The sequence below is a fragment of the Mycoplana sp. 10N416 genome (genome assembly GCF_056394765.1).
On record NZ_JBFTIM010000019.1, the window covers coordinates 1 to 43,690 of the forward strand.

Consider the following 43,690-nt stretch of genomic DNA (forward strand, 5'->3'; position numbering starts at 1 on the left):
ATATTGGAATTGCATTTCGACAGTTCAAGTTCCTAGGCATAGACTCAGCGGGAGTCGCGATTCAGCGCGGTCCCACCACCAGCGACCAATTGGCCGGTCGAGCGGCCATGCCGGCGACCGTCGCGACACCTGGCGGCATGCCGAACGGCCTCCCAGCCAGGATGAACGTTTGCCGATATCGTCTTCAATTCCAAGGAGGAAGATCGAGTTCGACTCTCGTCCGAAATGCTGGAACACCCCTTGCTGTACCTCTTGAGGGGACGCCTTTGGACATCTCATCCGTGCCGACGCCCGATTGGGGTCGGCTTAGTCAGGGAGCGCCGGGCGCGCGCCCAGTCGCCTCGATCCCACCGCTGTCTATGAAGTAGTGCTGGCCGAAGTGACCGCAGAAACCCTTGTCGCCGTGCTTAATGCACGGGAGTGTATGGCGCCCGCGCTGCGACGCTGCTTTATTAAGATCGCGTCGGTCGGATAAGGGCGGCTGGCCGACGGAGCAGTCTGCCTTCGGCCAGCCGATTGACGAAATGTCGAATGCTTACGGGATGGCGATAACCGCTTCGATCTCTACCTTGGCACCCTTGGGCAAGGCGGCGACCTGGTAGCACGCACGCGCCGGGTAGGGTTTTCCGAAGAACGTGGCATAGGCCTTGTTGATCTCGACGAAGCAGCCAAGATCGGTCAGAAGGACGGTGGTCTTTACGGTGTTGGCGAGATCGGTTTTGCCAGCCTTGGCAATTGCCGCGATGTTTCGAAGGCACTGCTCGGCCTGGGCAACAGGGTCGTCGCTGTTGAACTCCCCCGTCGCCGGATCGATCGGGAGCGCACCCGATACGAACAACAGGTTCCCCACGCGGATGGCCTGGGAGAACGGGCCAACGGCCCCGGGAGCTTCATCGGTCTGGATTTCGGTCAACATGCAATTTTCTCCTACTACTGAGTTCGTGTGTGGTTTCAGGAGTAACGGGCGACCGCCAGGTCGGTCGCGTCGATGTCGGGCGTGCGGCCGCTGACCAGGTCTGCGATCACGCGCGCCGACCCGGAACTCATCGTCCAGCCGAGCGTGCCGTGGCCAGTGTTGAGATAGAGGCCGCCGATCTTCGTCGCACCTATCACCGGCGTGCCGTCCGGGGTCATGGGTCTGAGGCCCGACCAGAAAGTGGAGCGAGAGACGTCGCCACCGGGGAACAGATCGGTGACGGAGTGCTCGAGCGTGTCCCGCCGCGCCGGATGCAGATCGTTGGTGTATCCCGAGATTTCGGCCATGCCGCCGACCCGGATCCGGCTGCCAAGCCGCGTGATTGCGATCTTGTAGGTTTCGTCCATCACGGTCGACTCGGGGGCGCGGGCTGCATCCGTGATCGGGATCGTCAGAGAGTATCCTTTCACCGGGTACACCGGGAGGCGAACCCCAAGCGGCTTCATCAGAAGCGGGGAATAACTACCCAGTGCCACGACGACCACATCGGCGGGGACGCGACCCTTGTCGGTGATGACGGCGCGAACCCGCCCGCCCTCGACGTCGAGACCATTGATTCCCGTCAAATAGGAAAAATATACTCCCAGGTCGGTTGCCTTCCGGGCGAGCGCGTCGGCGAATTTGAAGCAGTCCCCGGTTTCGTCCTTGGGAGTTAGCAGGCCCCCAACGATCTTTTCCCTGACGTGCGCCAAGGCGGGTTCAGCGCGTATGCAGCCATCCCTGTCCAGGACCTCGTAGGGAATGCCGTCGGCTGCGAGCGCCGCAACATCCTTCCCGGACGCATCCAGCTGCTGCTGTGTCCGAAAAAGCTGTAGTGTTCCCTGCATGCGCTCGTCATAGGCAATGCCGGTCTCTTCGCGAAGAGCGGCGATCGAGGCACGGCTATAGTCGGCAAGCCTTAGCATGCGGCTCTTGTTGATGGCGTAGTGCTTGGCGTTGCAGTTGGCCAGCATCTTGACGAGCCAGGAGAGCATCGCCCGATCCAGCTTCGGTCGCAGGATCAGCGGAGCGTGCTTCATGAACAGCCACTTCATCGCCTTCAGGGGAATGCCGGGCGCGGCCCAGGGCGAGCAGTAACCGAACGACACCTCCCCTGCGTTGGCAAAGCTGGTTTCAAGGGCAGGGGCCTGCTGCCTGTCGATGACGATTACCTCGTGACCCGCTTTGGCAAGCTGGTAGGCCGACGTCACGCCGATTATTCCGGCACCGAGAACTACGACTTTCATGTACGCCCCTGTTTCTACCGGAAGCCCGGACCAGACTTCCTGACGCTTTAAGTTCCTGTGGTTGAGTTTAGGTCAGCCCATGCGTTCCGAGGCATACGAGCCCGGAGAAGGCGGGAAGACCACGGTCTTATTTCCGTTGATGAAGACACGGCCATGGATGTGAGCGTGGATGGCGCGCGCGAGGACCTGGCTTTCCACGTCGCGACCCAGACTGACATAATCCTCGGCGCTCTGAGCATGGGTCACGCGCACGATGTCCTGCTCGATGATCGGACCTTCGTCGAGATCCGCGGTCACATAGTGTGACGTGGCACCGATGAGCTTCACGCCGCGTTCGAACGCCTGCTTGTAGGGATTTGCGCCTTTAAAGCTGGGGAGGAACGAGTGGTGGATGTTGATGATCCTACCGGACATCTTCCGGCAGATGTCGTCTGAGAGAACCTGCATGTAGCGCGCCAGAACGATGAGTTCGGCACCACTGTCCTCGACGATCTGCATCTGCTCCGCCTCAGCAGCCGGTTTGTTCTCCTTGGTCACCTTAATGCAATGGAACGGGATGTCGTGGTTCACGACCACGCGCTGGTAATCCATGTGGTTGGAGACGACGCCGACGATATCGATCGGCAGCGCGCCGATTCGCCAGCGATAGAGAAGGTCATTCAGGCAATGGCCGAACCGCGAAACCATCAGGATCACCTTCTTCTTCACGGTCTCGTCGAAGAATTCGGCGTTCGCCTCGTACTTGGCCGCGATTGCCGCGAAGCCGCCACGAAGGTCGTCAAGCGAGCGGCCTTCCTCGGATTGGAAGCTGACACGCATGAAATAGCGGCTAGTATCCCCGTCGTCGAACTGGGCGCTATCGGAAATGTTGCACCCATTTTCCGAGAGGTAGGACGCAATGGCGGCGGTCACGCCGCGGATGGATGGGCAGGCGACGCGCAGTGCGTAGCGAGGCTTGTTGGTCATAGCTTGAATTCCTGTTCTATTTGATCAAGCGGGAAGGGCCTGCTGACGGCGGAAGGCCGTGAGTGTGTTGGACAGGAGGCAAGCGATCGTCATGGGGCCGACCCCTCCCGGAACGGGAGTGATGGCAGCGGCATGACCCGCTTCGGCGTACGCGACGTCGCCGACAATGCGCGGCTTGCCTTCTTCGACGATGCGATTGATTCCTACGTCGATGACCACCGCTCCTGGCTTAATCCAGTCTCCGCGGACCAGCCCCGGCCTGCCGACGGCGACAACGAGGATATCGGCTGCCCGGCACAGGTCCGCGGTGTTTCGCGTCTTGGAATGAGCGACCGTTACGGTGCAGTTGGCGTTCATGAGGAGCTGCGCCATCGGCTTTCCGACGATGTTGGACTTGCCGACCACCACGGCGTTCAAGCCGGCGAGGTCTTCGCCCAGACGATCTTTGAGCAGCATCATGCAGCCAAGTGGTGTGCAAGGAACCAACGCGGACTGGCCCGTGGCGAGCCGTCCGGCGTTCGAAATGTGGAAGCCGTCGACGTCCTTGTCCGGATTGATCGCCTGGATGACCGCATTGGGGTCGAGGTGACGCGGCAATGGCAGTTGGACCAGGATGCCGTGGACTTCCGGGTCGTGGTTGAGGCGGTCGATCAGGGCCATCAGATGGTCCTGAGCGGTCTCGGCAGGAAGTCTGTGTTCGAACGACTTCATACCCGCAGCGATGGTCTGGCGGTGCTTGGACGCAACGTACACCGTGCTTGCCGGGTCGTCTCCCACGAGTACGACGGCGAGGCCGGGGACAGCACCGGTCTGGGCAAGCGATCCGACGTCAGCCCTGATCTTTTCCAGCAGGCCGTTGGCGAAAGCTTTTCCGTCAATCACGTCGGCTCGTTGCAGTCTATCCATTCCCATCTTGTTGGCTCTCCTATGGATCGGAATTGGCCTCTCGCCCTACAGGTATGAAAATGCCGCGCGTAGGTTGGTCCGCGCGGCATCTTCAAGCGTCCGGGCAATGGAGGTTCAGCTCAGTGCCCGTAGACCGGGAACCGACCGGTGAGGCCGGCGACTACAGCCTTGGCACCTTCCACGACGTCGTCAGCCGTTCCGGCGGCCTCCGCCTCGATGAGGTCGGCAATGACCTCGCCCAGCGCCCTGAAGTCTTCTTCCTTCAGACCGCGGGTCGTGGCCGCGGAGGTACCGAGACGCATGCCGACCCACTCGGCCGGGCGCGGGCTGTCACCCGGGATCGGGTTCTTGTTCGAGGTGATGTTGGCGCGGGCCAGCACATCTTCGACCTGCTTCCCATTGAGGCCCTTGCTCGAGAGGTCGAGCAGCACGATGTGCGTATCGGTGCCGCCGGATACGATACGGATACCGCGGTTTGCGAGGGTCTCGGCGAGGGCCTTCGCGTTGGCCTTGACCTGGTGGGCATAGACCTTGAAGTCGTCGCGAAGTGCTTCACCAAGGCAGATCGCCTTGGCAGCGAGAACGTTGCTGTGAAGCGAGCCCTGAACACCGGGGAACACCGCAGCCTGCAGCTTCTTGAACCACTCCTCGTTGTTCGTGAGGATAAGGCCGCCACGCGGACCGCGAAGGGTCTTGGTGGTGGTGCAAGTGACGATGTCGGCATGGGGGAACGGCGAGGGGTGAGCGCCGCCGGCCACCAAGCCCGCGATATGCGCCATGTCCACCATGAAGTACGCGCCGACTTTCTTGGCGATCTTCGACATACGTTCGAAGTCGAGTTCGCGCGGATAAGCCGAGCCGCCCGTGATCAGGAGCTTGGGACGGACTTCTTCTGCGATGCGCTCCATGTCGTCGTAATCGATGACTTCATTCTGCGCGTTCACATTGTAGTTGTGCGCTTTGAACCAGCGGCCTGACAGGTTGCCCTTCATGCCGTGCGAGAGGTGTCCGCCGGCAGCAAGGTCGAGCGAAAGGACCTTTTCGCCAGGCTTCAACAGCAGGAAGAAGACTGCCAGGTTTGCCTGGGTACCGGAGTGCGGCTGAACGTTGGCGTAGCCACAGCCGAAGAGTTCCTTGGCGCGGTCGATCGCGGCCTGTTCGACGATGTCGACGAACGCGCCGCCGCCATGGAAACGGTTCCCCGGATAGCCTTCCAGAGTCTTGTTCGTCATCTCGTGTCCGAGCGCGTCCAGAACTGCGCGGCTGACGATGTTTTCCGACGCAATCAGCTCGATCTGGTTCTGCTGGCGGGCGCGCTCACTTGCGAGTGCATTTGCGACGAGCGGATCGCGCTCTTCGACGTGAGTTTCGAAAAAGGCCTTCGCCACGTTTTCCATTTTCCTCTCCGATATCGGTATTGATTTCGTCGGAGGGGAAGGTAGTTGCCGTCACGATCCAGAAAAAGTTAATAATATTTGCTTATATCATAAGACGTGCTAATCAATCGCCGGCTGATGCGGAGGATGATATGGACATCGGACGTTTGCGCGCGCTCAGGGAGCTCTCGATTAGAAAGACGATGGTGGCCGTTGCTGAAGCTCTCTATGTCTCGCCGTCCGCTGTATCGCAACAGATAGCGCTTCTGGAGGAGGAGGTCGGCATTAAGCTGATCGAACGTCGGGGGCGGGGGGTCGTCATGACTTTGGCGGGCCAAAAGCTCGTGGAGCGAACCGAGAGCATTCTGTCGGAGATCGAGTCCGCGCGAGCAGATATCTCGGAACTGAAGAGCGTGATTTCGGGGGAGCTGAGGGTCGCCGCCTTCCCATCCGTGGCGGCGGCGTTGATTCCGAACGTGGTGCACCAGCTAGCCGAGTTGCATCCGCATCTGACCATCCAGTTCGACGAAATGGAGCCTGCGGAGAGCGTGGCGGCCTTGCGAAGCTGGCAGACCGACGTTGCCATCATCGACGACCTGAATATGCCAACAGGAGCCCTGGACCCCAACATCGAAGCCATCTTTCTGATGGAAGACGTGTTCAACGTCATGGTCTCCCAGGACCATAGGCTGGCTGAAAGACCGACAGTCAAACTCAAGGAATTACGCGACGAGCGCTGGGCTATCGACACCGCGTCCGAGACGTACAACACCATGCTTGCAGACGCGTGTCAGGCGGTTGGTTTCAAACCTAATATCGTCGCGCGCTGTAAGGGGTTCGAGGTGACGATCGCTCTTATCAGGCAAAACTGCGGCATCTCGATGCTGCCGGGGCTACGAGCCAGTCATGACCTCGAGGACGTCTGGGTGTGCAAGGTCGTCCCAGAAATTCGTCGTAAAATCTTCCTGGCATTTCGCAAATCCGAAAAGCGGAGCCCAGCGATGCAGGTGTTTATCGATCAGATCACTCACAAGCAGGGTGCGGGTTAGCTGATCTGCAGCCGAATGGCCATGCCGGTTCGCCGTTCTGGGGCCCGGCTTCTTCTATGCCAAGCGACCGCGCGGGCGGAGCCGCTGCGGGCGCGGAACTTGCGCTGTCTTGACCCCTCCGTACCGGAGCTCAGACTGTCGAACCAACATCTTTGCTAATGTATCAATCAAGGAGAATTAAGTAGATTTGAATGAATGGCATCCCTATCGTCCTGCTGCCGATCGACGGGCGCGACTTTTGGCGACATCCGCCAGCGGCGGGAAAATGCTTCAGAACGGCAAGAGCCGCTGTTGACAGCACCGATGTCAAGTTTTTACCAGTGCCCCCGTCGGTAGGCGTGCAACTCGCGAGAGCGATCCGAAAGGGGAACTGAAATGAAATTGATGAAAGCACTGACGGCAGGGGTTTTCGCCGGACTGGCCTTCGCAGCTACCAATGCGTCCGCATCCGTGCTGGATACGGTAAAGGAACGGGACGTTCTGAACTGCGGTACCGACAACACCGCGCCGGGCTTTGGCTATCTAAACACCACCACGGGTGAGATGGAAGGACTCGACGTCGATTTCTGCAAGGCCGTTGCAGCCGCCGTTCTCGGCGACGCGTCGAAGGTCAAGTTCATCACCGTAACCGACAAGAGCCGCTTCGATGCCGTCCTCACGAACCAGGTGGACGTGGTCTTTGCCCATACGACCATCAAGCCGGCCCGCGAATCCGCCATCTCCATCGACTTTCTGCCGATCAATTTCTATGACGGCAATGGCGTCATGGTGAAGGTCGAGTCGGGCGTACAGCAGTTCAGCGACCTTGAGGGCGCTACCATCTGCACTACGCAGGGTTCCTCCACCGAAATGGTTCTTACGAACGCCTTCAAGGCTCGCGGCTGGACCACGTCCAAGGTGCTGACCTACGAGAACCTCGAGAAGCTGTTCGCCGCACTGAACTCCGGCCGTTGCAACGCCATGAGCACCGACAAGTCCGCGCTCGCCGCCTGGGCTGGCAACTCCCCGAAGCCCGCCGACTATCTGATCCTTCCCGACACTCTCGACAAGTCTCCGTTCGGCGGCTTCGTTGTTGCCAACGACTCCAAGTGGCGGAACGCGCTGCGCTGGGTGCACTACGGTCTCTTCCAGGCTGAAGAATCCGAAATCACCCAGGCGAACCTCGACGAAAAAATGAAGAGCGAAGATCCCTTCGTTCAAAAGTTCCTCGGCGTGGGAGGCGGCTACGGTAAGGATTTCGGCCTCTCTGACGACTTCGTAGCGCAGGCGGTCAAGGCCGTCGGAAACTTCGGTGAGATCTACGACCGGAACCTCGGCCCCAACACCAAGATGTACCTGGAGCGCAAGGGCACCTCGAACGCCCTTTGGACCCAGGGTGGCGCGATCTACTCCCCGCTCTGGAATTGATCCTGAGAATGGGCTGGAGCGACGGTGGTCGCTCTAGCCCGCAACGGCGCTTGGAGTCCGGATATGACCATCAGTGAAACGAACCGGGCACCGCGTGCCGTCGGTCGCGACCAACAGCAGGCGAGGCGGTTCCGTAACCGGTTGCGCCACGACTCCGCACAAGTGGCAATAGTGGCGGTGGCGTTGGCGCTTGTCGCCTTGCTCGCATATGCGGTGAAGGAAGGGCTTGCCCAGAAAGGGATCAAGTTCAGTTTCGCCTTTCTCGCAAATGCGGCCGGCTTCGAAATCAGCGAAGGGAAGACCCTTTCGTTCATCGACGGGTTCCTGCCCTCATTCGAGACTTTCACTTCGGACAGATCGAACGGAGCAGCCTTTATCACGGGCATGTTGAACACCGTGAAGGTCGCGGTCCTCGCCATCATCTTCAGCACGATACTCGGCACGCTGCTCGGGGTCGGCCGTCTTTCGACGAACTGGGTTGTCCGAACCCTATCGTTCTGGATCGTGGAGTTCGTGCGGAACACGCCGCTGCTGATCCAACTCGTGTTCTGGTACTTCGCAGTCGTACTGCAGTTCCCGCCTCTGGCATCTGCCGCTAAGCTTTATGGTGGTCTCATAGTGAGCCAGCAGGGCCTATACCTCCCAGCCCTCTCTTGGGAGGGCGACGGCTCCGCTGTCTCGATCGGTCTTGCTACCGCCACATGGGTTGCGGTTGTCGGAGCGATCCTGGACCCGGTTAAGGGAATGCGTCGCGCCTGTACGGTCGCGATCGTGGCCCTCATCGGCCTATTCTTCGCGACAGGAAGGATCTCGATCGATTACCCGGTCGCAACTAGGTTCCAGGCGAGCGGCGGGACAGGCCTCAGCCCCGAGATGGCCGCGCTTTTGTTGGCCATCGTCGTGAACAGCGCTTCCTACATCGCCGAAATCGTCCGTGGCGCGATCGACGCACTGCCCAAAGGGCAATGGGAGGCCGCCGGTTCGCTCGGTCTCAGCCGCCGCAACACGGTCAATGACATCATCCTTCCGCAGGTGTTCCGCGTCGTCCTTCCGTCGTTCGGAAATCAGTACATCAGCCTCGCAAAGAACACCGCTCTCGGTATCGCGATCGGGTACCCGGACCTCTTCAACGTCTATGGCACCGTAGCCAATCAGACGGGTCACAGCCTCGAGGGCATCGTCATCGTCATGATTTCTTACCTGATGCTGAGCTGGATCATCAGCGCAATCGTCTCGTGGGCCGATAGACGCCTGAATCAAAAGGGAGCGTCCCGATGATTGCTTACGCATTCAAGTGGTCCCGTCACAACCTGTTCGCCAAGCCCTTCGACGCGGTCCTTTCGATCGTAGTGATCCCGGGAACGCTCTGGCTGGTATACTCCGCACTCCATTGGGCGTTCACAGCTGCGCAATGGGATGTCATTCCGCAGAGCATGCGCGTTCTGATGATCGGCATCTTTCCTGCGGACCAGGCTTGGCGGGCCTGGACGGCCGTCGGCATTATCGGCGGCCTCCTCGGCGCGGGTCTGGGATGCGTTTTCGGTTTCCGCAAACACCATGCGCTTTTCCTTGCCTTGGTTCCCGTGGTCCTGTTGATCGTCGGCGGAGGGTGGCAAGTCTCTGCCTTGACCACCCTGGTCATGGCAATCCTCGCGTGCGGTTGGGTGTTGACTTCCTATCTGCCGCTCGCCAGGCATGTCCTCTTGCCAGCCGCGGTCACGGGGTTCATCGCGGTCTTCGCCGTGATGGCACCTCCCGGGGTGGGGCTTTGGGGTGGATTGCTCCTAAGCGTCCTGCTAACGCTGGTGACGGCTGTTCTGTCCCTTCCGATCGGTATTCTCCTCGCATTCGGTCGCCGCAGTCGGTTTTCCAGTGTCCGCCTCATCTGCACGGGCTATATCGAGACCATGCGGTCGCTTCCGCTGATCCTGGTCGTCTACTGGATTTGGATTCTCATGCCCGTGCTGGCCACAGGATGGGGCCTCGCCGATGTCGCCCGCGGCATGATCGGTTTCACCATCTTCTATTCGGCCTATGTGGCTGAATACGTCAGGAGCGGACTTCAGGCGGTACCCAAGGGTCAGACAGAGGCGGCCCGGTCCCTTGGCATGAGCGAGTTCGACATCAACCGCTCGATCGTGCTTCCGCAGGCGCTGCGGGTTGTCGTGCCGCCGCTCGTCGGGAACGTGCTCGACATCTTCAACGCTGCGCCGCTCGTGTTCATTATTGGCCTGACCGATTTTCTCCGGGCTGGCCAGATGATACTCGCGAACCCGCAAAATGGGGACCGCACCTACGAAGTCTATTCATTTCTGCTGCTGAGCTATTTCCTCGTCGGATCGATGATTACGTACGCCGCGCGGAAGCTCGAAGCGCATATGGCCGCTGGCAGTCGCTAAGCAGGTAAACATGGAGTCAGAGCGATGAACACCATCGTTGAAATGAAAAGCATAAACAAATTCTACGGCTCACATCACGTGCTGAAGGATATCGACCTAACGGTGACGCGCGGCGAGGTCATGGTCGTCCTTGGGGCCAGCGGTTCCGGGAAGTCCACGTTGATCCGGTGCGTGAACGGTCTGGAGATGTACCAGAACGGAAGTCTAGTCGTGGATGGTTACCAGATGCCTGTCGAAGAAGATCGTCGGCTCGGCGGTGAAAGCGAGCTGGCGGAGATTAGGAAGGGCGTGGGCATGGTGTTTCAGCAGTTCAACCTGTTCCCCCACAAGACCGTCATCGAGAACATCACGATCGCGCCGATCCGCGTTCGGAAGAAATCCACGGCGGAGGCAGAAGCCGCAGCGATCAAGCTCCTGGAGCGCGTGGGCTTGAAGGATCATGCCCACAAGTACCCCGGACAGCTGTCCGGTGGCCAGCAGCAGCGCGTTGCTATCGCGCGGTCCTTGGCGATGGAGCCTCACCTGATGCTCTTTGACGAGCCGACCAGCGCACTCGACCCGGAAATGGTGGGCGAGGTTCTGGACGTCATGCGCGAACTTGCCGCCGAGGGCATGACGATGATGATTGTTACCCACGAGATGGGTTTCGCTCGCGAAGTCGCAGATCGCGTCGTCTACATCGACCAGGGCTCGATTCTCGAAATCGCCAAGCCGGAAGCGTTCTTCGATAAACCTCAGAACGAGCGTGCTCGCTCGTTCCTGGCTCGCGTGCTGAAACACTGATCCAGGATTTGGGAAATCGACTTCACAGTTCCCGCATGCTGGGATCTCCGTCCAGCGTGCCGGACTAGGTCACAGCGATCGCTTTGCGAGTTGCATGACGTGATGAAATTTAGGAGTTCGCAATGACCTACAAACTTCCGGATACCACTCTCGGCCAGGAGGTCGCCGCCGGGCAGCCCACGCTGTGGGTAAATCCGTCATATCGATTGGGAGCCATCGACAGTTCTGACCTGCCGGTGAGCCCGGCGGACGTTGTCGAAGCCAAACAGAACTGGGAAAGGCTCGCGCCACTCCTGCAGGCATGCTTCGAAGAACTGCGCGAGACAGGAGGCGCGATCCGTTCGAACCTCGTCGAACTCCAAGGTCTCAGAGATGCCATCGGATACGATTCGCTCGACTATGGTCGTCTGTTCATCAAGGCGGATAGCGACCTGCCCGTTGCCGGTTCGATCAAGGCGAGGGGAGGCGTATATGAGGTCTTCCTTTTCGCAGAGAACCTGGCTCGTGAGAACGGGCTGCTCGGAGAGGACGACGATGTCCAAAAGCTCGCCGGCGACGAAGCACGAGCGTTCTTTTCGAAATACACGGTCGCTGTCGGCAGCACGGGTAATCTCGGCTTGAGTGTCGGCATCGCGGCACGGGCCCTTGGCTTCAAGGCAACCGTCCATATGTCGTCCGACGCGAAGCAGTGGAAGGTGGACCGCCTCGTCCGCATGGGTGTCGAGGTCGTCAAGCATGAAGCGGACTACACCACTGCCGTCGAGAACGCCCGCGTCGTGGCCGAGGGTGACCCGACCATTTACTTTGTCGACGACGAGAAGTCCCGCCACTTGTTCCTTGGGTACAGCGTCGCCGCATTCGAGCTGGCCGAGCAGCTGAAGGCGGCGGGCGTTACCGTTGACGAGCAGAACCCGCTGTTTCTTTACCTTCCTTGTGGCATCGGCGGTGCTCCGGGCGGCGTAACCTTTGGCGCGAAGGCCGTATTCGGTGACAACGTGCACCCTTTCTTCGTGGAGCCCGCACAATCGCCATGCGCGCTCGTGCACATGATGTCGGGTTCGGAAGAACTGGTGTCCGTCTATGACGTCGGTCTGACGAACAAGACCGAGGCCGATGGAATGGCAGTCGCGAGGATGTCCGCCTTCGTCGCCACGGTCATGCGGGAGATGTTGGCAGGGGTCTACACTGTCGCCGACGACGATTTGCTTAGAATGCTGCTGGCAGCCCACGAAACCGAGGGATGGCGTTTCGAGCCCTCCGCCACAGCGGCGCTCCTCGGGCCCAAGTTCATCGTACGCCACCCGCACGGGGAGGAATTCACCGCGCAGCACGGCATTCAGGACAAATTGGGTGAAGCTACACATATACTTTGGGCGACGGGTGGCTCTTTCGTGCCCGACGAGCAGTTCCAGAATTTCCTGACCGAGGCCAAGAGTACATGAACCGGTTGCCCACGGAACTTTCCGGTGGCAGAAGCAGCGCATAGGAATCGCGCGCGCTCGCTGCGGAACCCAAGCTGATCATTTGCGACGAAGTGACATCCGCACTCGATCAGCTTGTGGCTGCCGGCATACTGAAACTGCTGGCGAAGATCCCAAAGGAGCGGAAACTAAACCTGCCATCTGATAAAGTAGTTGACGCGAACTGGGTAGATAATGGTCCCGGATGGATGGCGTTGCTCCTTCGGAGCAGAGATGATCTTCTGAACGTTCGTCCAAACTATCAGGCGATTTCCGGCCTAAGAGTTGGTCTAGTCGCACCCTGTTCAGGAGAGGCTGGTGATGTAGACTTTGAGGTCCGAGCCTTTACTGCTGGTGGTTATGAGGATCCAGTCACAGGGAGCGTGAATGCAGGTTTGGCCAAATGGCTCGTATCTGCGAATATCGCCCCGTCTTCATATGTCGCTGCTCAAGGAACAGTCTTGGGTAGGTCGGGGAGCGTACATGTCCAACTCGAGTCCGAAAACATCTGGATCGGTGGCAAAGTCGTTACCTGCATTGACGGGCCGCTGCCGTTGCTCGACACTCACGCGAAACGAGGCTGAAACCGCTTCAACTGTGTACGACCAGAATACCGGCCACGCTGGCATAAGAACCGCCGTCCGGCAAATCTAAGGGCTTACGTCGCCTGCAAGTCAGCAAACGACTTGCAAGTGCGTTCCAGAAGGTGACTGTCGATATGTAGCCAATCTTTGACAGTACCTTGACCGCTTCCATTGCGCTGGTGAACGCGATAGTAGCCCGTCACCCCGTATGTCTATGGTGACGGGCGTCTTTCCTCCACCGGCCATGAAACGGCGCTAACTTTTTTAGACTTTCTGAGGGGCCACCAGGCCCCCAAAGATTTCGATGATGAGACGGACTGGCGCTTTATGATTGTCCGCCTTTTTTTCCAGCCTCAGCAGCGCGCTTCGGGTCGTTCTTGAAGTTGCCGCCCGATTCCTTGCCGCCTTTCGAAGCAATTTCACGCTGCTTGTCGTCGTCCATTGAAGCGAAGCCGCGCTTTGAGGTGCCATCGCTGCCCTTGTTGCTTTGGCGGTCGTCGTCCTGTTTTCTGTCTGGCATTTTCTTTCTCCAAGTTGGTTGAAAAGCGCCCGCGCAGGCGAGTGATAACCAGCCGGAAGCCGTCTGGTTCCCCTCAGTACGCAAAAGATTCCCGCGAATTGTGGAAAATAGTGGGGCCGTCCGCTGAACCCCGTACCCAGGTCTGCGCCGCGTCCCAGACGAGGGAAGGCAAAAGGTAGACCTGAACCTGCATGCAGCGTGGCGCGTGACGCTCGCTCGGAGCCGGGGCGCGCCGGAAGGAAACGGGAACCGAGGTGTCAGCAGCGAGTTCTAATCTTAGTTTGCATCGGTAGTTCTGCAAGTTCACCATCGGCTTTTGCACTGCCCGCCGCGTCGATGTTCCGCTTCTCCTTTTGCTTTCTCGCGGTCCGCAGATACGGCGGATTGTCCGTGCTGTGGCCTCCTACCCTGGCGTAAATCCGCATCAACATCTTGGTTTTCATGATGGTCGCGCTCCTTTGTGCGCGATGAAACCGGAACGGCGAGACGTCAGCAAAGTTCCACAGTGGTGAAGCTGGACATTAACGGCTGGGCGGTCGGACTTAACGCGACCGATCTGCATAGGTCAGTCGTCCCAGAAGTTCTGTTTCAGAAGCGGGTCGCCCTTGGGGTCGAAAAGCTCGTCTGGATCGGGATACAAGTTCTGTTCGACGAGATGGGGATCGCGCTCACGCTGGTCTTGGCTTCCAACAGATAGACGATGTTCAGCTCATTCGAGCATTCGGCGACGGTCGCCCGGCAATTTCACTTGGTCGGCCTAACGAGTGTAATGACCCTCGGCTTGGATGGCGCATCCAGCCATTCGATCCACTTATCTCGGTCTTCGATCGTGTCGAAGAACCGCCAGAGCCGGTACTCCTCTTCGGTGGTCTCCAGCATCTCTCCGATGGATACGAGCTCCAAGGGTAGCGTCACCTCGTTACCGTCGAAGCGAACGAGATACACTCCCTCGGTGGCTGCCATAGGTGCCGTCCGGGTCGTCGAGCGTGAAATATATGCCAGTCAGAGTGTCAAAGATCTTGTCGTTCATAGGATTTGATTGCCGGTCCGAGATGCGAGACCTGAGAACGTGGCGTAAGCGCGCCGGAGGTTGGCAGGCAAGTACAACCCGTCGCCTCACCGCGGCGAGTTTCCCGTGTCTGTATCAGCATTGTTTTCGTTTTTCAAACCAGCCGCGTCCGCCGCATGCCAGACACACCGTGGAACCATCGCGCCCGGTTGCATAGCAGGTGGGACATTCCAGCCAGTCGTCATTGCTCGTTCGCCGCATATAACTACCGTTGCAGCGCATCAATCCATCTTTGCGGCGGCAGGGCTTATCGATCGCGTCCGCATCATACTGGATGTGGCCGCACGTTGCACAAACAGCCACCGGTAGCGGCCTCTTGTTCATTGCCGGCATCTCCGAAGGTGGCTCGCTAACAGCCTCCTCCATCTCTCTTCCAAACGCAAATGCCTCTACGTCCGAGAGCCTGGCGAGGCTATTGCAGATCGGCCGTCGTAAGTGTCGGCATACTCCCGTCTCGCGCTGCTCTGTCAGTCGCTCTACTGAGGGCGCGTTGTCGGGCGCTAACGGGAAAATGGCGCATGGTCTTCAGCGCGGATCCCGTCACTCGAAAGTGACCGCAGGTACGGCAGACAAACTCAACATTGTCGCCGATCCGCGGGTCCATCTCCCGAGCCGGCTCATCGGTGACAGGGCATGTTGCATTGCTCCAGATCATTTGCGTCTCCGAAAAGCTTGACCATGCCAGTCCTGAAGAACGCACGACATGAGAGTAGAACAGCAGAAGCAGCGGGATGGCGCAAGCTGTATCAGGACGCGTCCGAATTGCGCAAAGATCAAAATCCTGCGAGACCTGCCACTGGAGGAACTTTCGATCTCCAGCTGGATTGATCCCTGTGGAAGGAGATCAATCATGGGCATGAACAATCCAAAAGACGGTGCGCCAGGCACTACCGATCAGTCGCCGCGCTGGGAAGGTCCGAAGGAGAACCGCCCCCGCGGTTATCTTCCTGCCAAGGATAATCCCGACGTAGACCGAGACGCTGTGGGAGAAAACAACAGAGATCCCGAGCGCAATCGACCTTCGGACGCTCTAAAAACAAGGGTCACGGCAAATCCCGAAAAGGATGCCGAGGGCCAATTCGCAAAGTCACGCGCTGATCGAAAAAGCGATGGCGTAGCCAGCGCCAAACCTACCGTCGTAACGGGCTCTGAAGATGCCACGGTTCATCGGAACCCACCGGGGTCTACGGAACCGGACGATTGGGACATCAATTTTGACGAAACCGACCTGGATCGTTCGCGTTGAACTGAGCGCTGTCAGCCGCTTTTCCCGGCCCACTTGGGGCTAACCCTGGCAAGTGGTACCTGAACGGTGCGGATATGTTCAGAGAGATCTGCCGAAGTGAAATCCTCACGGTGGGAATGCACGGATTGCTGTGGAACGGCGATGACCAAGAGCAATGGCCCATGCGCATACATCCCCAGTGGTTGCCTTTCCAAGCGAAACAATGACAACAAAAAAGGCCGGGGTCACCCGACCTTCCGTATCACCCGCTGCCAGTACATCCGTGGTCAACGTGTGAAGATAAATCAGCGGATGGTGTTCAGTCCATCCGCTTGGCCGGCGGAATCACCCAGGAACCGCTGAGGATCGACGGATCGCTCTCGTCAGGCCAATAGAGCCGCATCATCAGGTAGAACTTGCCCTTGGGCGCAGGGAGCCAGTTCGACTCCTTGTTCGCGCCGGGCGACTTGTTCTGGATGAGGATGTCGACGGAGCCGTCAGGATTAACTTTAAGGTCCTGGCGCGCACTGATCGAGTAACGGTTGATGGGATTGCAGACGCACAGAAGGCGTCCGTCCAGCTGCAACAACAGCGGAACAGCCCACTCGCGCTCGTCTTCACGACGATCCGTTTTGCTGCCCGCCCATGTTATTTTATCTCCAAGAAGCTGGCGTTCTCCCGCAGGTGGATGACCGTCGGACCGTCCGCGGCGAAGGCAGCCTTCACCCCAGCCTCAAGCTCCTCGAAGCTGTTCGGCTCGGCGGTTCGGCAGCCATAGGCTTCGGCGAGCTTGACGAAATCCGGGTTGTGCTGGTTGACGCCGATGGTCGGGATGTCGCGGACAATCATGCCGTCGCGGATCTGGGCGAGGCTGTCATTGTTCCAGAGGATGATGGCGAGCGGCAGCTTGTTTTCCACCGCGGTGCCGAGTTCTTGGAGGGTGAACTGGAAGCCGCCGTCGCCGACGATGACGGCGACCGGCGTCTCGGGGCTGGCGATCTTGCCGCCGATCGCTGCCGGCAGAGCATAGCCGAGCGTGCCGAAGCCGGCCGGGAAATGCCAGGTGCGGGGCAGGGCGCTGCGATAGAAGGCGTAACCAGAATAGGCGAGCTGCGTCATGTCGGTATAGACGACACCGTCGTCGGGGATAGCGTTGCGAAGGCTATCGAGCACGCGGACATGCTTCTTCTCGAGCGGCGTCAGCGCCTCGCGCTCGGCGGCGCGCAGTGCGGCAATGGCATTGGACTCCTTGAAGCCTGTGGCCCGGGAGACCGTGTCCGTGATCGCCGCCACCGCCAATTTCGCATCGGCTTCCATGGCGACGTCGACATCGTAGTCGCGCACCAACGTCGCCGGATCGATGTCGATGCGGATGAGCTTGCCATTCATCGGCAGCGGGCCATCCAGCCAGATGTCCGGTTCGGCAAGCTCGGTGCCGACGAGCAGTACCGCATCGGCATCGCGAACAAAGGCCTGGGTGGCGCCGCGGTCGATCGTCACCTCCAGCGCCAGCGGATGGTCGTCAGCCAGGATGCCCTTGGCTGCGATGGTCGGCACGACGGCCGCGCCGATCTTCTCCGCCAGCGCCCGGACCTCGCCTGCGGCGGAGACCGCGCCGCCACCGGCGAGGATCATCGGCCGCTTTGCCGCGTTGAGGATGGCAGCTGCCGCCTCGACCTGCGCCGCATCGGGCTCGCGGCGTCGGGCGGTGCTGCGCCGGTTTGCCGGCTTGTCGTCGGGCTCCTTGAAGACGTCGAGCGGGATGGAGAGATGCACCGGCCGCGGCCGGCCGCTTTCGAAGAGCGCGAAGGCGCGGGCGATGTATTCGCGCACCTGATCAGGGTTGGCCGCGGTCTCGGAAAAGGCGGTGAGCGGCCGCGTCACGGCCGACTGGTCGGTGATCTCGTGCAGCGTGCCGCGGCCCATGCCGAGATCCTTGTTGGCGGCGACGGAGGTGATCACCAGCATCGGCACGCTGTCGGAATAGGCCTGGCCGATCGGCGTCGCGGCGTTGGTGACGCCGGGTCCGGATATCAGGACGCAGACGCCCGGCTTGCCCGACATGCGGGCATAACCGTCGGCCATGAAGCCGGCGCCCTGTTCATGGCGCACGCCGATATGGCGGATGCCGGCGGCGTCCATGCCGCGATAGGCTTCGAGCGTGTGCACGCCCGGCATGCCGAAGACAGTGTCGACCCCATAGGCCTTCAGGATTTGCATCAGGCGGCTGCCGCAGGAAATTGTCTCGTTCATGATGAGTGATCCGTTCGGATAATCTTTGTTTCAGGGTTTGGCTGCGTCTTCGAGGCCCATCCAGATCGAGCCGTATTCATCGGCCACCACCATCAGGCTGGCGCCGAGTTCCTGGGCGGCGGCGCGCTCGGTGCGCGACCAGGCGGGCATGATCCAGGGTTTTCCGGCTTTGCGGGCGGCCGCCGCGATCGTCTTCAGATCAGCCTTGTCCGCATCGGTGTTGCGATACGCACCGCGGCCGGAATCGAGCGACAGGTCGCTCGGGCCGATAAACAGCCCGTCGACGGTCGGAAGCGCGAGGATGGCCTCGACATCCTTTAGGGCCGCTGCCGACTCGATCATCGGATAGCAGCGCGTCTTGGCGTTCTCGTTTTCGTAGTAGTCCGGTTTAACGCCGCCGTAGCGGGCAGGGCGGGTGCCGGAGAAGCTGCGCGTGCCGAGCGTCGGATACTTGGCGGAGGCGGTCACGCGGCGCGCATGCTCGACATCGCCGATATGGGGGATGATGACGCTGTCGGCGCCCATGTCGAGCGCCTGCTGGATCGGGATCGCCTTCGGCCCCAGCACCTTGGCGTGCATCGTCATGCCGAGCGCCTTGCCGAGCGCGATGATGCGGTCCGTCGCTTCGAGGTCGAACAGGCCATGCTCGATGTCGAGCACGACGTGTCGATAGCCGATGTCATGGGCGATCTCGATCATCGCCTGGTGCGGGGTCGAGAGCCAGATGGCGAGGTTTTGGAGCGTGTCAGCCATGGGCGGCGCGATCCTTCTGCTGCCGCTCGGCGATCATGCCAGCGATGTCCACCAGATCCTGCAATTTGGCGCCGGCGCGGATGCGCGCCACCCAGCTTCCCTCGTCCTCCTGGTCGGCCAGCGCAACATCGGCGATGCCCGCCACCTGGTCCGGCGGCAGCACGAGGATGCCGCAGTCGTCGGCAAGGATCGCGTCGCCCGGATTGACGGTGACGCCGCCGCAGGAGACGGGAATGTTGTAGCCGCCGCCGAGATTGAGCAGCTTGGTGGTGATCGGCGAAACGCCGCGCGCCCAGGTCGGCACGCCGGCCTCATGGATTGCGGCCGGATCGGTGATCATGCCGTCAATGATCACGCCGGCAAGCCCGCGTTCCTTGGCGACGGCCGCCATGAAGCCGCCCCAGGCGGCGTGGCGCTCGTCGCCGGCCCGGTCGATCACCAGGATGTCGCCGGGCCGCACCCGGTCCATCGCGTGGTAGAGTAGGGTGGAATCGGGGCCGGGGATCGAGACGGTCTGCGCGGTGCCCGCCACCCGCACGCCGTCGATCAGCGGACGCAGGTCATTGCGCATGAAGCGGTCGTGCAGGTAGTGGCCGACGGTGGCCGCCTCGACGCGGGCAAAGCGGGCGAGCAGGCCGGCGTCGAGCTGCGGCGCTGGGTCGGCGATCCGGTAGGATTTGATCGACATGATGAAATGGCTTCCTATTGCGTGAGAATTCTGATGGCGGAGGGGGCGCAGGCGAGGACGCCCGGCTCTCCCGGTTGCGGGATCGAGCGGTCACGGCTGTTGCGCACACGGGCCTGCAGGCGGTTGTCGTCGGCAAGCGACAGGCCGTAGACGGTGTCGGTGCCGATATAGACCGCCTCGCTGAGCGTGCCGGCAAAGCGGATCGGCGGCCCGGCATCGCCGTCGACGAAATGCAACGCCTCCGGCCGGATGGCGAGCGTGCACCGATCGCCGGGCTGCAGGGCGAGATCGGATTGCAGATCGAACCGGCTGCCGGCCGCATCGAGTGTCAGCCGGTCGCCGCTGCGGCCGGAGACGCAGGCCTCGACCAGGTTCATGTCGCCGATGAACCCGGCGGTAAAGCGGTTGGCCGGCTGTTCGTAGATCTCGACCGGACCGCCGACCTGCTGGATGACGCCGTTGCTCATCACCGCGATGCGGTCCGACATGGTCAGCGCCTCTTCCTGGTCGTGGGTGACGAAGATGAAGGTTATGCCGAGGCGGCGCTGCATCTCCTTCACCTCCATCTGCATCTCGCGACGGAGTTTCAGGTCGAGCGCCCCGAAGGGCTCGTCGAGGAGCAGCACGGACGGCCGATTGACCAGCGCACGCGCCAGCGCCACGCGCTGCTGCTGGCCGCCCGATAGTGCCGACGGCTTGCGGTCGATGGCATGGGCCATGTGCACGCTTTCGAGCGCGGCCTTGACCCGCTGCCGGATCTCCTCCTTCGCAACCCCTTTCACCGAAAGGCCGAAGCCAACGTTCTCGCCGACATTCAGATGCGGGAAGAGCGCATAGCTCTGGAACACGGTGTTGACGTTACGCTGGTGCGCCGGCACGCCGGTCACCTCCTTGCCGTCGAGCAAAAGCCGGCCGGAGGTCGGCTCCTCGAAGCCGGCAATCATCCGCAGCGTCGTCGTCTTGCCGCAGCCAGAGGGGCCAAGGAAAGTGAAAAACTCGCCCGCCCGAATCTTGAGGTTCATCCGATCGACGGCATAGGTCGTCTGGTCGTCGCTGTTGCCGAAGGCCTTGCGGATATCGATCAGTTCGATGGCGACACGGCTTGCACCGGCCGGCTCTGGGGTGTCAGGCGGCATATCACTGGGACTCGATGAGAAAGGGGGAGAGCGGCCGGATGTCGGGATCCGGCCGCCGGTGATGCGGCTCGCCGTTACTGGGCGGTCTTCACCTTGGTCCAGCCGTCCTGGTAGAGCTTCGTGGCGTCACCCACGTCGAGGATGAAGTCGGCCTTCATCAGCGTTTCCTCCGGCGGATAGATGGCCGCGTTTTCGACCACGTCCTTCGGCAGCAGCTCCTTGGCCTTGTCGATCACGGTGGCCGATTTCGACAGGTTGGCGGCTTTGGCGGCGACGTCCGGGCGCATGACGTAGTCGATGAACTTGTAGGCTTCCTCGACGTTCTTCGCCGATTTTGGAATGGCGAAGCCGTCGATCCACATCGAGCCGCCTTCCTCCGGAATGACGTATTTGACCTTCGGATTGGTCGCCATCACCTGGGCGATGGAGCCATTCCAGCCCTGCACCAGGCAGGCCTCGCCGGAGGCGACGAGATCCCCGAAATTGGTGCTGTTGTAGCCGCCGAGCACCCTTTTCTGCTCGATCAGCGACTGGGTAGCCTTCTCGATTTCTTCCGGCCTGGTGGTTCCCGCATCGTAGCCGTTGACTTGGAGACCGGCGATATAGGCGGCCAGCATGTTGTCGAGCATGTAGATCCGGCCTTCGTACTGCGGATCCCACAGCACCTTCCAACTCGTCGGCGGCGTCTTTACGCAATCCTCGTTGTAGGCGAGGCCGGTCGTGCCCCAGATATAGGGAACGGACCATTTCTGGCCGGGGTCAAAGGAGACGTTCTTGAAGGGGGCGCCGAGATTGCCGATGTTCGGGATCCTGGCGTGGTCCAGCTCCTGCAACAGGCCCTGCTTGGCGAGGACCTGCACGGTGTACTGGCTCGGCTCGATGAGATCATAGCCGCTGGCGCCAGCCGAAAGCTTGGCCATCATCGTTTCGTTGGAATCGTAGGTGTCGAAGGTCACGGTGATGCCGGTTTCCTTCGCGAAGTCGTCGACGATCTCCTGCGGCACTTCGCCGGACCAGGCATAGATGTTGAGCTCGGCGGCCGATGCGCCCGAAGCAAAGGCGATCAGGCTGCCCGATGCAAGCAAGGTTTTCCATTTTTTCATTGTTGGCATTCCCCTTTTTCTTGGTTGCTCTAAGATTATTTGCGGATTGTCTTGAGGTAGCGGCCCATGACGACCAGGATCACCAGCACGTTGACAGCGATCAGCATCGCGCCGAGCGCGTTGATCTTCGGCGTCAGGCCGGTTTTCAGCATCGCGTAGATCTGGATCGGCAGCGGCGTGGAGCCGACGCCGGAGACGAAAGTCGAGACGACGAAATTGTCGAAGGAAATCACCGCGCAGAGCAGGAAGGCCGAGAGGATGGCCGGCAGCAACAGCGGCAACGTCACACGCACAAAAATCTGCCTGCCGTTGGCGCCGAGGTCGGCCGCCGCCTCGTCGAGGCGGGGGTCGAGCCCGGACGCCGCGGCGCGCACGATCAGGAAGCTGAATGGGACCGACACGAGCACGTGGCCGGCGATCAGCGTGCCGTAGCCGAGCGAAACGCCGGTCCAGACCGTGGCGACGAGCAGGCCGACGGCAAGCACGATCTCCGGCAGGACGAGCGGCGCGATCACCAGCGTCGAGAACAGGTTCTGGCCGGCAAACGGGCGCTTGACCACGGCGAGCGCCGCGCTGGTACCGATCGCCGTTGCAAGCACCGCCGATGCGGTGGCGACGATGACGCTGACCTTTAAGCCGGCCCTGAGGCCGCGATCACCAAGCGCTTCGGCGAACCAGGCGAGCGAAAAGCCTTCCCACATCACCGTCGAGCGGCCGGCGTTGAAGGCGTAGATCACCAGCACCAGCAAGGGTGCGAAGAGGAAGAGATACCCGAGGAGTGTCGCGGCGGGGACGTACAGAGCAAGGACCTTCCTCATACCCGCGCCTCCTCGACCGAGCGCAGCACGCGCATGTAGCAGACGATGATCACCGATGAGATCGCCAGCAGCACCACGGAGACGGCGGCCCCCAACGGGATGTTGCGGAAATCGAGGAAGAGCTGGACGATCAGGTTGCCGAGAATAATGCTCTTGCCGCCGCCAAGCAGGACGGGAATGGCGTAGACGCCCATGGCCGGCACGAAGACGAACAGGATCGCCGCCATGACACCCGGCAGCGACAGCGGGAAGGTGACCCGCCAGAAGGATTGCAGCGGGTTGGCGCCGAGATCGTCGGCCGCCTCGAGCAGCCGCCTGTCGAGCCCGCTGAGCGCGGCATAGATCGGCAGCACTGTGGTCGGCAGGAAGGCATAGAGCATGCCGACGAGCACGGCCGGATAGGTGCCGATCATGCGGATGGGCTGCTCGATCATGCCGAGGCCGACGAGCGCGCTGTTGATCGTGCCGTTGCGGCCAAGCAGCACCATCCAGGCCGACATGCGCACGATGAAGTCGATCCAGAATGGAATGAGCAGCAGCGCCAGCAGCAGGCCGGCATAGCGCCCGGCGCGCAGCGCGATGAAATAGGCGATCGGATAGCCAACCAGCAGGCAGATCACGGTCGAGACCACCGCCAGCTGCAGCGAGTTCAGAAAGATCGGCAGGTAGATCGCCTGGAAGAGCTCACGGTAGCTCTTCAGCGTGAAGCCGAATTTCGCGCCGCCATAGGTGTCTTGCTCGGCGAAGGAAAAGGCGATGACGATCAGGATCGGGATGGCTAGCAGGAGGATCGCACTGAGGAGGGACGGGGCGAGAAGCGCCAGCGTCACGAGGTTGCCTCGGCGCGCGGCGGTCATTTCCGCGTCTCCATGCGGGTTTCGCGGGACGGTGGCTCGATCGGCCGTCTGAGGTTCGTCGCGCTGACGGAGAGATGCGCGCGCATCGCCGCTTCAGCCTTGTCGGGGTCACGGCTTGCGAGCGCCTGGTGAATCACGACCATGTCGTTGAGGTCTTCAAAAAGCAGCGCGACCGGAATGCGCGACACGTAGAGGCTGCGAACTGATAGCGCGTAGAGACGCGTCAGCGCCTGCACGAGGTAGGTGTTACCGGAGGCCTCCGCGATCAGCTTGTGCATTTCCTCGTCGATGCCGAGGTGCCATTCGATGTCCATGCGGCGGGCCTCGACGCCGGTGCGCGCCTCCTCGATCAGCGTGGCCAGGCGATCGAGCTGGGCATCGCTGATGCGGGTGGCGGCCAGCCGGGCCGCCCAGACCTCGGCCTGGAGGCGGAATTCCTGGAGCTGGAAGAAGTCGGTGGCGGAGGTCGAGGAGACGAAATAGCCGCGTTGCGGAACCGCCAGCAGCAGATCCTCCTGCGCCAGCCTCTGCAACGCTTCGCGCAGCGGGGTGCGGCCGACGGCGAGCCGCTCCATGCATTCCTTCTCGTCGATCGGCGATCCCGGCAGCAGCTCCGCCTTGATGATGGCGTTGCGCAGCCCTTGGTAAGCCACGTCGCTCAAGCGCATTTTCTTGTTTGAAGGAGCCTGCAACACCGATCACCTCAAAAATATATTTTCAGGATATCATCAGCATATTCCATGTCAACGCCTAACGGTCGTACGTCTACTGCCCGCGACCCCTTGCTCGGGCAGGGCGTACATTCTTTCCCAAAAGGTTGAGGATCACTGCCGACGAGACGACCAGAACGCGCACGTTTGCATCCGTAAAAGCGACGAGAACAACCGCGCTCCGGTTAGCCATGCCTGCTGGCAGCCATTTGTTCCGGCGAGCGGAACCGGAAATCTCCACCAGTTGGGTTTTGGAACACGCGCAGGTCGAACTCCGGCAGGATTGCGAACAGGTGATCAAAGATGTCTGACTGGATGCCCTCGTAAACGGCCCAGACTGTTGTGTTGGCGAAGCAGTAGATTTCCAGCGGCAGGCCGTTGGGCTGCGGCTGGAGTTGCCGCACCATGATCGTCATGTCTTGATGGACGCCCGGATGATTGCGCAGGTAGTTCTGCACATATGCGCGGAATGTACCGATCTTGGTGGCGCGGCGCGTGTTGGCGGGAATTCGAGCGCGTTCTCCGAGCTTGCCGTTTAGCGCAATGCTGGAGGCCCCGCCTTCGGTGACGGCGCGCCCAGCTATAGGCTCAACGAATGATCGCCGTGCCTCTTGGCATTCTGGCGGGCGCGCCAGCCTAGCGTGGTCCACTCCCCTGCCCGTGAAGCAGCCACGCGATGCTAACCTGAAGGATGCGTGCCAGCATGTCGAGGCGGTTGGCGCGTGGCGCTGCCCGATCGTTCTCCCAATTCGACCAGGTTTCGGTGGTCACCCCGGTCACGACTGAAATCTCGTCAATCGAAAGACCGACGGCGTCACGGGCAAGCGAGATCCGTCCCCCAATGGTGTCGTATGCTGCGTCGAAAGTGGTCCGCGGCGCTAGGGTGTCATTGTACATGTCAGAGCTCCTTCGTGTTGATGGCCCCGCGGGCGCAGCCGCGAGGCGCGATCGCCGATCAAATCGTCGGGGTCAGCCGTCTTCCTCACCGAGCCAGGCCTTGATCTGGTCCGGGTGATCCTCGACGTACTTGTCGACGGCCTTTTCGTAGGAAGTCTCCTGAGCATTGAACATTGCCGCCTCGAGGTCGCCGATCGGCAGCTTCATGCGCGACAGGAAGGCTGCGACCTCCGGGTTGTCCTTCTCGAAATCCTTGCGGGCGAGCACGTCGACATGCTCCGCCTTGCCGAGGGCGCCCTTCGGATCGTCGAGGTAGCGCAACTCATACTTGCCGAACATCCAGTGCGGGCTCCAGGAGGTGGCGACGAACCACTCCTCCTTGCGGATCGCCCGGTCGACCGTCGTCAGCATGCCAGCTTCGCTGGAGATCTGCAGCTTGTAGTCGCCGAGTTCGTAATCCTTGACGGCCTGCTCGGAAAGGCGCGTGAGGCCGGCGCCGGGATCGATGCCTTCGATTTGACCGTTCAGCTTCTCCTTCACCTCATCCTTGTTGAGATCCTCGATCGAGGCGATGGCGTCCTCGGGCACGTATTTCGGAACCACCCAGCCGAGCTTCGCGCCGTCGTAGACGGTGCCGAGCGTCGTCACCTTGTCCTTCACCTTGGCGAAATAATCGGCGTGTGTTTCCGGAAGCCAGGCCATCATCATGGCGTCGAGGTCGCCGCGGCCGACGCCTTGATAGAGCGGCGCCACGTCGGTCTGGATCAGTTCGACCTCCTGGCCGAGTTCGTGCTTGATGAGCTTTGCGGCAAGCTTGGTCACGAACTCGGCGTCGGACCAGGCGGACCAGCCGATCTTGACCGGCGCCTTGTCCTGCGCGAGTGCCGTGCCGACCGCACCGGTGAAAATACCGGCCGCGAGGCTCATTGTAACGAGTGTCCTGAACATGTTTGCTCCTTTTTTGAAGGTTCGCATTCGGCGGCGCGCACGCCGCCATCTTCGAGCGCAAGTAGCGCTGCTCATGCCGTGACGGCTGAGCCAGCAGGCTGTTGCGCTCGACGACGGAAGAGGGTGCACCAGAGGCCGGCGCGCTCCTTTCCGAGGCTCTGGGTGATCCGGTCGAGGATCACCGCAAGGATGACGACGGCGATGCCGCCCTCGAAGCCGGTGCCGACATCGAGCCGCTGGATGCCGGTGAGCACCGTATTGCCGATGCCGCCGGCGCCGATCATCGAGGCAATGACCACCATCGAAAGCGACAGCATGATCGTCTGGTTGATGCCGGCCATGATCGACGGCATGGCGTTGGGGAGCTGCACCTTGAAGAGCAGTTGCCAGGCGGTGCAGCCGAACGCATTGCCGGCCTCGATGAACTCGACATGCACCTGACGGATACCGAGGTTGGTGAGGCGGACGACGGGCGGCATGGAGAAAATGACCGTCGCGATGCTACCCGGCACGGCGCCGAGGCCGAAGAACATCGCCGCCGGGATAAGGTAGACGAAGGCGGGCATGGTCTGCATGAGATCGAGAACAGGCCGCACGGCGGTGGCGACCCGGTTGCTGCGCGCCATGGCCACGCCAAGCGGCAGACCGATGATCATAGCGATCAGCGTCGAGGCGAGCACGAGCGATAGCGTCTCCATCATGGCCGACCATAGTCCCATGTGGCCGACCAGCCAGAGCGACAGGCCGGTAAATACGGCGAATTTGAAGCCAACCCGCCAGAGCGACAGCAGGACAAAAATCGCAAGCCCAAGGGTCATAGGCGCGGCCAGGAGCAAATTCTGGATGCCGCTTGTCACAGTGCCGATCGCTGCGGCAATGATGTCCAGCAGCGGCGCGAAATTATCGAGGATGTAGTTGACGGCGCTGTCAACGCCGTCACCGATGTCAAAGGTCATGGAAATGTCTCCGGGCTGGATCAGGCGGTGCGATCGAGCGTTTCGAGAAGCGCGGATTTGCTGATGGAGCCGAGATAACGGTTGGCCTCGTCGACGACCGGCACCGGAAAGGCGCAGGCGGCAACCTTGCCGAGAACGTTCGAGAGGCATTCCGACGCCGGGATCGGCTCGATATCCTGCAGGAAGGCGCGCCGACAGGGTTCGCTGCCGCCATCGCGCGCGGTTTCGATCAGTGAATTGCGGCTGACCATGCCGCGATAGGTCTTGTCGCGACCGAGGATGATCGCGATGTCCCGGTCGAAGTGCTCCATGCGCTCGAGTGCTGCGGCGCCGGACACGCCCTGGCGTTCGATGATCGTCACCTGCGTCTGGCGTGCCACGTCGCCCGCGCGGAAGACCTGCGAGACGTCGACGTTGCGGAAGAAGGAGCGCACGTAGTCGTTGGCGGGCTGCAGCACGATCTCGTCGGGCGTACCGACCTGAACAACCTCGCCATTTTGCATAATGGCGATGCGGTCGCCGATCCGCATCGCTCCGTCAATGTCGTGGCTGACGAAGACGATCGTGCGGCTGTGCTCGGCCTGGAGGCGCATCAGTTCGTCCTGCATCTCCGCGCGGATAAGAGGGTCGAGCGCGGAAAATGCCTCGTCCATCAGCAGCACTGTCGGGTCTGTGGCAAGCGCACGGGCGAGGCCGACACGCTGTTTCATGCCGCCGGAAAGCTGGTCCGTCCGGCTGTCGTCATAGCCGTCGAGACCGACGGCCTTCAGGGCCGCGCGGGCACGTTGCCGGCGTTCGCTTTCGCTCGTTCCGGCGACCTCGAGACCGAAGGCGGCATTGTCGAGAACGGTGCGGTTGGGCAGGAGCGCGAAGGACTGGAAGACCATGCTGATGTCGCGGCGGCGCAACGCGATCAACTCGCTCTTCGGCATCTGCGCCACGTCGCGGCCGTCGATCTCGATCGCGCCGGAGGTTGGCTCGATCAGCCGGTTGATGAGGCGCAGAAGGGTGGACTTGCCCGAGCCCGACAGCCCCATGATGACAAAGATCTCCCCGGAGCGAATATCGAAGCTCGCATTGTTGACGCCGATCGTGCAGCCGGTCGCGGCGTGGATCTGTGCTTTGGTCTTGCCAGAATTTAGAAGGTCGAGGGCTTTTTCCGGCCGCTCTCCGAATACTTTGAAAATGTTCCTGATACTGATTTTGACCGGTAGGTCGCTCTCAGTTGCAAAGGTCATGCTGTGCTGGCCCCGCTCACAGAAGGGCGCTCTCCTTTAGTTCCGAGCTGAATATCAGCGGCCGAACACGCCACCTGATGGTGTGTCGCAATTGAATTGCGAGGCGCAATTTGGACATTATGTGGCATGTTTTTGCTTATGCATCAAGACATCGTGGTAAATCCATGCCATTTGGCCGTTTTGTGGAATAGTTTTCCATGCGGTGACGCGGGACGAATTTGCTACTCTGGCAAGGGCCTGTTGAAGACGGCCGACGGACCTGATGTGCCAGGACCGCCTAGCCAATCAGCTGCCTCTTTAGCCCGTCCATCGGGACCTCACAAAGGGAGACCTATGGGGAGGCAGCGCTCGGGTGCCAGGCGGAGAAACTCGATGAGACTTGCGCAACCAGCCACGTTCTGGATTGCGGTCTCTGCAGTCGCTTTGGTTGCGCTGGTGCTGTTGCACCAAATCCCGTTGCCGTTCGTCGTCGGCGCATTGCTCGCCTATCTGCTCGTTCCGGCGGTCGACAGATTGGATGCACCGTCGAAGGATGCCGGGGCCTGGCGGAGCAGGGGTTTGCGATACGCCAGATCGGAGACTGCGCAGCGCCGCGGCAGGCGCCGTACGCCTTCTTCGAAGACCGGTCGAGTTCGAGGCCGGCATTGTCTCCAGACGGAGATATGCCGGCCCGGGCCGATGTCGACAATGGCGGTGTCGCTGCCGCTCTAGGAAAGATGATGTCAAATCACTAGGATCGTGAACAGGCCGACCTGGCCGGCAGGGGAGAGGAGCCGCTATTTCGTGAAATTCCGCCGTGCGCTCGCCCTCGCGATCCTGCCGATCGTCGCCGTGCTCGTCATCCTGAAAGTCGGCACGCTTTTGACGCGCAGCTATATGGAAGAGGCTTCCCTTCAGGCCGGCTCAGCGCTGCGACTCGCGGTCGCGGCGCTCGGTGGCCACCTCAGCCGCTACGAGCCGCTGCCGGCGCTGATCGCAGATCACGACGACATCGAAGCACTGCTCCAGTCGCCGGCCGATCCGGCGCTGCGGCGGGTGGCAAACGAATACCTCAAGGGCATCAACGCGCTGCTGAAGTCCTCGGACATCTACGTGATGACGCCTGACGCGAATACCATCGCGGCCAGCAACTATGATGTGCCCGGTACCTTCGTGGGCCAGAATTTCGACTACCGTCCCTACTTCCAGGACGCGGTGACCGGTCGGCAGGCGCGCTTCTACGCACTCGGCACGACGTCGCTCAAGCGCGGCTACTACTTCTCGTCCCCGGTCGAGGTCGGCGGCAGGATCCTCGGTGTGATCGTCTTTAAGGTGGACATCGATTCCATCGAAGCGTCCTGGAAAAGCGGGGAATACAAGATCTTCGTCGCGGATCCGGAAGGCATCATCTTCATGACCGGAAGTCCGCAATGGCTTTACGCCGGCATCCTGCCGCTGGACGCGCCACGACTAACGCGCACCCAGGCGTCGCGACGCTATGCCGAGGCGATATTGAAGCCGCTGCCCGCCACCGAGAGTGTCGACTACGGCCAGCAACTGATGCGCATTGCGGAAGACGGCACTCAGCGGGAATATTTGCGCCTCTCGCACTACATGCCGGAAGCCGACTGGACGGTGAACGTCCTTCTCGACACCGCCTCGGTGCGCACCCAGGCGCGCACCACGCTGGTTGCCATCCTGCTTTTCATCTGCCTTGCCGGCCTCGGCGTCGCCGTGCTGAGGCAGCGTCGCGTGCGCGTGGAGGAGCGCCTGCGCCTGCAGGAGGAAACACGCGACGAACTGGAGCGCCGGGTCGACGAACGGACTGCCGATCTCGCCCGTGTCAACCAGCAGATCGAGCTCGAGATCGCCGAGCACCGGCTCACCGAGCAGGAGCTGCGCAAGACCCAGGGCGATCTCATCCAGGCAGGCAAGCTTGCCGGCCTCGGGCAGATGTCGGCAGCCTTGTCGCATGAGCTCAATCAGCCGCTGGCCGCCGCAAAGACCTATGCCGACAGCGCAGTGCTGCTGATCGAGCGGGGGCGCGTGCCGGAGGCGCAGGACAATGTCCGCCGCATCTCGGGGCTTGTCGATCGCATGGCCTCGATAAGCCGCCACTTGCGCAATTTCGCCCGCAAGCCGAATGAAAAGCTCGGACCGGTACCCCTCCGCGAAGTGATTGCCGACACGCTGGAGATCGTCGCGCCGCGGCTGAAGGCGGCAGACGCCAGGCTCGCGGTGCGCCTCGACGAGGAGGCGCTTGCAGTGGTGGCCGGCCCGGTCCGCCTTCAGCAGGTCCTCGTCAACATCATCAGCAATGCCGCCGATGCGGTTGAGGGCCGCGAGGATCGGGAGATCGTGCTGTCGGCCTACCGGATCGACGGCCGCGTCCAGATAAAGGTCCAGGACCGCGGACCCGGCGTGCCGGCGGCGATCGCCGAGCGGATCTTCGATCCGTTCTTCACGACCAAGGGCGTGGGCAAGGGGCTCGGTCTTGGCCTGTCGATCGCCTACAATATCGTCAAGGACTTCGGAGGAGACCTCTCCGTGGAGACGCAGGCGGGCGGAGGGGCGCTCTTCCGCGTGATTCTGGATGCCGCCGCTCCGGCGCGGGAGGCCGCGGAATGACAGTGTCGCGGATCCTCCTGGTCGACGACGAAGAGGAAATGCGGCGCTCGCTCGCTCAGGCGCTCGGGCTGTTCGGCCTCGAAGTGGATACGTTCGGCAGCGCCGAGCCGGTGCTGGAACTTGTCGGCTACGCCTTCAATGGGGTCGTGGTCAGCGATATCCGCATGGCCGGCATGGATGGCATGACTCTGCTGCAGCGGATCCGCGAGATCGATCCGGAGGTCCCGGTCATCCTCGTCACCGGCCATGCGGACGTGCAGCTCGCCGTCAGCGCGATGCGGGCGGGCGTCTATGACTTCCTCGAAAAGCCGTTCACCGCCCAGCACCTTGCCGGCATCGTCCGCCGCGCCATGGATCGCAGGAGTTTGGTTCTGGAGAATCGCCGGCTGCGCGCCGTTGCCGGCAAGCGCGACGACATCGAGGCGCGGCTGCCGGGACGAACGCAGGCCATGGTGGACCTGCGCTATCGCCTGCGGGCGATCGGCGCGACGGATGCGGATACGCTGATCATTGGCGAAACCGGCGCCGGCAAGGAGGTCGTGGCCCGGGCCCTGCACGATATCAGCGCCCGGGCGGATCGCCCCTTCATCGCCATCAATTGTGCGGCGCTGCCGGAAAATCTCATCGAAAGCGAGCTCTTCGGCCATGAGGCCGGCGCCTTCCCGGGTGCGCTCCGTCCGCGCTACGGCAAGTTCGAACATGGCCGCGGCGGCACCATCCTGCTCGATGAAATCGGCTCGATGCCCTTCGATTTGCAGGCAAAGTTCCTGCGAGTCCTGCAGGAGCGCGTCATCACCCGACTGGGCTCGAATGAGCCCGTGCCGCTCGATGTGCGTTTCATCGCCACCAGCAAGGTCGATCTGGAGGCGGAGGTGGCGGCCGGACGCTTCCGCGCCGATCTCCTCTACCGGCTGAACGTCGCGACCCTGCATGTGCCGTCGCTGGCACAACGCCAAGACGACATCCCCTTGCTCTTTCTTCAGCTCGTGCGCGAGGCCGCGGCGCGTTACATGCGCAACGACGTGGAGGTTCAGCCGGAGCTGATGATCGAGATCGCCGGCCGAAGCTGGCCCGGCAACGTGCGCGAATTGCGCAACGCCGCCGATCGGCTGGTGCTCGGACTGGACGTGGCCCCCGAGGAGGCGCCGGCTACAACCGTAGAGCCACGGCTATCGGCGAAGGTGGCCGCGTACGAGCGCGGCGTTATTGCCAGCGCACTGGCCGCGCATGGCGGCAGGATCAAGCCCGTTTACGAGCAGCTCGGCATCTCGCGAAAGACGCTATACGAGAAGATGCAGAAATATGGGCTGGCCAAGAATATCAACTTTGCCGCCTTTCAGGACGATGCCTCAGAACCGGATGGGTGGAAATCCACCCATCCTTGACCCGGCATTGTCCCCGTTCCTACCCATTCGACACAGGTTTCCGTTGCAAGTTGCGTCCGGAACGTCCCTGCCGGTTTGTCCGCCCGAGGTGCGGTGTCACTTTCGATGAATCCAGAACCGGCCCGGGAGGAGCCGCGGCCGGCTGGCGATTTTATCGGAGGATTTGATGAAGACCGTGAAAACCCTGTTCGGCCTCTCGGCCGCGTTTGCCGTTTCGTTGCTCGCCACCTCTGCCCTTGCGCAGACCTACCCCGAGCGCACCATCACGATGGTCGTGCCTTTCTCGGCCGGCGGCCCGACCGACACTGTGACCCGCCTCGTCGCTGAGGCCATGTCGAAGGACCTCGGCCAGCAGATCGTCGTCGAGAATGTCGGCGGTGCCGGTGGCACGCTCGGCGCCGGCCGCGTCGCGAGCGCCGACCCGGACGGTTATACGCTGCTGCTTCACCATATCGGCATGGCAACGAGCGCGACGCTCTACCGCAAGCTCGCCTATGACACGCTGAACGCCTACGAATATGTCGGCCTGGTCACCGAAGTGCCTATGACGGTCGTCGGGCGCAAGGATTTCGAGCCGACGGACCTCAAGGGCTTCGTCGATTACATGAAGGCCAACAAGGACACGGTAACCGTCGCCAATGCCGGCATCGGCGCCGCCTCGCACCTCTGCGGCATGATGCTGATGAGCGCCCTGCAGACCCAGTTCACGACCGTGCCCTACAAGGGAACCGGGCCGGCCATGACCGACCTCCTGGGTGGGCAGGTCGACGTCTTGTGCGACCAGACCACCAACACGACCAAGCAGATCCAGGGCGGTACGATCAAGGCCTATGCGGTGACGTCTCCGGCCCGCCTCGACATTCTGCCGGACGTACCGACCGCGGAGGAAGGCGGCCTGGCAGGCCTCCAGGTCGGCATCTGGCACGGCGTCTACGCACCGAAGGGCACGCCCGCCGAAGTGATTGAACGTCTCTCGAAGTCGCTGCAGGGCGCGTTGAAGGACCCGAACGTGATCGCCCGCTTTGCCGAACTCGGCACGTCCCCGTCCTCGGAAGCCGAAGCAACGCCGGCGGCACTGAAGGAGAAGCTCGAAAGCGAGATCGCCCGCTGGAAGCCCGTCATCGAGGCTGCCGGTCAATACGCCGACTGAGGCTCGTGCTGATCGAATCGTGGCGGCGCCCGACGCCGTCACGATTCCCAAGCGCCTGGCGGCCCGTCCCGGCCGCTCGAAGAGGGAATCTTATGAACCGATTGCAGTTCGACAGCACCAACGCGATATGTGGCCTGACATTCATCGCGCTTGGTGGCTTCTTCATCTATCAATGCCTTGAGCTGGAGCTCGGCACGGCCTTCCGCATGGGGCCGGGCTATTTTCCGCTGGTGCTCGCGTCGATCCTGACGTTGCTCGGCGTCATCGTCCTGGTGCAGGCAACGCAGGTCGCGGGCGAACCGATGGGCCCGCTCGCGCTGCGCGGTATGCTCTTCATTCTGCCCGCGCCGGTCTTCTTCGGCCTGACGGTGCGCGGTCTCGGCTTCGTGCCGTCGCTGTTCTTTGCCGCGCTGATTGCCGCTTTTGCCTCCGGGCGGATGAAGCCGCTGATGGCGCTTGTGCTGGCCGTCGCCATCACGCTGTTTTCCGTGGTGGTGTTCAGCTATGCGCTCGGCCTGCCGTTCCAACGCTTCGGCCCCTGGACGCGGCTGTAGGAGACGGACATGGATCTTGTCAGCAATCTTGCGCTCGGCTTTACCACCGCCGCCTCGCCCGCCAACCTCGCCTTCTGCCTTATCGGCGTCCTGCTCGGCACCCTGATCGGCGTGCTGCCGGGGATCGGCGCGACGGCGACCATCGCCATGCTCCTGCCAATCACCTTCCAGCTCGAGCCCGTCTCGTCGCTGATCATGCTCGCCGGCATCTATTACGGCGCCCAGTATGGTGGCTCGACCACGGCGATCCTGATCAACATGCCGGGGGAATCCTCGTCGGCGGTCACGGCGATCGACGGCTACCAGATGGCCCGCAAGGGCAGGGCAGGGGCGGCGCTCTCGATCGCGGCCCTCGGCTCGTTCTTCGCCGGGACGGTGTCCACCTTCCTCGTCGCGATCTTCGCCATTCCGTTGACGGCCATCGCGCTTCAATTCGGTGCGGCCGAATATTTCTCCCTGATGGTCGTCGGCCTCGTCTCCTCGGTCGCGCTGGCGCACGGCTCGATCGTCAAGGCGATCGCGATGGTGGTCCTCGGGCTGCTGCTCGGCCTCGTCGGTACGGACATCTATACGGGAACGCCGCGGTTCACGATGGGGATCCGGGAATATGCGGACGGTCTCAATTTCGTGGCGGTTGCGGTCGGGGTTTTCGGGATTGCCGAAATTCTTCGCAACCTAGAAAGCGAGAAGACGCGCTCCATCCTGATGGCGAAGGTCACGGGCCTCTGGCCGTCGAAGGACGACTTCAGGCGCATCGTGGCGCCGGTGCTGCGCGGGACCGCCATCGGCTCGGCGCTGGGGATTCTGCCGGGCGGCGGCGCGATCCTCGCCGCATTCGCCTCCTACACCGTGGAGAAGCGCATCTCGGATCGTCCCCAGGAGTTCGGACAAGGTGCGATCGCCGGTGTCGCCGGCCCGGAATCCGCCAACAATGCGGGTGCTCAAACCTCTTTCATCCCCTTGCTGACGCTCGGTATTCCCGCCAATCCGGTCATGGCGCTGATGGTCGGCGCGATGATCATCCAGGGCATCGTTCCGGGCCCGAACGTCGCGACGGAACAGCCGGCGCTGTTTTGGGGCATCATCGCCTCCATGTGGATCGGCAACCTGATGCTGGTGGTCCTGAACCTGCCGTTGATCGGCCTCTGGGTGAAGCTGCTCACGGTGCCCTACTACGTGCTGTTCCCGATCATCATGGCTTTCTGCTCGATCGGGGTCTACAGCGTGAACTCCAACGTCTTCGACCTGTATGCGGTCGCGTTGTTCGGGCTGGGCGGCTATCTGCTGGTCAAGTTGCGCTGCGAACCGGCGCCGCTGCTGCTCGGCTTCGTGCTTGGTCCGCTGCTGGAAGAGAATCTGCGCCGGGCGATGATCCTGTCGCGCGGCGACCCGACGACCTTCTTCACGCGTCCGATCAGTGCGATCCTGCTGGGGATTGCGCTGGCGGTCCTGCTCGTCGTGTTCCTGCCGTCGGTCAAGGCCAAGCGGGAGGAGGTCTTCCAGGAGGAAGATTGAGACGTCCATCTCCTGAAAACCGGGTCGGGGAGGGGCAGCGGCTGGCCGCCCCTCCCATATTTCATCGCTCGACTTCCTTCGGCACCCGGACACCACGCCGGACGCCCAGAGCGGCACCGATGGTGCCTCTTGTGACCACGCCCGCCGACTCGCCGGCCAACGGTCCTAAGCCGTCCTCCTGAGCCACCTGTCGAAGATCTCGACGGTCACGCAATCGACACGATCATCCATTTATCAAGGCACAATCTTTCACCACGTCATGTACCGCCGGCGGGTGATCAGGAAGGTCGGGGAACCAGGCCTTTTTTGCATTACGGGTGTAGCGAAGGATTGCTCCTCGTAAGTTACCGCCCTACTGCGGTAGCATGGTCGAATGCAGGGTTGGCGCGAAGGTCTGAAATTAACGATGCATAGGAAGCCGCAGTTGCGGGCCGCTCTGGCTGCATCGGCCCATGAGCCGACATCGCCTAAATTCTCGAACACGACGCCTCCGCCGCTGAGATCAGTCGGCTCGGATCCGGCGATCTGCAGATGGTCAAGGAATACGCTGCTCTTTGCCTTGAACTCGAGGACGAACTGAAGCGCCGTCTAGAAAAACCGCCGCCAACTTGAATTTGCTAGCCTTCGCCTATAATGCCCTTTGTGAGACACGGTATAATGAGATCGCGGACAACGTTTCTGTCTCACCTTGCATCGGGTGCAGATTCGCTGTTCGGAGAACGCTGCGAGCAGTATGGCGCGCTGTGCTATCGGCGCACGAGGAGTGACGTCGAGTTCATGGTCATCACCAGCCGCGACACCAGACGCTGGGTGATCCCAAAAGGATGGCCGATCAAAGGCAAGGCACCGCACGAGGTGGTCGCCAACGAAGCTTTCGAGGAAGCTGGTGTTCGCGGCAAGGTTAAGAAAAAGGCGCTTGGATACTTCACCTACCTGAAGCGACTGGACGACGGCCGTGGCGTTCTTTGCAGCGTCCAGGTTCACGCGATGAAGGTAAAAGGTCACATTGCTGACTTTCCCGAGAAGGGACAGCGGAAGGTGGATTGGGTGTCCAGTTCAGAGGCGGCAGCCAGAGTGTCAGAACCGGAGTTGCGCGGCCTATTTCACATGTTAGAACAAATTCTGGGGCGGGATTCGCAGTGAAGACTGCCGACGACCCTCTCCTTAAGCACGATCACCGCCTCAGGCTCGACAATGTGGCAGCATTGTCCGGTGGTGAGTCTTTCCTGCAGCCGCCGCCGTGTGCCCATACCGAAGCTGGCAGGACCGCAATAGCGATCACAGCCACTATCAAGCGAACGAAAGTCATGTTGCCCCCCCGGCCGCTGCCACCTGCCTCTACCCACACCAGGATTGCTTGCGCCCGATCCACCGGTGGGCAAGCCCTTCATCGACCAGGGTCTCACCGAGCGATCGGCCGTCGCGGTGGACCGTGCGCAGCTTGCGGCCATACTTATCCTCATCCCGCAGACCGCGCGAAAGGGTGAACGGGCCATCGTTGAGCAGCATCTGCAGCCGGTACTTTGCGCGCTCGCCAAGCTCGCGTTCCCACGCGCATTTCGGCTCGCTGACCTCCGGCGTGTCGATGTCTGTGACCCGGTACTTGATGCCGTCGAGCCAGAAGGTGTCGCCATCGACGACGCAGGTCGTGCGGACGGTCCCTTGGCAGATCGGAAATGATGCGGAAATTGTCTGATACCGTGGGACGGTCGACCACCCATAGACGGTGCCAAGCAAAACTGCTCCGGCAGCAGAGAGGACAAAGGTCCTACCAGGCAAGCGCCATCGGCGCCTTGCCCAGCGGCTACGTTGTCCGAATTTAACAACCTTCCCCACGGATCCCCCTGACGGGGAGTAATGCAGAGAAACAACTTTCCGTCGAGGCGCCGACTGCTCGCTCACAGGCGATCTCGACACCCGCGTGCATCTTGTCACGTTGCGCCTGTAGGATGAGCGGATTCTTATGAGCAAAGTTCTTTTATTGTTGGGCCTACTCCAGATAGTAGGCGGCGTCCTTTTAGATTTGATCTCCGCACTGGGCATGTCCGAGGCTGAGATTATGGACGCCGCTGCTCGAAGCAAGGTTACTCGAGGTGGGGCCTCTGCAGACGATACAGCACAACCAGTCGTTCTCCAACGAAGGCGGCAAAAGCGTAAGTGCAAGCCGGCCGGTGGCGTCATCGATGTAGACGAGCAGGGCGCATTTGCGGCTACGGTTCTCGAACCACCAGGAGACCCGACGAGCTCACCAAAACGATCACGCCGGCCGCGCGGCTGGAAAACCCGTTGCTTGCACTCGCGCCGTGAGATCCATCGGCCTCGGTCATGCAGTGCCGCAACCTCTCCTCGGCTACCGAAAGGTGATGCAGCTCGATCAGCTTCTTGCGCGCCAGCGCTTCTTCGAAACCGGACCGGCTGGGCCGGAACAGTCATAGGCCTGCAGCAGTGTGGACCTGACTTCGACTGAGATCGAGCAGCTCGGCCGCTTGAACGACGCTCAGAGTCCGTGTCAACGAGTTTCGCAGCGCTCATCCGGCAACAAATGGCACCTTTACGAAAGCCGGGAATGACGTGCCGTGTATCAGGACGGGTTTTTCCTCGGTGCGGCACGCTGCTGAAGCGGGAGGCCCCAGTTGATGATAACCGACAATCTGCGATCCCGATAACACAGCTTAGGTCATGCCGGGTGTGGAGCATAGCTCCCAGAGCATTCTCCAAAAGAGGAGTACACCTCTACAACCTGAAGGGGATGCCCTCTTGCCCCGTAGGCCAGAGGTATATCCGACTTGCGACCTTCTCTATCCTGAATGTCATCATTCAACCGGCGGCAAAAGATGCCAGCATTGCAAGCACTTCGCCAATAACATCGCAAAACGGATGGCAATGCTGGAGATTCTAAATTTATGCCGGACAATATGAGCTCACGTAAATTCAGCCATCTTCTTAGAACGCTTCTTATCATTCTCGGATCGGCAACGGCGCTGGTCATTCTCGGTGGAGCGCAACTCGAGCCGGAATTTCTGCCCCTGTCGCCTGCTGACGGCAGCGTCGACGTCCACCCTGGGCGCGCGTTGAAGATACGGATTACGGGCCCTGCAATGCACAACGGCATCACGGTTTCGTTGCAAAACCGCCAAGATGGGGACGTGCCGATTGCGGTTGATTTCGACCCGTCCGAAGAGCTGATCATCGTCAAGCCCCGCAACCTGCTGAAACCTTCGACAGCCTACGCTCTCTGCGTCTCCCGCAGATTCTCGTCACCGTTTGATCATGTTCTTTGGGGCTGGCGAGGCGACAACAACTGCCTGTCGTTTACCACGCGCGGCATACAGAACGTCCAAACGCGACCTAGCGCGGCCGCGGGTCTGATCGTGACGGCAAACAACCGGCCATTCGCCTCCTACTATGACGAGATCTTGAAGGCCGAGGGTCTCAACCTGTTTGATACGATCCCGGAGGATCGTTTCGATCCGGTGACCCTTTCCCGCTACTCCGTTGTGCTGCTCGCAACGAGCACCCTCTCCTCCGCGAACACGGCGGCGCTGGAGAGCTGGGTGCAGGCGGGCGGAAGCCTGATTGCGACAAGGCCAGGCAACAGCATTCTCGCCTTGATGTGCTTGGTCGACACCGAAACGCCACTTCGCAGGGCCTACCTGCAGGCCCGTCCGGGACTGGCGGCAACCGAGAAATTCGCAGACCGGCCCTTGCAACTTCATGGCGAAATCGACCGGTATGAGTCCTTGCCGGGATGCAAAGCCGAGACGACAATGGTCGCTCAGTTGCACGAAACGCCCGACAGGCCACTGCCGGCCGCCGCCATCACCATGCGGCGTCTAGGCCACGGAACCATAACAGCTCTATCCTATGATCTGGCGCGCTCCATCGCCTACACCCGACAGGGAAACCCGGACTGGGCCGACCAGGAACGGGACGGTTCCGCCCCCCGGCGACCGAACGATCTGTTCTACCCCGACCACCTCGATCGGGCGCTCATCGGCATTCCGCAAGCGGACGAACATCAGCGCCTGCTTGCAAATCTGGTCCTCACGACGGCACCAATCCCCTTGCCGCGTTTCTGGTACCTGCCGGGAAACCGACGTGCGGCAATCGTGATGGTCGGGGACGATCACGCCATCCAAGACGGAACGGCGAACTTCTTTGCCAAGCTACGCGATGAAAGCACAGCCGGCTGCTGGTTGGAGCGGTGGGAGTGCCTGCGGGCGACCGCACTTCTCACACCGAGGACGGAGATTCCGCCGGCTGTGGTCGAGGCCTTCCACAGCCAGGGATTCGAATTTGGCGCCCATGTTGATACCAACTGCGCCAACCAGGACGCCGCACGTCTCGAGAGAACATTGAGCAAGCAGATGCGCGACTTCCGAACAAAGTATCCATTCCTGGGCGACCAGGTCACCCATCGCCTTCATTGCATCGTCTGGAACGGGTGGACCGAGGCGGCGCAAACGCAAAACAATGTTGGGATCCGCTTCGACCTGAACTACTACAATTGGCCTCCCGTCTGGCTCGACGGGCGTTCGGGTTTCATGACCGGTTCCGGCATGCCAATGCCCTTCGTCACCGAAGACGGAAAGGTGCTGGACATTTACCAGGCCGCCACGCAACTGGTGAACGAAGACAGGGCTCCGCAAATGGAGGGCGTCCAGTCGATGATCGCACGGGCACTCGGCCCGGATCAGTTCTTCAGCGCCTTCGTCGCACACTATGATTTTTCCGACGACTACGCCAACATCCTCGTCAAGGTGGCTCGGGAACACGGTGTCGCATTGATCTCCGCCGAGCAGATGCTCACTTGGGTGGCCGCCCGCAATGCGTCGCGCTTTGCTAGCATTCGCTGGAATAACGGCATCCTGCACTTTGGCCAGCAGCTCGCAGAGGGCGCCGAGCACGCATACGTTCTCCTGCCGATGCAGGCGGGAGCCGGCCGCCTGATGCGCCTCGAATGCGGCGGGCAAGTGACTGATTTTGCCATTCAGACCGTCAAAGGCCTTCCTGTTGCGGCCTTTCCCGCGCGGGCCGATGTCTGCGAGGCGCACTACGCTCATGATGCCAGCTAGACCAGATAACTGGCTGTGTCTGTTTACCCGGGTCGATCTGGTCGACGTTACCAAGGTTTGTAGTAACATCGAGGTGCTGGCGAAATCCGATCCATGCGCGGCCAGCGTTACCTCGTGTCGCCGCGACACGGTGATAGATGGCGGTTCGCTCAGTAATAGGGCGAGATGCCCAACCCGCGGCGGCCCCGGCTCCAAATGCGGCCGGGGATACCACCAACCGTCGCGGAACCACCCTGTACCGTCATCCATGAAGGACCCCGAAGGGGGACAGGATCGCTGCCAGCACGTTCGATGTGGCCCGGCTTGCGCAGGAACGCCCACGCTCGCGAAAGTGCGCATCGGCTTTGCAGCGGACCGTGCTGATCGTCGGAGGTACTTCGGGGGCTGACCGGGCCACCGCTGGCTCAGATTCCCTTGAGGTATTCGATCAGATCGTTCTTGTCCGCCTCGGTCAACTTCAGCTTGAAGTGCCGATCGTAACCCATACCGACAGGTGCGGTCTCGAGGTCGAGCGCCTGCACGTTCTGTAGGCGATTCATTGGATGCGGGACGGGCGGGAACGTTCCCGAAAAATCGAAGTATTTTCGACAGGGGTCTGACGGGCGGGCTAACGAGACGCCTGAAGAATTCTTGGATGACAGCCCGCGCCTGTCGACCAAGATGAAGTGCATGTCTAGCAAGTCGAGGCAAAAGCATGGTGAAAGCTCGGCATCTGGTGCGCGCCAATCTTGCAGTGGCGCTCGCCGTTAAGCTTCCAGGAGCGGCTGAAGCACGGGCTGGGCGCCAATCAGACCATCGGTCAGCTCTTTTGCAGCCTGCAGAGCATCCAGGAGGCCTTCATCATTGCGATACTGCCGCCTTCGATCCGCGGCGTCGGCAATCCGGTGGCTTCAGGATGCAGCTTTTGGATCTCGAGAGTTCCGACATGGGTCGCGTTCTGGGGCTGGCCTACCAGATGATGGGGGCGGCAAACAGCGCGCCGGGGGTGACCGGCGTCTTCACGACGTTTTCCGCCTCGAGCCCGCAGTTCTTCTGAACATCGACCGTGACAAAGCGCGCGCGCTGAACGTGTCGGTCCCGAACGAGGCGCTCTCCATCAATCTCGGGACATCCTATGTGAATGACTTCAACGCCTTCGGTCGCGTCTACCAAGTGCGGGTCCAGGCCGACCAACAGTATCGCCTCGACCAGGCCGACATTCTGGGCCTGAAGGTTCGCTCGGCAACCGGGGCGCTTGTTCCCCTTGGCACACTGGTTGAGATCCGCGACACGAGCGGCCCAACCCTTGTCCAGCGCTACAACATGTATGTCTCCGTGCCATTGAAGGGCAACGCGGCGCCCGGCGTCTCCACCGGTACTGCCCTCGACAAGATGGAGGCATTGGCAAGGCAGATGCTGCCGGCAGGCACCACGTTCGAATGGACGGAACTCGCCTTCCAGGAACGGGTCACCGGCAATACGGCGGTGTTCATCTTCGCGCTCTCGGTCCTCTTCGTTTTCCTGGCGCTGGCCGCCCAGTACGAGAGCTGGGTACTGCCGCTAGCGATCATCCTCATCGTCCCGCTTGCCGTTCTGGCCGCGCTGATCGGCGTGAGCCTCAGAGGGATGGACAACAACATCCTGACCCAGATCGGCCTGATCGTTCTTATCGGCCTGGCAGCGAAGAACGCCATCCGGATCGTCGAATTTGCGCGGCAGGGGCAACGGGAAGGAAAGACGGCAGTGGAGGCCGCGGTGGAAGCAACGCGCCTTCGGTTGCGGCCCATCCCGATGACCGCCTTCGCCTTTATCTTCAATGTCGTGCCTCTTGCGATCGCGACGGGGCCGGGTGCGGAGATGCGTCAGTCCCTCGGCACGGCGGTCTTTTCGGGCATGCTTGGGGTGACGCTGTTCGGTCTGTTCCTGACGCCGGTCTTCTTCGTCGCCTTGCGCTCGGCCGGCCGCCACAGATTGGACGCGGTCACCGAACGCAGGAAGGATGCAGCGCTCGAGGCGGCAGACTTGTAGCACTAGATGAAGAGCCCAAGGCAACGCGCTGAAAATATCGGGATACGATCAACGGCTGAGGGATAGTTCGGCGGACATGAACTCGCCGACTATCACTTGTAAGAACCGCCACTTTCCCCGCAGATCATCGCTAGCGCAGTGTGACTGTATTTCCGGTTTCCTTTGAGCATGCGTCTGGATGCTGGAGCGCGTCATTGTCGCGTCTTACGAAATCATACGGCGATAAGGTCGCAATTCGGGGCGGCGCGAAGCGGTTACGCAGAAAGAAGTGGTCGCGAAAAAGCATCCGGCTGAAGCCCGCCTGCAGGCAACCATGTCGGCAATTGTTTCATCACAAAGGTAACGCCTAACGAACGGGATCATCAAGCATGCCCGCGAGGAGGTTGAGGCGGCGACTGGGGATATCGAAGCGACGAGCTCGATAAACGCACCTGTTCGCGGCCGCCACTATGGTGAGTTGATCAGACTCGCAGAGCAGGAGCGGGCGCGACCGGTGAAGTTAATTAATCTGTTGGGCAGCGCCCTTGCAGAGGTGCTTGAGCTTAAGCATCAAGACATATTGAAGTAGGAGCCGCCCCCGGCAGTCCCATCCGCTCCGTTGTGACATGCACCACAACTCCCCGCGAGTCAGTGTTGTCGACAAGCCGCTGCAGGTGGTTTCGATGTGCTGAAGACAGCCACACAAACGCGAAGCAGAGTCTTCCAGCGGTGGCCCGCTTGCCGACAGACTTCTGACGAACCTATCCGTTCAAGGATGTGGCGCCTGACCATACGCCTCAGCTTTCCGGCGCGCATGAAGCACCGCCACGGCGCCGGAAAGCTGCAATGCAATACGGGGCCATCACATCGCCGACTGCGGCCTGCTGCTGGGGGGCACCGAGGACAAAGGTGCCGCTGTTACCGGCAATCCTGCTTCAAGGCAGGCGGCAACAAAGGCTTCGCGCGCAACCGCGAGCGGCGTCGCAAGGTTCAGCGCTCCGCGGCAGAGCCGAACGGCCCTCTCGTACTTTTGCCCACGACGCAGGGGCCATTCGTTCTCGAGGAAGTCGAGAGCTTCGTAGGGCCCGGAAAAAATATGGTGGATGCCATTTTGA

Annotated in this window: 38 protein-coding genes and 8 pseudogenes; 19 read left to right on the forward strand and 27 right to left on the reverse strand. The window is 61.4% G+C overall.

Features of this window, described 5'->3' with window-relative positions:
- Positions 1 to 535: 535 nt before the first annotated feature.
- The 5 genes from AC1DDS_RS23350 to AC1DDS_RS23370 all read right to left on the reverse strand — a co-directional run bounded on the left by AC1DDS_RS23350 (position 536) and on the right by AC1DDS_RS23370 (position 5,471).
- Complete coding sequence (locus AC1DDS_RS23350; protein ID WP_477481038.1) at positions 536 to 916, reverse strand: RidA family protein; 381 nt, start codon at positions 914 to 916, stop codon at positions 536 to 538.
- Between the two features lie 35 nt (positions 917 to 951).
- The gene (locus AC1DDS_RS23355) at positions 952 to 2,202 is read right to left on the reverse strand and encodes a D-amino acid dehydrogenase (RefSeq protein ID WP_477481039.1); all 1,251 of its coding nucleotides are present in this window, start codon (positions 2,200 to 2,202) and stop codon (positions 952 to 954) included.
- A 72-nt stretch (positions 2,203 to 2,274) separates the two neighbouring features.
- Entirely contained in the window at positions 2,275 to 3,168 is an 894-nt protein-coding gene (gene purU, locus AC1DDS_RS23360) for a formyltetrahydrofolate deformylase (RefSeq protein ID WP_477481040.1), read from the reverse strand.
- A 24-nt stretch (positions 3,169 to 3,192) separates the two neighbouring features.
- A complete protein-coding gene (folD, locus tag AC1DDS_RS23365) occupies positions 3,193 to 4,080 on the reverse strand; it encodes a bifunctional methylenetetrahydrofolate dehydrogenase/methenyltetrahydrofolate cyclohydrolase FolD (protein WP_477481041.1) in 888 nt (295 codons plus the stop codon).
- Between the two features lie 113 nt (positions 4,081 to 4,193).
- A complete protein-coding gene (locus tag AC1DDS_RS23370) occupies positions 4,194 to 5,471 on the reverse strand; it encodes a serine hydroxymethyltransferase (RefSeq protein ID WP_477481042.1) in 1,278 nt (425 codons plus the stop codon).
- A gap of 131 nt (positions 5,472 to 5,602) precedes the next feature.
- Between AC1DDS_RS23370 and AC1DDS_RS23375 the strand changes: the two genes are divergently transcribed.
- The 8 genes and pseudogenes from AC1DDS_RS23375 (at position 5,603) to AC1DDS_RS23410 (ending at position 13,132) form a co-directional block, all read left to right on the forward strand.
- Positions 5,603 to 6,499, forward strand: coding sequence for a LysR family transcriptional regulator (locus AC1DDS_RS23375; protein WP_477481043.1), 897 nt, complete (start codon positions 5,603 to 5,605; stop codon positions 6,497 to 6,499).
- 375 nt (positions 6,500 to 6,874) lie between these two features.
- Positions 6,875 to 7,906 carry a transporter substrate-binding domain-containing protein gene (locus AC1DDS_RS23380; RefSeq protein WP_477481044.1) on the forward strand — a complete coding sequence of 344 codons (1,032 nt, stop codon included), beginning with the start codon at positions 6,875 to 6,877 and terminating at the stop codon, positions 7,904 to 7,906.
- A gap of 63 nt (positions 7,907 to 7,969) precedes the next feature.
- Complete coding sequence (locus AC1DDS_RS23385) at positions 7,970 to 9,184, forward strand: ABC transporter permease subunit (protein ID WP_477481045.1); 1,215 nt, start codon at positions 7,970 to 7,972, stop codon at positions 9,182 to 9,184.
- Positions 9,181 to 10,305, forward strand: a complete 1,125-nt coding sequence (locus AC1DDS_RS23390) for an amino acid ABC transporter permease (protein WP_477481046.1) — start codon at positions 9,181 to 9,183, stop codon at positions 10,303 to 10,305. Before AC1DDS_RS23385 ends, AC1DDS_RS23390 begins: the two co-directional genes overlap by 4 nt.
- Positions 10,306 to 10,329: 24 nt before the next feature.
- Positions 10,330 to 11,088, forward strand: a complete 759-nt coding sequence (locus tag AC1DDS_RS23395) for an amino acid ABC transporter ATP-binding protein (protein ID WP_477481047.1) — start codon at positions 10,330 to 10,332, stop codon at positions 11,086 to 11,088.
- A gap of 122 nt (positions 11,089 to 11,210) precedes the next feature.
- The gene (locus AC1DDS_RS23400) at positions 11,211 to 12,530 is read left to right on the forward strand and encodes a D-serine ammonia-lyase (RefSeq protein ID WP_477481048.1); all 1,320 of its coding nucleotides are present in this window, start codon (positions 11,211 to 11,213) and stop codon (positions 12,528 to 12,530) included.
- Positions 12,531 to 12,532: 2 nt separating this feature from the next.
- A pseudogene (locus AC1DDS_RS23405) lies at positions 12,533 to 12,700 on the forward strand (ATP-binding cassette domain-containing protein); the annotation flags it as partial.
- 3 nt (positions 12,701 to 12,703) lie between these two features.
- Complete coding sequence (locus AC1DDS_RS23410) at positions 12,704 to 13,132, forward strand: PhzF family phenazine biosynthesis protein (protein ID WP_477481074.1); 429 nt, start codon at positions 12,704 to 12,706, stop codon at positions 13,130 to 13,132.
- Positions 13,133 to 13,457: 325 nt separating this feature from the next.
- Here AC1DDS_RS23410 and AC1DDS_RS23415 read toward each other — a convergent pair whose 3' ends face one another.
- Together AC1DDS_RS23415 and AC1DDS_RS23420 are read right to left on the reverse strand one after the other, a co-directional pair.
- Positions 13,458 to 13,652 carry a con-10 family general stress protein gene (locus AC1DDS_RS23415; RefSeq protein ID WP_477481049.1) on the reverse strand — a complete coding sequence of 65 codons (195 nt, stop codon included), beginning with the start codon at positions 13,650 to 13,652 and terminating at the stop codon, positions 13,458 to 13,460.
- A 257-nt stretch (positions 13,653 to 13,909) separates the two neighbouring features.
- Complete coding sequence (locus AC1DDS_RS23420) at positions 13,910 to 14,095, reverse strand: hypothetical protein (protein ID WP_477481050.1); 186 nt, start codon at positions 14,093 to 14,095, stop codon at positions 13,910 to 13,912.
- Between the two features lie 62 nt (positions 14,096 to 14,157).
- Between AC1DDS_RS23420 and AC1DDS_RS23425 the strand changes: the two genes are divergently transcribed.
- A complete protein-coding gene (locus AC1DDS_RS23425) occupies positions 14,158 to 14,349 on the forward strand; it encodes a hypothetical protein (protein WP_477481051.1) in 192 nt (63 codons plus the stop codon).
- A gap of 47 nt (positions 14,350 to 14,396) precedes the next feature.
- Here the strand turns inward: AC1DDS_RS23425 and AC1DDS_RS23430 are convergent.
- Together AC1DDS_RS23430 and AC1DDS_RS23435 are read right to left on the reverse strand one after the other, a co-directional pair.
- Positions 14,397 to 14,682 (reverse strand): annotated as a pseudogene (locus tag AC1DDS_RS23430) (hypothetical protein).
- 114 nt (positions 14,683 to 14,796) lie between these two features.
- Positions 14,797 to 15,045, reverse strand: coding sequence for a hypothetical protein (locus AC1DDS_RS23435; RefSeq protein ID WP_477481052.1), 249 nt, complete (start codon positions 15,043 to 15,045; stop codon positions 14,797 to 14,799).
- Between the two features lie 526 nt (positions 15,046 to 15,571).
- Between AC1DDS_RS23435 and AC1DDS_RS23440 the strand changes: the two are divergent.
- Both AC1DDS_RS23440 and AC1DDS_RS23445 read left to right on the forward strand, forming a co-directional pair.
- A pseudogene (locus tag AC1DDS_RS23440) lies at positions 15,572 to 15,763 on the forward strand (hypothetical protein); the annotation flags it as partial.
- A gap of 6 nt (positions 15,764 to 15,769) precedes the next feature.
- A pseudogene (locus AC1DDS_RS23445) lies at positions 15,770 to 15,967 on the forward strand (hypothetical protein); the annotation flags it as partial.
- A gap of 298 nt (positions 15,968 to 16,265) precedes the next feature.
- On the opposite strand, the pseudogene AC1DDS_RS23450 reads toward AC1DDS_RS23445, so the two are convergent.
- From AC1DDS_RS23450 to proV, 14 genes and pseudogenes are all read right to left on the reverse strand, one after another.
- Positions 16,266 to 16,535 (reverse strand): annotated as a pseudogene (locus tag AC1DDS_RS23450) (DUF1214 domain-containing protein); the annotation flags it as partial.
- A gap of 59 nt (positions 16,536 to 16,594) precedes the next feature.
- On the reverse strand, positions 16,595 to 18,199 hold the full coding sequence (locus tag AC1DDS_RS23455; protein ID WP_477481053.1) for a 5-guanidino-2-oxopentanoate decarboxylase: 1,605 nt from the start codon (positions 18,197 to 18,199) through the stop codon (positions 16,595 to 16,597).
- Positions 18,200 to 18,229: 30 nt separating this feature from the next.
- Positions 18,230 to 18,952 (reverse strand): HpcH/HpaI aldolase family protein, encoded by a 723-nt coding sequence (locus tag AC1DDS_RS23460; RefSeq protein WP_477481054.1) that lies wholly within the window; start codon positions 18,950 to 18,952, stop codon positions 18,230 to 18,232.
- A complete protein-coding gene (locus tag AC1DDS_RS23465) occupies positions 18,945 to 19,640 on the reverse strand; it encodes an RraA family protein (RefSeq protein WP_477481055.1) in 696 nt (231 codons plus the stop codon). The genes AC1DDS_RS23460 and AC1DDS_RS23465 overlap by 8 nt, the downstream gene beginning before the upstream one ends.
- Positions 19,641 to 19,654: 14 nt before the next feature.
- A complete protein-coding gene (locus AC1DDS_RS23470; protein WP_477481056.1) occupies positions 19,655 to 20,776 on the reverse strand; it encodes an ABC transporter ATP-binding protein in 1,122 nt (373 codons plus the stop codon).
- Positions 20,777 to 20,850: 74 nt separating this feature from the next.
- On the reverse strand, positions 20,851 to 21,879 hold the full coding sequence (locus tag AC1DDS_RS23475; protein ID WP_477481057.1) for an ABC transporter substrate-binding protein: 1,029 nt from the start codon (positions 21,877 to 21,879) through the stop codon (positions 20,851 to 20,853).
- A gap of 35 nt (positions 21,880 to 21,914) precedes the next feature.
- Entirely contained in the window at positions 21,915 to 22,697 is a 783-nt protein-coding gene (locus AC1DDS_RS23480) for an ABC transporter permease (protein ID WP_477481058.1), read from the reverse strand.
- Positions 22,694 to 23,554, reverse strand: coding sequence for an ABC transporter permease (locus AC1DDS_RS23485; protein ID WP_477481059.1), 861 nt, complete (start codon positions 23,552 to 23,554; stop codon positions 22,694 to 22,696). Before AC1DDS_RS23485 ends, AC1DDS_RS23480 begins: the two co-directional genes overlap by 4 nt.
- Positions 23,551 to 24,207, reverse strand: a complete 657-nt coding sequence (locus AC1DDS_RS23490) for a GntR family transcriptional regulator (RefSeq protein ID WP_477481075.1) — start codon at positions 24,205 to 24,207, stop codon at positions 23,551 to 23,553. Before AC1DDS_RS23490 ends, AC1DDS_RS23485 begins: the two co-directional genes overlap by 4 nt.
- 242 nt (positions 24,208 to 24,449) lie before the next feature.
- Positions 24,450 to 24,800 (reverse strand): annotated as a pseudogene (locus tag AC1DDS_RS23495) (mechanosensitive ion channel family protein); the annotation flags it as partial.
- 100 nt (positions 24,801 to 24,900) lie between these two features.
- Positions 24,901 to 25,161, reverse strand: coding sequence for a helix-turn-helix domain-containing protein (locus tag AC1DDS_RS23500; protein WP_477481060.1), 261 nt, complete (start codon positions 25,159 to 25,161; stop codon positions 24,901 to 24,903).
- A 72-nt stretch (positions 25,162 to 25,233) separates the two neighbouring features.
- Positions 25,234 to 26,109 (reverse strand): glycine betaine ABC transporter substrate-binding protein, encoded by an 876-nt coding sequence (locus tag AC1DDS_RS23505; protein ID WP_477481061.1) that lies wholly within the window; start codon positions 26,107 to 26,109, stop codon positions 25,234 to 25,236.
- Between the two features lie 71 nt (positions 26,110 to 26,180).
- Positions 26,181 to 27,065 (reverse strand): ABC transporter permease, encoded by an 885-nt coding sequence (locus AC1DDS_RS23510; RefSeq protein ID WP_477481062.1) that lies wholly within the window; start codon positions 27,063 to 27,065, stop codon positions 26,181 to 26,183.
- Positions 27,066 to 27,085: 20 nt separating this feature from the next.
- Entirely contained in the window at positions 27,086 to 28,303 is a 1,218-nt protein-coding gene (gene proV / locus AC1DDS_RS23515; RefSeq protein ID WP_477481063.1) for a glycine betaine/L-proline ABC transporter ATP-binding protein ProV, read from the reverse strand.
- Positions 28,304 to 29,086: 783 nt separating this feature from the next.
- Here proV and AC1DDS_RS23520 point away from each other — a divergent pair.
- From AC1DDS_RS23520 to AC1DDS_RS23545, 6 genes are all read left to right on the forward strand, one after another.
- Positions 29,087 to 30,910, forward strand: coding sequence for a sensor histidine kinase (locus tag AC1DDS_RS23520; RefSeq protein WP_477481064.1), 1,824 nt, complete (start codon positions 29,087 to 29,089; stop codon positions 30,908 to 30,910).
- Positions 30,907 to 32,295: a sigma-54-dependent transcriptional regulator gene (locus tag AC1DDS_RS23525; RefSeq protein WP_477481065.1), complete on the forward strand. Its 1,389-nt coding sequence runs from the start codon at positions 30,907 to 30,909 to the stop codon at positions 32,293 to 32,295. Before AC1DDS_RS23520 ends, AC1DDS_RS23525 begins: the two co-directional genes overlap by 4 nt.
- Before the next feature lie 166 nt (positions 32,296 to 32,461).
- On the forward strand, positions 32,462 to 33,445 hold the full coding sequence (locus AC1DDS_RS23530) for a tripartite tricarboxylate transporter substrate-binding protein (protein ID WP_477481066.1): 984 nt from the start codon (positions 32,462 to 32,464) through the stop codon (positions 33,443 to 33,445).
- A 92-nt stretch (positions 33,446 to 33,537) separates the two neighbouring features.
- Positions 33,538 to 33,999, forward strand: coding sequence for a tripartite tricarboxylate transporter TctB family protein (locus AC1DDS_RS23535; protein ID WP_477481067.1), 462 nt, complete (start codon positions 33,538 to 33,540; stop codon positions 33,997 to 33,999).
- A 9-nt stretch (positions 34,000 to 34,008) separates the two neighbouring features.
- Positions 34,009 to 35,514, forward strand: coding sequence for a tripartite tricarboxylate transporter permease (locus AC1DDS_RS23540; protein ID WP_477481068.1), 1,506 nt, complete (start codon positions 34,009 to 34,011; stop codon positions 35,512 to 35,514).
- Positions 35,515 to 36,291: 777 nt separating this feature from the next.
- Positions 36,292 to 36,657 carry an NUDIX hydrolase gene (locus tag AC1DDS_RS23545; protein WP_477481069.1) on the forward strand — a complete coding sequence of 122 codons (366 nt, stop codon included), beginning with the start codon at positions 36,292 to 36,294 and terminating at the stop codon, positions 36,655 to 36,657.
- Positions 36,658 to 36,852: 195 nt separating this feature from the next.
- Here AC1DDS_RS23545 and AC1DDS_RS23550 read toward each other — a convergent pair whose 3' ends face one another.
- Positions 36,853 to 37,251, reverse strand: coding sequence for a thermonuclease family protein (locus AC1DDS_RS23550; RefSeq protein ID WP_477481070.1), 399 nt, complete (start codon positions 37,249 to 37,251; stop codon positions 36,853 to 36,855).
- 424 nt (positions 37,252 to 37,675) lie between these two features.
- A pseudogene (locus AC1DDS_RS23555) lies at positions 37,676 to 38,039 on the reverse strand (ISNCY family transposase); the annotation flags it as partial.
- A gap of 390 nt (positions 38,040 to 38,429) precedes the next feature.
- On the opposite strand from AC1DDS_RS23555, the gene AC1DDS_RS23560 reads away from it, so the two are divergent.
- Positions 38,430 to 40,589: a hypothetical protein gene (locus AC1DDS_RS23560; RefSeq protein WP_477481071.1), complete on the forward strand. Its 2,160-nt coding sequence runs from the start codon at positions 38,430 to 38,432 to the stop codon at positions 40,587 to 40,589.
- A 404-nt stretch (positions 40,590 to 40,993) separates the two neighbouring features.
- On the opposite strand, the gene AC1DDS_RS23565 is transcribed toward AC1DDS_RS23560, so the two are convergent.
- A complete protein-coding gene (locus AC1DDS_RS23565) occupies positions 40,994 to 41,128 on the reverse strand; it encodes a hypothetical protein (RefSeq protein ID WP_477481072.1) in 135 nt (44 codons plus the stop codon).
- 210 nt (positions 41,129 to 41,338) lie between these two features.
- On the opposite strand from AC1DDS_RS23565, the pseudogene AC1DDS_RS23570 reads away from it, so the two are divergent.
- A pseudogene (locus AC1DDS_RS23570) lies at positions 41,339 to 42,596 on the forward strand (efflux RND transporter permease subunit); the annotation flags it as partial.
- 841 nt (positions 42,597 to 43,437) lie between these two features.
- On the opposite strand, the gene AC1DDS_RS23575 reads toward AC1DDS_RS23570, so the two are convergent.
- On the reverse strand, positions 43,438 to 43,690 hold a 253-nt coding region (locus tag AC1DDS_RS23575), incomplete at its 5' end, for a DUF982 domain-containing protein (RefSeq protein ID WP_477481073.1).

Coding starts and splice junctions, on each gene's coding strand:
- AC1DDS_RS23415 (WP_477481049.1), bottom strand. CDS start 13,652: ATGCCAGACAGAAAACAGGACGACGACCGCCAAAGCAACAAGGGCAGC.
- AC1DDS_RS23480 (WP_477481058.1), bottom strand. CDS start 22,697: ATGAGGAAGGTCCTTGCTCTGTACGTCCCCGCCGCGACACTCCTCGGG.
- AC1DDS_RS23505 (WP_477481061.1), bottom strand. CDS start 26,109: ATGTTCAGGACACTCGTTACAATGAGCCTCGCGGCCGGTATTTTCACC.
- AC1DDS_RS23435 (WP_477481052.1), bottom strand. CDS start 15,045: ATGAACAAGAGGCCGCTACCGGTGGCTGTTTGTGCAACGTGCGGCCAC.
- AC1DDS_RS23530 (WP_477481066.1), top strand. CDS start 32,462: ATGAAGACCGTGAAAACCCTGTTCGGCCTCTCGGCCGCGTTTGCCGTT.
- AC1DDS_RS23500 (WP_477481060.1), bottom strand. CDS start 25,161: ATGTACAATGACACCCTAGCGCCGCGGACCACTTTCGACGCAGCATAC.
- AC1DDS_RS23390 (WP_477481046.1), top strand. CDS start 9,181: ATGATTGCTTACGCATTCAAGTGGTCCCGTCACAACCTGTTCGCCAAG.
- AC1DDS_RS23455 (WP_477481053.1), bottom strand. CDS start 18,199: ATGAACGAGACAATTTCCTGCGGCAGCCGCCTGATGCAAATCCTGAAG.
- AC1DDS_RS23465 (WP_477481055.1), bottom strand. CDS start 19,640: ATGTCGATCAAATCCTACCGGATCGCCGACCCAGCGCCGCAGCTCGAC.
- AC1DDS_RS23525 (WP_477481065.1), top strand. CDS start 30,907: ATGACAGTGTCGCGGATCCTCCTGGTCGACGACGAAGAGGAAATGCGG.
- AC1DDS_RS23460 (WP_477481054.1), bottom strand. CDS start 18,952: ATGGCTGACACGCTCCAAAACCTCGCCATCTGGCTCTCGACCCCGCAC.
- AC1DDS_RS23420 (WP_477481050.1), bottom strand. CDS start 14,095: ATGAAAACCAAGATGTTGATGCGGATTTACGCCAGGGTAGGAGGCCAC.
- AC1DDS_RS23470 (WP_477481056.1), bottom strand. CDS start 20,776: ATGCCGCCTGACACCCCAGAGCCGGCCGGTGCAAGCCGTGTCGCCATC.
- AC1DDS_RS23565 (WP_477481072.1), bottom strand. CDS start 41,128: ATGAATCGCCTACAGAACGTGCAGGCGCTCGACCTCGAGACCGCACCT.
- AC1DDS_RS23375 (WP_477481043.1), top strand. CDS start 5,603: ATGGACATCGGACGTTTGCGCGCGCTCAGGGAGCTCTCGATTAGAAAG.
- AC1DDS_RS23560 (WP_477481071.1), top strand. CDS start 38,430: ATGAGCTCACGTAAATTCAGCCATCTTCTTAGAACGCTTCTTATCATT.
- proV (WP_477481063.1), bottom strand. CDS start 28,303: ATGACCTTTGCAACTGAGAGCGACCTACCGGTCAAAATCAGTATCAGG.
- AC1DDS_RS23510 (WP_477481062.1), bottom strand. CDS start 27,065: ATGACCTTTGACATCGGTGACGGCGTTGACAGCGCCGTCAACTACATC.
- AC1DDS_RS23540 (WP_477481068.1), top strand. CDS start 34,009: ATGGATCTTGTCAGCAATCTTGCGCTCGGCTTTACCACCGCCGCCTCG.
- AC1DDS_RS23475 (WP_477481057.1), bottom strand. CDS start 21,879: ATGAAAAAATGGAAAACCTTGCTTGCATCGGGCAGCCTGATCGCCTTT.
- AC1DDS_RS23350 (WP_477481038.1), bottom strand. CDS start 916: ATGTTGACCGAAATCCAGACCGATGAAGCTCCCGGGGCCGTTGGCCCG.
- AC1DDS_RS23485 (WP_477481059.1), bottom strand. CDS start 23,554: ATGACCGCCGCGCGCCGAGGCAACCTCGTGACGCTGGCGCTTCTCGCC.
- AC1DDS_RS23385 (WP_477481045.1), top strand. CDS start 7,970: ATGACCATCAGTGAAACGAACCGGGCACCGCGTGCCGTCGGTCGCGAC.
- AC1DDS_RS23370 (WP_477481042.1), bottom strand. CDS start 5,471: ATGGAAAACGTGGCGAAGGCCTTTTTCGAAACTCACGTCGAAGAGCGC.
- AC1DDS_RS23535 (WP_477481067.1), top strand. CDS start 33,538: ATGAACCGATTGCAGTTCGACAGCACCAACGCGATATGTGGCCTGACA.
- purU (WP_477481040.1), bottom strand. CDS start 3,168: ATGACCAACAAGCCTCGCTACGCACTGCGCGTCGCCTGCCCATCCATC.
- AC1DDS_RS23380 (WP_477481044.1), top strand. CDS start 6,875: ATGAAATTGATGAAAGCACTGACGGCAGGGGTTTTCGCCGGACTGGCC.
- AC1DDS_RS23400 (WP_477481048.1), top strand. CDS start 11,211: ATGACCTACAAACTTCCGGATACCACTCTCGGCCAGGAGGTCGCCGCC.
- AC1DDS_RS23395 (WP_477481047.1), top strand. CDS start 10,330: ATGAACACCATCGTTGAAATGAAAAGCATAAACAAATTCTACGGCTCA.
- AC1DDS_RS23545 (WP_477481069.1), top strand. CDS start 36,292: ATGGTCATCACCAGCCGCGACACCAGACGCTGGGTGATCCCAAAAGGA.
- AC1DDS_RS23355 (WP_477481039.1), bottom strand. CDS start 2,202: ATGAAAGTCGTAGTTCTCGGTGCCGGAATAATCGGCGTGACGTCGGCC.
- folD (WP_477481041.1), bottom strand. CDS start 4,080: ATGGGAATGGATAGACTGCAACGAGCCGACGTGATTGACGGAAAAGCT.